Annotated in this window: 46 protein-coding genes and 1 pseudogene (1 of these 47 running past the window's edge); 27 read left to right on the top strand and 20 right to left on the bottom strand. The window is 70.6% G+C overall.

Annotated elements, in window-relative coordinates; genetic code table 11:
- Together VIS07_02905 and gcvH are read left to right on the top strand one after the other, a co-directional pair.
- Window positions 1-2,798 carry the 3' portion of a vitamin B12-dependent ribonucleotide reductase gene (locus tag VIS07_02905; protein ID HEY8514443.1) on the top strand. The gene continues 22 nt to the left of window position 1, outside the view, so the window shows 2,798 of its 2,820 coding nt (coding positions 23-2,820); its start codon lies beyond the left edge, outside the window; the stop codon is at window positions 2,796-2,798.
- A gap of 562 nt (window positions 2,799-3,360) precedes the next feature.
- Window positions 3,361-3,753, top strand: coding sequence for a glycine cleavage system protein GcvH (gcvH, locus tag VIS07_02900; protein ID HEY8514442.1), 393 nt, complete (start codon window positions 3,361-3,363; stop codon window positions 3,751-3,753).
- A 27-nt stretch (window positions 3,754-3,780) separates the two neighbouring features.
- Here the strand turns inward: gcvH and VIS07_02895 are convergent, their stop codons facing one another.
- On the bottom strand, window positions 3,781-4,146 hold the full coding sequence (locus tag VIS07_02895; protein HEY8514441.1) for a septum formation initiator family protein: 366 nt from the start codon (window positions 4,144-4,146) through the stop codon (window positions 3,781-3,783).
- Window positions 4,147-4,726: 580 nt separating this feature from the next.
- On the opposite strand from VIS07_02895, the gene VIS07_02890 reads away from it, so the two are divergent.
- Window positions 4,727-5,536 (top strand): alpha/beta hydrolase family protein, encoded by an 810-nt coding sequence (locus VIS07_02890; GenBank protein ID HEY8514440.1) that lies wholly within the window; start codon window positions 4,727-4,729, stop codon window positions 5,534-5,536.
- A 90-nt stretch (window positions 5,537-5,626) separates the two neighbouring features.
- Here the strand turns inward: VIS07_02890 and VIS07_02885 are convergent, their stop codons facing one another.
- The 4 genes from VIS07_02885 to VIS07_02870 form a co-directional block, all read right to left on the bottom strand.
- On the bottom strand, window positions 5,627-6,457 hold the full coding sequence (locus VIS07_02885; protein HEY8514439.1) for a phosphoadenylyl-sulfate reductase: 831 nt from the start codon (window positions 6,455-6,457) through the stop codon (window positions 5,627-5,629).
- 61 nt (window positions 6,458-6,518) lie between these two features.
- The gene (locus VIS07_02880; GenBank protein HEY8514438.1) at window positions 6,519-7,769 is read right to left on the bottom strand and encodes a patatin-like phospholipase family protein; all 1,251 of its coding nucleotides are present in this window, start codon (window positions 7,767-7,769) and stop codon (window positions 6,519-6,521) included.
- 188 nt (window positions 7,770-7,957) lie between these two features.
- Window positions 7,958-8,782, bottom strand: a complete 825-nt coding sequence (locus VIS07_02875) for an NDP-sugar synthase (GenBank protein ID HEY8514437.1) — start codon at window positions 8,780-8,782, stop codon at window positions 7,958-7,960.
- Complete coding sequence (locus VIS07_02870) at window positions 8,779-9,861, bottom strand: phosphotransferase (GenBank protein ID HEY8514436.1); 1,083 nt, start codon at window positions 9,859-9,861, stop codon at window positions 8,779-8,781. The genes VIS07_02875 and VIS07_02870 overlap by 4 nt, the downstream gene beginning before the upstream one ends.
- Before the next feature lie 101 nt (window positions 9,862-9,962).
- On the opposite strand from VIS07_02870, the gene ndhC reads away from it, so the two are divergent.
- The 8 genes from ndhC to VIS07_02830 are packed head-to-tail and all read left to right on the top strand — an operon-like array spanning window position 9,963 to window position 19,532.
- The gene (ndhC, locus tag VIS07_02865; protein HEY8514435.1) at window positions 9,963-10,322 is read left to right on the top strand and encodes an NADH-quinone oxidoreductase subunit A; all 360 of its coding nucleotides are present in this window, start codon (window positions 9,963-9,965) and stop codon (window positions 10,320-10,322) included.
- A gap of 55 nt (window positions 10,323-10,377) precedes the next feature.
- Window positions 10,378-11,484 (top strand): complex I subunit 1 family protein, encoded by a 1,107-nt coding sequence (locus VIS07_02860; GenBank protein HEY8514434.1) that lies wholly within the window; start codon window positions 10,378-10,380, stop codon window positions 11,482-11,484.
- Window positions 11,481-11,966, top strand: coding sequence for an NADH-quinone oxidoreductase subunit J (locus tag VIS07_02855; protein HEY8514433.1), 486 nt, complete (start codon window positions 11,481-11,483; stop codon window positions 11,964-11,966). Before VIS07_02860 ends, VIS07_02855 begins: the two co-directional genes overlap by 4 nt.
- Before the next feature lie 16 nt (window positions 11,967-11,982).
- Window positions 11,983-12,288 (top strand): NADH-quinone oxidoreductase subunit NuoK, encoded by a 306-nt coding sequence (nuoK, locus tag VIS07_02850; GenBank protein ID HEY8514432.1) that lies wholly within the window; start codon window positions 11,983-11,985, stop codon window positions 12,286-12,288.
- A 7-nt stretch (window positions 12,289-12,295) separates the two neighbouring features.
- Window positions 12,296-14,263 (top strand): NADH-quinone oxidoreductase subunit L, encoded by a 1,968-nt coding sequence (gene nuoL, locus VIS07_02845; GenBank protein HEY8514431.1) that lies wholly within the window; start codon window positions 12,296-12,298, stop codon window positions 14,261-14,263.
- A gap of 16 nt (window positions 14,264-14,279) precedes the next feature.
- Complete coding sequence (locus VIS07_02840) at window positions 14,280-15,914, top strand: NADH-quinone oxidoreductase subunit M (protein ID HEY8514430.1); 1,635 nt, start codon at window positions 14,280-14,282, stop codon at window positions 15,912-15,914.
- On the top strand, window positions 15,911-17,362 hold the full coding sequence (locus VIS07_02835; GenBank protein HEY8514429.1) for an NADH-quinone oxidoreductase subunit N: 1,452 nt from the start codon (window positions 15,911-15,913) through the stop codon (window positions 17,360-17,362). Before VIS07_02840 ends, VIS07_02835 begins: the two co-directional genes overlap by 4 nt.
- 40 nt (window positions 17,363-17,402) lie before the next feature.
- Window positions 17,403-19,532 carry a diguanylate cyclase gene (locus VIS07_02830; protein HEY8514428.1) on the top strand — a complete coding sequence of 710 codons (2,130 nt, stop codon included), beginning with the start codon at window positions 17,403-17,405 and terminating at the stop codon, window positions 19,530-19,532.
- A gap of 40 nt (window positions 19,533-19,572) precedes the next feature.
- On the opposite strand, the gene VIS07_02825 is transcribed toward VIS07_02830, so the two are convergent.
- Together VIS07_02825 and VIS07_02820 are read right to left on the bottom strand one after the other, a co-directional pair.
- Window positions 19,573-20,934, bottom strand: coding sequence for a radical SAM protein (locus tag VIS07_02825; protein HEY8514427.1), 1,362 nt, complete (start codon window positions 20,932-20,934; stop codon window positions 19,573-19,575).
- 89 nt (window positions 20,935-21,023) lie between these two features.
- A complete protein-coding gene (locus VIS07_02820) occupies window positions 21,024-21,644 on the bottom strand; it encodes a TetR/AcrR family transcriptional regulator (GenBank protein ID HEY8514426.1) in 621 nt (206 codons plus the stop codon).
- A gap of 151 nt (window positions 21,645-21,795) precedes the next feature.
- Here VIS07_02820 and VIS07_02815 point away from each other — a divergent pair, with 151 nt between their 5' ends.
- The 9 genes from VIS07_02815 to VIS07_02775 all read left to right on the top strand — a co-directional run bounded on the left by VIS07_02815 (window position 21,796) and on the right by VIS07_02775 (window position 35,279).
- Window positions 21,796-22,914 carry an LLM class flavin-dependent oxidoreductase gene (locus tag VIS07_02815; GenBank protein ID HEY8514425.1) on the top strand — a complete coding sequence of 373 codons (1,119 nt, stop codon included), beginning with the start codon at window positions 21,796-21,798 and terminating at the stop codon, window positions 22,912-22,914.
- 82 nt (window positions 22,915-22,996) lie between these two features.
- Window positions 22,997-24,469, top strand: a complete 1,473-nt coding sequence (locus VIS07_02810) for an aldehyde dehydrogenase family protein (protein ID HEY8514424.1) — start codon at window positions 22,997-22,999, stop codon at window positions 24,467-24,469.
- Between the two features lie 26 nt (window positions 24,470-24,495).
- The gene (locus VIS07_02805; protein HEY8514423.1) at window positions 24,496-25,569 is read left to right on the top strand and encodes a Zn-dependent alcohol dehydrogenase; all 1,074 of its coding nucleotides are present in this window, start codon (window positions 24,496-24,498) and stop codon (window positions 25,567-25,569) included.
- A gap of 16 nt (window positions 25,570-25,585) precedes the next feature.
- Complete coding sequence (locus VIS07_02800) at window positions 25,586-26,644, top strand: amidohydrolase family protein (protein ID HEY8514422.1); 1,059 nt, start codon at window positions 25,586-25,588, stop codon at window positions 26,642-26,644.
- Window positions 26,645-27,159: 515 nt separating this feature from the next.
- Window positions 27,160-29,685, top strand: a complete 2,526-nt coding sequence (rnr, locus tag VIS07_02795; GenBank protein ID HEY8514421.1) for a ribonuclease R — start codon at window positions 27,160-27,162, stop codon at window positions 29,683-29,685.
- On the top strand, window positions 29,682-30,854 hold the full coding sequence (locus VIS07_02790) for a transporter (GenBank protein ID HEY8514420.1): 1,173 nt from the start codon (window positions 29,682-29,684) through the stop codon (window positions 30,852-30,854). The genes rnr and VIS07_02790 overlap by 4 nt, the downstream gene beginning before the upstream one ends.
- Window positions 30,855-30,858: 4 nt before the next feature.
- Window positions 30,859-31,293 (top strand): OB-fold domain-containing protein, encoded by a 435-nt coding sequence (locus VIS07_02785; protein HEY8514419.1) that lies wholly within the window; start codon window positions 30,859-30,861, stop codon window positions 31,291-31,293.
- Between the two features lie 365 nt (window positions 31,294-31,658).
- Window positions 31,659-31,919 (top strand): hypothetical protein, encoded by a 261-nt coding sequence (locus tag VIS07_02780; protein ID HEY8514418.1) that lies wholly within the window; start codon window positions 31,659-31,661, stop codon window positions 31,917-31,919.
- Between the two features lie 126 nt (window positions 31,920-32,045).
- Window positions 32,046-35,279: a fused MFS/spermidine synthase gene (locus VIS07_02775; GenBank protein HEY8514417.1), complete on the top strand. Its 3,234-nt coding sequence runs from the start codon at window positions 32,046-32,048 to the stop codon at window positions 35,277-35,279.
- Here VIS07_02775 and VIS07_02770 read toward each other — a convergent pair.
- The 5 genes from VIS07_02770 to VIS07_02750 are packed head-to-tail and all read right to left on the bottom strand — an operon-like array spanning window position 35,276 to window position 39,787.
- Window positions 35,276-36,193 (bottom strand): LLM class flavin-dependent oxidoreductase, encoded by a 918-nt coding sequence (locus VIS07_02770; protein HEY8514416.1) that lies wholly within the window; start codon window positions 36,191-36,193, stop codon window positions 35,276-35,278. The two genes, VIS07_02775 and VIS07_02770, sit on opposite strands and share 4 nt — an antisense overlap.
- A 37-nt stretch (window positions 36,194-36,230) precedes the next feature.
- On the bottom strand, window positions 36,231-37,694 hold the full coding sequence (locus VIS07_02765; GenBank protein ID HEY8514415.1) for a M20/M25/M40 family metallo-hydrolase: 1,464 nt from the start codon (window positions 37,692-37,694) through the stop codon (window positions 36,231-36,233).
- Window positions 37,694-38,488 carry a TIGR00730 family Rossman fold protein gene (locus VIS07_02760; GenBank protein ID HEY8514414.1) on the bottom strand — a complete coding sequence of 265 codons (795 nt, stop codon included), beginning with the start codon at window positions 38,486-38,488 and terminating at the stop codon, window positions 37,694-37,696. Before VIS07_02760 ends, VIS07_02765 begins: the two co-directional genes overlap by 1 nt.
- On the bottom strand, window positions 38,481-38,882 hold the full coding sequence (locus VIS07_02755; GenBank protein HEY8514413.1) for a hypothetical protein: 402 nt from the start codon (window positions 38,880-38,882) through the stop codon (window positions 38,481-38,483). Before VIS07_02755 ends, VIS07_02760 begins: the two co-directional genes overlap by 8 nt.
- Window positions 38,879-39,787, bottom strand: a complete 909-nt coding sequence (locus tag VIS07_02750; protein HEY8514412.1) for a DMT family transporter — start codon at window positions 39,785-39,787, stop codon at window positions 38,879-38,881. The genes VIS07_02755 and VIS07_02750 overlap by 4 nt, the downstream gene beginning before the upstream one ends.
- Before the next feature lie 200 nt (window positions 39,788-39,987).
- On the opposite strand from VIS07_02750, the gene VIS07_02745 reads away from it, so the two are divergent.
- On the top strand, window positions 39,988-41,583 hold the full coding sequence (locus tag VIS07_02745) for an MFS transporter (protein HEY8514411.1): 1,596 nt from the start codon (window positions 39,988-39,990) through the stop codon (window positions 41,581-41,583).
- A gap of 109 nt (window positions 41,584-41,692) precedes the next feature.
- Window positions 41,693-43,174 (top strand): sulfatase, encoded by a 1,482-nt coding sequence (locus VIS07_02740; GenBank protein ID HEY8514410.1) that lies wholly within the window; start codon window positions 41,693-41,695, stop codon window positions 43,172-43,174.
- Window positions 43,175-43,255: 81 nt separating this feature from the next.
- Here the strand turns inward: VIS07_02740 and VIS07_02735 are convergent, their stop codons facing one another.
- Genes VIS07_02735 through VIS07_02725 form a run of 3 tightly spaced genes read right to left on the bottom strand, consistent with a single transcriptional unit; the run spans window position 43,256 to window position 45,725 of the window.
- The gene (locus VIS07_02735) at window positions 43,256-44,128 is read right to left on the bottom strand and encodes a class I SAM-dependent methyltransferase (protein HEY8514409.1); all 873 of its coding nucleotides are present in this window, start codon (window positions 44,126-44,128) and stop codon (window positions 43,256-43,258) included.
- Window positions 44,129-44,161: 33 nt separating this feature from the next.
- Entirely contained in the window at window positions 44,162-44,770 is a 609-nt protein-coding gene (locus VIS07_02730) for a hypothetical protein (protein ID HEY8514408.1), read from the bottom strand.
- A gap of 7 nt (window positions 44,771-44,777) precedes the next feature.
- Complete coding sequence (locus tag VIS07_02725) at window positions 44,778-45,725, bottom strand: TIGR03560 family F420-dependent LLM class oxidoreductase (GenBank protein ID HEY8514407.1); 948 nt, start codon at window positions 45,723-45,725, stop codon at window positions 44,778-44,780.
- A gap of 159 nt (window positions 45,726-45,884) precedes the next feature.
- Here VIS07_02725 and VIS07_02720 point away from each other — a divergent pair, with 159 nt between their 5' ends.
- Together VIS07_02720 and VIS07_02715 are read left to right on the top strand one after the other, a co-directional pair.
- Window positions 45,885-46,934: a CoA ester lyase gene (locus VIS07_02720; GenBank protein ID HEY8514406.1), complete on the top strand. Its 1,050-nt coding sequence runs from the start codon at window positions 45,885-45,887 to the stop codon at window positions 46,932-46,934.
- A 236-nt stretch (window positions 46,935-47,170) separates the two neighbouring features.
- Complete coding sequence (locus tag VIS07_02715; protein HEY8514405.1) at window positions 47,171-47,803, top strand: hypothetical protein; 633 nt, start codon at window positions 47,171-47,173, stop codon at window positions 47,801-47,803.
- A 53-nt stretch (window positions 47,804-47,856) separates the two neighbouring features.
- Here the strand turns inward: VIS07_02715 and VIS07_02710 are convergent.
- The 3 genes and pseudogenes from VIS07_02710 to VIS07_02700 form a co-directional block, all read right to left on the bottom strand.
- Window positions 47,857-48,546: pseudogene (locus VIS07_02710) on the bottom strand (SDR family NAD(P)-dependent oxidoreductase).
- A 46-nt stretch (window positions 48,547-48,592) separates the two neighbouring features.
- Window positions 48,593-49,276, bottom strand: a complete 684-nt coding sequence (locus tag VIS07_02705; GenBank protein HEY8514404.1) for an isochorismatase family cysteine hydrolase — start codon at window positions 49,274-49,276, stop codon at window positions 48,593-48,595.
- A gap of 14 nt (window positions 49,277-49,290) precedes the next feature.
- Window positions 49,291-49,641, bottom strand: a complete 351-nt coding sequence (locus VIS07_02700) for a hypothetical protein (protein ID HEY8514403.1) — start codon at window positions 49,639-49,641, stop codon at window positions 49,291-49,293.
- 395 nt (window positions 49,642-50,036) lie between these two features.
- Here VIS07_02700 and VIS07_02695 point away from each other — a divergent pair, with 395 nt between their 5' ends.
- Entirely contained in the window at window positions 50,037-53,342 is a 3,306-nt protein-coding gene (locus tag VIS07_02695) for a sulfatase-like hydrolase/transferase (protein ID HEY8514402.1), read from the top strand.
- 17 nt (window positions 53,343-53,359) lie between these two features.
- Here the strand turns inward: VIS07_02695 and VIS07_02690 are convergent, their stop codons facing one another.
- Window positions 53,360-53,896 (bottom strand): GNAT family N-acetyltransferase, encoded by a 537-nt coding sequence (locus VIS07_02690; protein ID HEY8514401.1) that lies wholly within the window; start codon window positions 53,894-53,896, stop codon window positions 53,360-53,362.
- Between the two features lie 86 nt (window positions 53,897-53,982).
- Between VIS07_02690 and VIS07_02685 the strand changes: the two genes are divergently transcribed.
- Window positions 53,983-54,657, top strand: coding sequence for a helix-turn-helix transcriptional regulator (locus VIS07_02685; protein ID HEY8514400.1), 675 nt, complete (start codon window positions 53,983-53,985; stop codon window positions 54,655-54,657).
- 4 nt (window positions 54,658-54,661) lie between these two features.
- Here the strand turns inward: VIS07_02685 and VIS07_02680 are convergent, their stop codons facing one another.
- Complete coding sequence (locus VIS07_02680) at window positions 54,662-55,831, bottom strand: methyltransferase domain-containing protein (protein HEY8514399.1); 1,170 nt, start codon at window positions 55,829-55,831, stop codon at window positions 54,662-54,664.
- Window positions 55,832-56,183: 352 nt separating this feature from the next.
- Between VIS07_02680 and VIS07_02675 the strand changes: the two genes are divergently transcribed.
- Window positions 56,184-57,671, top strand: a 1,488-nt coding sequence (locus VIS07_02675) for a right-handed parallel beta-helix repeat-containing protein (protein HEY8514398.1), incomplete at its 3' end; no start/stop codon positions are given.

Below are 57,671 nucleotides of genomic sequence, written 5' to 3'. Positions count from 1 at the left end.
CGGGCCGCGGGCTCACCTTCCGGCGCTGGTTCACGACGACGCCCGACGCGCGGCGGCGTGACCCTCGCGAGCAGCCTCGCATCGACCCGATCGAAACCGAGGTCTTCGAGCGACGCAACGCGGTCATCACCGGCGAGGCTGGCGAGGTCGTGTTCGAGCAGCACGACGTCGAGGTGCCCGCCGCCTGGTCGCAGCTCGCGACCAACGTCGTCGCCTCGAAGTACTTCCGCGGTCCGCTCGGCACGCCGCAGCGCGAGACCAGCGTCAAGCAGCTCATCGGCCGCGTCGTGCGCTCGATCCGCACCTGGGGCGAGGAGCAGGGGTACTTCGCGTCGCCCACCGACGCCGAGATCTTCGCCGACGAGCTGACCCACCTGCTGATCAAGCAGAAGGCGTCGTTCAACTCGCCGGTCTGGTTCAACGTCGGCGTGGAGCCCAAACCCCAGTGCTCGGCGTGCTTCATCCTGTCGGTGGACGACACCATGGAGTCGATCCTCGACTGGTACCGCCGCGAAGGGATCATCTTCAAGGGCGGCTCCGGCTCGGGCGTCAACCTGTCGCGCATCCGTTCCTCCAAGGAGCGTCTCGGCGGCGGCGGCACGGCGTCGGGCCCGGTGTCGTTCATGCGCGCCGCGGACGCCTCTGCGGGCGTCATCAAGTCGGGCGGCAAGACGCGTCGTGCGGCCAAGATGGTCGTGCTCGACGTCCAGCATCCGGACATCGTCGAGTTCATCAACTGCAAGGCCGAGGAGGAGAAGAAGGCCTGGGCGCTGATCGACGCCGGCTACGACGGCTCGCTCGACGGCCCGGCGTACAGCTCGGTGTTCTTCCAGAACGCGAACAACTCGGTGCGCGTCACCGACGAGTTCATGCGCGCGGTCGAGAACGACGGCACCTGGCAGACGCGCTTCGTCACCTCGGGCGAGGTCGCCGAGACGTTCCGCGCGCGCGACCTCATGCGGATGATCGCCGAGGCGGCGCACTTCTGCGGCGACCCCGGCATGCAGTTCGACACGACGATCAACGCCTGGCACACCTGCCCGAACAGCGGGCGGATCAACGCCTCGAACCCTTGCAGCGAGTACATGCACCTCGATGACTCGGCCTGCAATCTGGCGTCGATCAACCTGATGAAGTTCCTCGGCGAGAACGGCGAGCTCGACACCGCGTCGTTCCGTCACGCGGTCGACATCCTGATCACCGCGCAGGACATCATCGTCGACGCGTCGAGCTACCCGACGCCGGAGATCGCCCGCAACGCGCATGCCTTCCGCGAGCTCGGGCTGGGCTACGCGAACCTCGGCGCGCTGCTGATGGAGCTCGGCATGCCGTACGACTCGGAGGTCGGACGGCAGTACGCCGGCGCGGTCACGGCGCTGCTGTGCGGCGAGGCGTACGTGCAGTCGGCGCGCATCGCCGCCGCGCTCGGACCGTTCGAGGGCTACGCGGTGAACCGCGAGCCGATGCTCGGCGTGATCGAGAAGCATCGCAGCCACGCGATGAAGCTGTCGTCGTCGCACGTGCCGCTCGACCTGCTGCACGCGGCGCGCACCGCCTGGGACCAGGCGCTGGCGCTCGGTCGCGAGCACGGCTTCCGCAACTCGCAGACCACGGTGCTCGCGCCGACCGGCACGATCGCCTTCATGATGGACTGCGACACCACCGGCGTGGAGCCCGACATCGCGCTGGTGAAGTACAAGAAGCTCGTCGGCGGCGGCATGCTGAAGATGGTCAACAGCACCGTCCCCAGCGCGCTGAAGCGCCTCGGCTACGACTCGAAGGAGGTGCAGGCGATCGTCGAGTACCTCGAGGCCGAGGACACGATCGAGGGCGCGCCGGGGCTGCGCGACGAGCACCTGCCGGTCTTCGACTGCGCCTTCAAGCCGGCGAAGGGCTCGCGCGCGATCTCGCCCGAGGGGCACCTGCGCATGATGGGCGCGGTGCAGCCGTTCCTCTCGGGCGCGATCTCGAAGACCATCAACATGCCGGCGGACACGACGCCGGAGCAGGTCTTCGACGCCTTCATGCTGGCGTGGAAGCTCGGGCTCAAGGCGGTCGCGATCTACCGCGACGGCTGCAAGCGCACGCAGCCGCTCAACACCTCGCGCGGCGAGGGCGACGGCCGCGAGCGCAGCGAGAGCGCCGCAGCCGCGCCGGCCGCGTCGACGGCGGTCGCCACCGCAGCGCCTGCGCCGTCGGCTTCGCCGGAGTTCCAGCCGGTGCGCCGTCGGCTGCCGGCCGACTGCCGCTCGATCCGGCACAAGTTCGACGTCGCCGGGCACGAGGGCTACATCCACGTCGGCTTCTACGACGACGGCACGCCGGGCGAGATCTTCATCAAGATGGCCAAGGAGGGCAGCACGATCTCCGGCCTGATGGACACCATCGCCACGCTGACCTCGCTGGCCCTGCAGTACGGCGTGCCGCTCGACGCGCTGGTGAGCAAGTTCAGCCACGTGCGCTTCGAGCCCTCGGGCTTCACCAAGAACCCCGAGATCCCGTACGCGAAGTCGCTCACGGACTACATCTTCCGCTTCCTCGGCGTGCGCTTCCTCACCGCGGACAAGCGCTCGCAGGTCGGGCTCACGGAGCACGAGGAGGCGGCGCGCGACACGCAGGCCGTGGCGTCGGTCGAGGTCGACGTCCGTGGCCGGCTCACCGCCGCGGCTGGCACCGGCATGGTGACCTTCAGCCAGCAGGCGGACGCGCCGAGCTGCTCCGACTGCGGCTCGATCATGATCCGAAACGGCTCGTGCTACCGCTGCACCAACTGCGGCGCGACGAGCGGATGCTCCTGAGGCAGCGCGGCTGACGCGAGCGTCGCCGGCGCGTGTGGCCTGGAGCGCGCGTCGGCGGGGGAGGCCTGGGGACGGGTGGTTGTTGAGGAGGGGCCTCCTGGGGGTGGTGATGTGGAGGGGGTCCAGGCGATGAACCGGGGTGGGACGTCCGTTGGGCGTCCCACCCCGGCCTGCTTGCGGCTCACGCTCCGTGGTGGAGCGAGGTCGCAAATCTCAGCGGCGCTTGCTCACCGCCGGCCGACGGCTCGTCCGTGTGCTCGAGTCGGCGGCCTTCTTCTTGCGTGCCGCGAAGGTGTTGTCCACAGATGGGCATAGCTCCGGCCCGCCACTGCTGCACGCGCGCGTCTCTCGCGTGCGGAGCAGCGATCGTGCCGGCGCACACCCTGCGGAATTCCCTGTACGAAACTCGAGCGGGCGTGCTCGAAAAACGACGCGCGTCCCTTGCGGCGCGACGCATTGATGACCACACGAGATGCGTCGCACGGAAGGGCGTGTGCAGCGTGTCGTTGGCTTGACTGGCGCACGATCCGCCTTTAAGGACCTCGATCTTCAAGGAGTTTGCATGGCCGAGAAGCTCAAATTCTCCGACGAGCACCTGTGGGTGCGTGTCGAGGGGCACCAGGTGCAAATCGGCCTCTCCGACTATCTGCAGAACAAGCTCGGCGAGGTGATCTCCATTCACCTGCCGGAGGTCGGTGAGGAGATCGAGCGCGGCGAGCCGCTCGGCGAGGTCGAGTCGGCGAACGAGGTGCACGAGCTGATCTCGCCGGTGACCGGCGTCGTGGTGGCGACCAACACCGAGCTCGAGGATCAGCCCATCCTGGTCAACGAGGATCCCTACCACACCGGCTGGCTGCTCGAGGTCGAGCTGCGCGACGAGTCGGAGTTCGACGAGCTCATCGATCCCGACGAGTACGAGGAGATGATCGCCGGCGAGGAGGAGGAAGAGGAGTAGGGCGGGGCTCCCGCCCGGCCCCACCGCTCAGCGCGTGCGCGCGGGCGGAGCGTCGGGGCCTTCCTTCTCGTTCTTGGCCGCGTCTGCGGCTTCGTCCGCGGGCGGCGGCACGTGGTAGAGCACCTCGCCGGGGCGCACCATGCTCAGGTGACGCCGCGCCAGGCGCTCGAGCGTCCGGTCGTCGGTGCGCAGCAGCGCCTGCTGCTCGCGCAGCTCGCTGATCTCCTGCACCAGGCGGAAGTTTCGCTCGTTGGTTGCCTCGAGCTCGCGCTCGAGCTGCAGCACGCGCGCCAGCCCGCGCTCGCTGGTCGCGGCCGACACGAGCAGGATCGCCGCGAGCGCGAACAGCGCGATCGCGAGCCAGTAGCGCCGCAGGGCTTCGAGGGTTGGCACCCGCCCTGTGTATCCGCCGCGTCGGCGCGCGGCAACCGCGCCGGCAAAACGAAGTTCTCGTAATCTCGGCGCGGAACGGAGAACGGCATTCTGCCCGTCCGATCACCCGCGGCGGCTCGGGCACTTCCAAATAAAATGTCATTCTCCTATTGACTTCCGTAAAGTGATGCTCGTAAAATGCCGTTTAAGTGGTGGTTGTGGGGTGGTTGTGGTGGAGCTCGCCTGAGAGGGGATGAGGTTCGAACGAACCGAAGGAGGCATTCATGCCAGTTGCGAAGAAGAAGACGGCCAAGAAGACGGCCGCAAAGACCGCGTCAAAGGCAAAGAAGAAGGCCCCGGCCAAGAAGAAGAAGGCCCCGGCCAAGCGCAAGTAGCTTCATCTTCACGGTAGTCGTCTCTCAACAAGAATAAAAAAGGGGAATTCGCCTCTCGACGCGTGTCGGGGGGGACAACTCAAAAAGTTTGATCTCAGGCGAGTACGGGCGAGAGCCCGGACACAGCGAGAGCCCTCGGGTCGAGAGACTCGAGGGCTCTCGCCGTTTGCGGGTCGCCCGCGCCCGATGGGCGCGCGATGAGACGGATGGACGCAGGCGCGGGCCTGGTCTACGGAGCGCTCATGCCCGACGCCGAGGCGCGCGTCACCGTCGTCGAGCCCGAGAGCGAGCGCTACCGGGCCGACCTGGTGTTCCTGCACGGCCTGTGGGCCGGATCGTGGGTCTGGCGCGCCGCGGCCGCCGGCTTCGCGCACCGCGGCTGGCGCTGCGTGCTGATCGACGCCTCCGGCGCCGCCGCATCGTCGTCGCTCGCCGCGGCGTTCGAGCGCGCGCTGCGTGAGCTCCCCGAGCGCGACGCGAAGCCCGTCGTGGTCGGTCACGACGCGGGGGCGCTGATCGCGCTCGACCTCGCGGCGCGGGGCGAGGTGCGCGGCGCGGTCGCGATCGCGCCGCTCCTCGAGGGTCTACGACCGCTGCTGACGCGCGGACGCCGGACGATGCTCCGCCTGCGCCGCTGGGGCGCGGAGCCGCCGCCGCCGCGCGAGCATCCCTACTTCGCGGGGCTGAGCGAGGCGGCGGGCGCCGAGCTGCACGCCGCGCTCGCGCCCGAGCCGGTCGCGCGGCTGCGCGAGGTCGAGCGGCTCACCGAGCCCGCGGCACCCGCGGTGCCGGCGCTGCTGGTCGCGCAGCAGGGCGACGCCGTCGCGACGACGCTGCTGGTCGAGATCTGCGCCCGCGGCATTGAGGCCGACTTCCAGCGCGGCGCCGGCGGACACTGGCCGATGCTCGGCGAGCGCGTGGATGACTGGGTGACGGTGATCCACCGCTGGCTCATCAAGCGCGTCGGCCACGGGCTCCTGCTGCTGCGCGGCGACGAGGATCTGCGCGACGAGTGAGGCGGCGTCGCGCCGCGCGCCCCGTGTGCGGGTGAGCGAGACGCTGGCGACGCGGGATCGGCGCTGCGCGCGGCGCCTACCAGCGGAGCGCTACCGCCGCGCGGCGCGCGCGGCGTTCGGCTCGTCCGCGACCTCGGGCTCGGCGCGCGCCGGCGCCTTCGCGTCGGTCGTCGGGGTCGACGGATCGGTCGCGGCTTCCGACTCGGGCGGCGTCAGGAAGGTGTGCAGGCCGCACTCGACCTTGCCGCGTCCCGCCCAGCGACCGGCGCGCTCGTCCTCGCCGGCGAGGATCGGGCGCGTGCACGGCGCACAGCCGATGCTGGTGTAGCCCTGCTCGAACAGCGGGTGGGTCGGGATGTCGTGCTCGGTGAGGTAGCGGTAGGTGTCCCGCGACGTCCAGTTGGCGAGCGGATTCACCTTGACGATGCCGCCCTGCAGCCGCTCGATGATCGGCATCTTGGCGCGGGTCACCGCCTGATCGCGCCGCCGCCCGTTGATCCACGCACGGACGCCGCGCAGCGCGAGCTGCATCGGCTCGACCTTGTTGATCTTGCAGCACAGGTCCGGATCGCGCTGGTGCAGGTCGTCGCCGTACTTGGCGATGAACTCGCTGCGCGGCATCACCGAGGTCAGGTTGCGCACCGGCAGCCCGAAGCGCGCGATCAGCTCGTCGCGGTACGCCAGCGTTTCGGGGAAGTGGTAGCCGGTGTCGATGAAGAAGATCGGCGTGTCCGGGGCGATCGTGCGCAGCATGTGCGCGATCACGACGCCCTCGTGCTGGAAGGACATCGTGAGGACGGCGTCCGGGGCGAAGTGGCGCGTCGTCCAGGTCAGGATCTCTTGCGGCGTGGCGGTCTCGAAGAGCTCGTTCTGCCGCGCAAAATCGATGGCCTGGTCACCCGCGGCGTCGGGATTCGCCATGGGATGGCGCTAACACAGGCGCCCACCCCCGGCAATTGCCCCGAATTTTCGCGGCGATGCGTCAGCCGGCGTCGGCTTCGAGCAGGGCCTCGTCGTCGCCCAGCGACTCGCGGATCCGCGACGCGCTCTCCTCCATGTGGCGGCGCGAGACCGTGAGGCCGTGCCGCTCGAAGACGCGGCTCAGCGTCTCGTAGTGCGCATCGATCGCCATCTTGGTCGACAGGTAGCCGTGGTCCGCCGCGCGCCGACGCTCCCAGAAGTTCATCGGGAACATGTTGAAGAAGGTCTCGTCGGTGTCGGTCGGCTCGATCAGCACGATGTCGCCGTGGAAGTTCGGATCGTCGCGGTACTGGTTGAGCGCCAGGTGGAGTCGCGAGTGCAGCAGAGCGCGGAACACCTGGTTGAGCACCGCGAGCATGCCGTGGTCGGCGAGCGCCGTGCCTCTCTCGCCGCGCCGGCGTTCGCGCTCGATCGTGTTGTTGAACGGCCGGAACGGGTTGTAGCAGACGATCAGGTCCGCGCCGTGCTCGATCGCGACGTCGAGGTTCGCGGTGCGGCGCACGCCGCCGTCGATGTAGTCGACGCCCTTGATGCGCGCGGGCTTGTAGAAGCCGGGCAGGGCGGTCGTCGCCTGCACCGCCTCGGAGATCGTCAGCGCGGAGTCCTCGTCGTGGCCGAACACGACGCGCTCGGCGGTGTCGAGGTTGACGGCGACGATGTAGAGCTCCTTGCCGCGCTGCCGGTAGAGCGCGTGGAAGCTGTTGGTGAGGCCGCGCTCGGTGAAGCCCTCGCGGATGAAGCGCTCGATGCGCCGGTTGTCGAACAGACCCGACGGCAGGTAGTCGAGCGGCACCGGGAACTCGGTCTCGGCGGTCAGCCCGTCGACCGCGACCGCCGCCACCTCGCGCAGGTTCTCGAGCGTGGGCTCGGCGAGCCAGCGCTCGAGCGGCGAGCGCATGCGCTGCACCGTGTCCGGGCTCTTGACGAGGATCTCGCCGATCGTCCGCGGAAAGTACGTGACCAGGTCGGTCAGGTACTCGAGCGGCTTGGTCACCATCTCCCCGATGTTCGGGAAGTAGACGTCGATCAGGCGGAACTCGCGGATGTCTCCCTCGCCCTCCATGCTCGCGATGAGCTCCGCCGGCGTGATGCCGGCGGCGAGTGGTGCGGCGAGAAAGGCGCCGGCCGACAGACCGACGTAGATGTCGAAGTCGACGACCTTGCGGCTGACCAGGTAGTCGTCGAGGGCGCGCAGGCCGCCGAGCTTGAACGCTCCGCCGGTCACCGCGCCGCCCGCGAGGACCAACGCCAACCGCGGATTCAGCTTCCGCGTCCGGGCGTTGCTCCTCTGAATGACGGTGATGCCCATGTGCTGCCGAAGAGTTAGGCCTTTCGACCGGTGCGAGCAAGCGTCGTGCCGCCGCCCGTGCTCGATCTGGAGGCGATGAAAGGTTGTCGTGGCGCCGTTTTCGGCTCCGTCAGCCACATCGGCGCGGCACATCAATCACGTAAGGAAGGGAGATCACGCATGTACGTCGGTTGCGCAGGCGGGGCGAGCGCGGCGCGTGCGCGCGCGAGATCCTCCTCGGTGTCGGCGGTGTACCAGCGGCCGTCGTACACGTAGCCGAAGAAGCGTTCGCCGCGCTCGAAGAGCTCGGGGTAGAGCTCGCGCATGGTGCCGAAGGGTCGCCCGCTCGGCATCAGCTCGAGCATCCGCGGGTCGAGGACCTGCACCGACGCGAACATGAGCTCGCGCAGCGTCGGGGAGTCGTCGCCGCGGCCGAGGAAGCGGCGGATGCGGCCTTCCGCGTCGATCCCGAAGGTGCCGTAGGACGCCGCGCGCGGGTCGTCGCGCAGGACGAAGGTGGCGAGCGCGTCGCGCTCGCGGTGGAAGCGCACGACGTCGGTGATCGGGATCTCGCTCACCACGTCGCCGTTCAGGACGACGATCGGCGCGTCGCGCCGGTCCGTGACGTCCGGCGCCAGCAGCTCCTCGAGCAGCGGCGCCGCGAAGCGGATCCCGCCGCCGGTATCGAGCAGCGTCTCCTCGATCGACCAGTGGATGCGCACCCCGTAGCGCGAGCCGTCGCCGAGCGCGGCGCGCAGCTTCTCGCGCAGGTGGTGCACGTTCACCACGACGTCGTGGATGCCGTGCGTGCGCAGCAGCGCGAGACCGTAGGCGATCAGCGGATGGCCCGCGACGTCGATCAGCGGCTTCGGCGTCGTGTCGGTGAGCGGGCGAAGGCGCGTGCCGCGTCCCGCGGCGAGGATCATCGCGCGCGGCGCGAGGCGACGAGCCGCGCTCTCGGCTCGCGCGCTGCTCATGCGAAGAGCTCGCTGCGGGCGGCGAGCACGCGCAGCAGATCCCGGTCGCCGCGCGCCTCGAGCGCGCGAACCGTCTGGCGCGCCATCCGCGGCAGGAAGCGCAGGTAGCCCGTCTTGCCGCGCTCGATCGCGAGGAAGCGGAAGCGCCCGATCACGCGCAGCGTGCGGTACGCGACCGCGTCGAAGTAGTCGGCGTGGAGCGCGTCCGCGTCGAGAACCCCGCCGCGGCGCGCGAGCTCGGCGCCGAAGCGCCGCACGAGAATGGCTTCCAGCTCCGGGTCGACGAAGCGATCGCTGTCGCGGTCGGTGCAGAGGCTCGCGAGGTCGTAGAGCGCCGGGCCGAGGAGCGCGTCCTGGAAGTCGATCACGCGGATCGCGCCCTGCGCGTCGACGTGCAGGTTCCAGGCGTGGAAGTCGCGGTGCATGAGCACGATCGGCTGCGCTGCGATGCGGTCGCCGAGCCGTGCGAGCGCCGCGCGCAGCTCGGGATCGGCGTCCGCGGCGCGCGCCGGACCAGCGTCGCTCGGCGCGAAGCCGTGCGAGCACACGACGTCGAGCTCGAGGCCGATCAGCTCGCGGTCGTAGCGGTTGCGGAACGCGATGCAGCGCGGATCGGGCGCGCGCACGAGCGCGCTGATCGAGGCGAGCACGTCGACCGCCTGCTCGAAGAGCGCGCGACGGTCGCGCTCGTACGGCCCGCCGTCACACGCGGCGTCGGCGAGCGGCAGGTCGCCCAGGTCCTCGAGCAGCAGCACGCCGTCGCGCTCGTCGACGTGGTAGATCGCCATCACCGGCACGCCGTGACGCGCGAGGTAGCGGTGCACGTCGACGAACGGCAGCTCGCTCGGGGCCTCGCCGGTGGTGATCTCCTCGGACTTGGTCGCCGGCTCGTCGTGCGGCAGCAGCATCGCGATTGCGCTCGCAGGTGCGTCGCCCGCGAGACGCACGCGGACGTAGCGGCGCGCGGAGGCGTCGCCTGCGAGCGGCTCGAGCGCGATCACTTTTCCGCGCGGCCACGCGGTCTCGGCTGCGCGCGCGAGCGCGCTCGCGTGCCGCGCGCCGACGACGGAAGCGTCCATCCCGCGGCGCGTTAGCCGAGGCAATTTGACTTGGCAAATGGAATCTCTAATCTCCGGACGGTTTTGCGGCGCATGCCGCCTAATCCTTCGAGAGCTGCCGCGTGACGAATCCCTACATCGCTCTGCTGATCAGCTTCGCGCTCTGCGCGCTCGTCGCTGCGATCATGATGAGCGCGAGCTGGCTGCTGGGCCCGAAGCGGGAGTCGAAGGCCAAGCTCGAGATCTTCGAGACCGGCAACCCGCCGATCGGCTCGATCCGCGGCATGCGGTTCCCGGTCAAGTTCTACCTCGTCGCGATCCTGTTCGTGGTCTTCGACGTCGAGGTGGTGTTCATGTATCCCTGGGCGGTCGTCTTCCGTCGCCTCGGCTGGATGGGGCTCTGGGAGATGGCCGCCTTCGTGGCGGTGCTCGGCGTCGGGCTCGCCTACGTCTGGCGCGTCGGCGCTCTGGAATGGGACTGAGGGCGTTGCTCGAGCGAGCAGCCCAACGGGGGAGAGGAGCGCGGCGGGGTCGTCGATGGAGCTGTTGATCGCCTTCGGCAAGGCGCTGGTCGCGCTGTTCATCATCCTGCAGGTCACGGTCCTGCTGCTGTGGATCGAGCGCAAAGGCTCGGCGCTGATTCAGGACCGCGTCGGCGCGAACCGCGCGAACATCTTCGGCGGGCTGCTGCCCTTCAACCTCGGCATCGTCAACACGCTGATGGCCGACCCGCTGAAGCTCTTCCACAAGGAAGACATCGTCCCCAAGGACGCCGACCGCTTCCTGCACTGGCTCGCGCCGTTCGCGGCGGTGCTGCCGCTGTTCGTCACGTTCGCGGTGGTGCCGTTCGGCGACGTGCTGGTGATCGGCGACACGGTGATCAACCTGCAGGCGGCGGAGCTCAACGTCGGGCTGCTGTTCATCCTCGGCATGGTGTCGCTCGGCGTGTACGGCGTGATCATCGGCGGCTGGGCGTCGAACTCGCGCTACGCGTTCCTGGGCGGCGTGCGCGGCTCGGCGCAGATGATCTCGTACGAGCTCGGGATGGGGCTCGCGCTGGTCGCGGTGGTGCTCACCTACGGCACGCTCGATCTGCAGGAGATCGCGCGCGCGCAGGGGCAGCTCATGTGGGGCGTGATCCCGGCCTGGGGCGTCTTCTACCAGCCGCTCGCGCTGATCATCTTCTTCATCGCGGGGATGGCCGAGTCGAAGCGCGCGCCGTTCGACCTGCCCGAGGCGGAGTCGGAGCTCGTGGCCGGCTTCTACACCGAGTACTCCGGCTCGAAGCAGTCGATGTTCATGATGTCGGACTTCATCGAGATCGCGATCGTCGCGGCGCTGGTCACGACGCTGTTCTTCGGTGGCTGGCAGGTGCCGTATCTCTACCGTGACGGCTTCCACCTGCCGGGCGGCTACTTCTTCGCGGTGCCGTCGCTGGTGGTGACGTTGCTGCAGGTCGCGTCGTTCCTCATCAAGCTCTTCATCTTCTGCTGGCTGCAGATCCTCGTGCGCTGGACGTTCCCGCGCATGCGTTACGACCACCTCATGACCCTCGGCTGGAAGCGTCTGCTGCCGATCGGGCTCGCAAACGTCGCCGTGACCGCCGTTCTGGTGCTCGCGCTCGAAGGTTGGACGGTCGCGTGATCGCTTTCTACTTCATCGCCATTCTGATGATCGCCTCGGCGTTGACGGTGATCCTGCACCGCAACCCGATCTACTCGGCGCTCGCGCTGGTGAACACGCTCTTCCTGATCGCCGTCGCGTTCGTGCTCCTCGACGCGGAGCTGATCGCGATGCTGCAGGTGATCGTCTACGCCGGCGCGATCGTCATCCTGTTTTTGTTCGTGATCATGCTGCTCAACGTCGAGGTGGAGCAACGAAGCTTCCGGCTGTCCAAGTTCGGCACGGCCGGGCTCGCCTTCGCGCTGCTGCTCGCGCTCGAGCTCGGCGTGCTGGCGATCGTTTACGAGCCGATGCAGATCGCGTCGCCGCCGGCCGGGTTCGGCACGACCGAGCTGCTCGCGGAGAACCTGTTCGCGAAGAGCTTACTGCCGTTCGAGCTGACCAGCGTGCTGCTGCTCGTCGCGGTCGTGGGCGCCGTCGTCATGGCGCGGCGCAAGGCTTGAGGAGGAGGCCGGCGGGATGGGCGTGTCGGTCGAGCACTATCTGATCCTCGCCGCGCTGATCTTCGCGATCGGCTGCGCGGGCGTTCTGCTGCGGCGCAACGTGATCGTCATCCTGATGTCGGTCGAGCTGATGCTGAACGCGGTGAACCTGACGTTCGTCGCGCTCGCGCGGCAGCAGCTCTCGATGGACGGGCAGGTGATCGTCTTCTTCGTCATGACGGTCGCCGCGGCCGAGGTCGCGGTCGGTCTCGCGATCTTCCTCGCGATCTACTCGCAGCGCCGCACCGTCAACGCCGACGAGATCAACCTGCTGCGCTGGTAGGCGAGAGATGCATCCCGCACCCGACACCGCCGCCGTCGTTGCGACCAGCCTCCTGCGCTGGATTCCGCTGTTGCCGCTGATCGGCGTCGCTTGCGGCGTCTTCGCGTCCGTCACCGGACGCCGCAACATCGTCCACGTCACCGGACCGGGCAGCGTGCTGCTCGCGTTCGTCGTCGCCGTGATCACGGTGGCGAAGCTCTGGTCGCTGCCGACCGGCGGCGTGCTGGTCGATCAGGTCTTCACCTGGATCGGCGTCAGCCCGCTGCGCATCGACCTCACGTTCCGCGTCGACGTGCTGACCAGCGTGATGATCCTGATCATCACCGGGATCGGCTTCCTGATCCACCTCTACTCGCTGGGCTACATGCACGACGACCCGGACGAGGCGCGGTTCTTCGCCTACCTGAACCTGTTCACCGCCTCGATGCTGGTGCTCGTCCTCGCCGACACGCTGCCGGTGATGTTCGTCGGCTGGGAGGGCGTGGGCGTCTGCTCGTACCTGCTGATCGGCTTCTGGTACCAGGAGCGTCCGAACGCCGACGCCGGGCAGAAGGCGATGATCGTGAACCGCGTCGGCGACGCCGCGTTCCTGATCGGCATGTTCGTCCTCTTCTGGAGCATGTTCGATCTCGGCACGCCGTCGCTGCGCTTCGAGGACGTGAACCGGCTCGCGCCGGAGCTCGGGCGCGTCGCGCCGTGGGTCGTCACCGCGGTCTGCCTGCTGCTGCTGTTCGGTGCGACCGGCAAGTCGGCGCAGATCCCGCTCTACGTCTGGCTGCCGGACGCGATGGCGGGTCCGACGCCGGTCTCCGCGCTGATCCACGCCGCGACCATGGTGACCGCGGGCGTCTACATGATCGCGCGTCTCTCGCCGCTCTACGTGCAGGCGCCGATCGCGCTCGACGTGGTCGCGACGATCGGCGCGATCACCGCGATGTTCGCGGCCACGATGGCGCTCGTGCAGAACGATCTGAAGAAGATCCTCGCGTACTCGACGGTCTCGCAGATCGGCTACATGGTGCTCGGCGTCGGGGTGGGGGCGTTCTCGGCCGGCATCTTCCACCTCATGACGCACGCCTGCTTCAAGGCGCTGCTCTTCCTCGGCGCCGGTAGCGTGATGCACGCGCTGCACGGCGAGCTCGACGTCCACAAGATGGGTGATCTGAAGAGCAAGCTGCCGATCACGGGCAAGACGTTCCTCGTCGCCTGCCTCGCGATCGCCGGCGTGCCGCCGTTCGCCGCGTTCTTCTCGAAGGACATGATCCTCGAGGCGGCCTTCGCGAGCGGTCACACCGTGCTGTGGTTCATCGGCTTCGCCGCCGCCGGCCTGACCTCGTTCTACATGTTCCGCGCGTACTTCCTCGCCTTCGAGGGCGAGAGCCGCGTCGAGCCCGAGAAGGCGGCGCACGTGCACGAGTCGCCGACGGTGATGACGATCCCGCTGATCGTGCTCGCGGTGCTGTCGACCGTCGCGGGCTGGATCGGGCTACCGCACGGCTTCCTGTGGGGCGACGCGTTCGGTCACTACCTCGAGCCCGCGCTCGCGCCGCCCGACGCGCTCGGCCACCACGAGATCACGACCGGCACGCTGCTCTTCCTGATGGTGATCACGACCGGCGTCGCGGTGCTCGGGATCTGGGTCGCGTACCTCTTCTACCTGCGCTCGCCCGAGCTGCCGGCGCGTCTCGCCGAGCGCGCGCACGGTCTCTACGTCCTCCTGTGGAACAAGTACTGGGTCGACGAGATCTACGACGCGCTGATCGTGCGTCCGTACTTCCGCACCTCGACGTTCTTCTGGAAGGTCGTCGACGCCATGATGATCGACGGGCTGGTCAACGGCAGCGGGCGCGCCGTCGCCGCGACCGCGTCCGTCTGGCGCCGCCTGCAGGACGGCAACGTGCAGCACTACGCGATGGCGATGCTGGTCGGCGCCGTCTTCACCTTCGGCGTCTACTGGTGGCTCGGTACGCGCTGAAGATTTGGAAGCCGTGATGGACCAGCTGCCGCTGCTCTCGCTCGTCGTCGTTACGCCGTTCATCGCGTCGCTGATCATCAGCGCGCTGCCGGCGCAGCCCGTCACCATCCCGCGTCAGGTGGCGTTCTGGCTGTCGCTGATCCCGTTCTTCCTGTCGCTCCTGGTGCTGGCCGCGTTCGATCCGACGGTCGGCACGCTGCAGCTCACCGAGAGCGTCCCGTGGATGCCGAGCCTCGGCATCAACTACTCGGTCGGCGTCGACGGCTTCTCGCTCTGGCTGATCCTGCTGACGACGTTCCTCACGCCGGTCGTCATCCTCGCCGCGTGGACCGACATCCAGCACCGCGTGAAGGAGTTCATGTTCTTCATGCTGCTGCTCGAGAGCGGCATGCTGGGCGCGCTGGTCGCGACGGACCTGTTCCTGTTCTTCATGTTCTGGGAGCTGATGCTCTTCCCGATGGTGTTCGTCATCGGGATCTGGGGCGGTCCGCGCCGGCGCTACGCGGCGATCAAGTTCGTCATCTACACGATGGCGGGCAGCGCGCTGATGCTGGTCGCGATGCTGTATCTGGTCTTGACGCACGCCAAGACCGGCCAGCTCAGCTTCGACATCCTGACGCTCTACGACACGAAGCTCAGCTACACCGAGCAGACCTTCCTGTTCTGGGCGTTCGCGATCGCCTTCATGATCAAGGTGCCCATGGTGCCCTTCCACACCTGGCTGCCGGACGCGCACACCGAGGCGCCGACCGGCGGCTCGGTCGACCTGGCGGGCGTGCTGCTGAAGATGGGCGCCTACGGCTTCCTGCGCTTCGCGCTGCCGATGTTTCCGCTCGCCGCGCAAGACGCGTTCCCGTGGATCATCGGCCTCGCCGTCGTGGGGATCATCTACGGCGCGATGGTGTCGTTGCCGCAGGCCGACATGAAGCGGCTCGTCGCCTACTCGTCGGTGAGCCACCTCGGCTTCGTCATGCTCGGCATCTACGCCTTCAACCGCACCGGCATGACGGGCGGCGTCCTGCAGATGGTCAACCACGGTCTGTCGACGGGCGCGCTCTTCATCCTGATCGGCTTCATCTACGACCGCCGGCACACGCGGCAGATCTCGCAGTACGGCGGCCTGTGGGCGGTCGTGCCGATCTTCTCGAGCCTGTTCCTGATCGTCACGCTGTCGTCGATCGGCCTGCCCGGGCTGAACGGCTTCGTCGGCGAGTTCCTGATCCTGCTCGGCGCGTATCGCGCGCACCCGTGGGCGGCCGCGATCGCGACGCTCGGCGTGGTGCTCGGCGCGGCCTACCTGCTGACGATGTACAAGCGGGTCATCTTCGGCCCGGTGACGCACGAGGAGAACCGCTCGCTGAAGGACCTGTCGGCGCGTGAGATCGCGGCCGTCGCCCCGGTGATCCTGCTGATCTTCTGGATCGGCATCTATCCCAAGCCGTTCCTCGATCGCATCGAGCCGACCGCGGCGGTGCTGTTGCAGCGCCTCGAGCGCGCCGGCGCCGACCGTCACATGGGCGACAAGCAGCGTCCGCTGGCGAGCGTCGAAGACGGCCAGGAGGAGGACGAGGCGCAGCTCGTGCGCGAGGATGACGACGCGCGGCTCGCGCACAACGTCACGCAAGCGACGGCGACGGGGGAGTTGCGGTGATCGAGGTCGTCTTCGGAGCCGACGAGGCGCGCGCGCTCGCGCCCGTCCTGGTCGTGCTGGTGGTGGCGATGGCCGGCCTGCTGGTCGAGGCCTTCGTCGACGACCGTTCGGACGAGCCGTACCGTCCGGTGTGGTTCTCGCTGGCCGGCGTCGTGGGCGGCATCGTCGCGACCGCTCTGCTGTGGAACAACGCGCACACGGCCTTCCACGGCACGTTCGCGCTCGACGGCGTCGCGGCGTTCACCAACGTCGTCTGCCTGCTCGCGGCCGGAGCGAGCATCCTCACCGCGCCCGCGTACCTCGCGACCCTCGGCGTGCGCGCGCGCGAGTTCTACCCGCTCGTGCTGTTCGCGGCGTCGGGCATGATGGTGATGGGCGCGGCGCGCGACCTCATCGTCCTGTTCCTCGGCCTCGAGATCATGTCGATCGCCGCGTACGTGCTGGCCGGCATCCACCGCACGGACCGCGCGTCGGGCGAGGCGGCGCTCAAGTACTTCCTGCTCGGCGCGTTCGCGACGGGCTTCCTGCTCTACGGCATCGCCGTGTTCTACGGCGTCACCGGCTCGACCGCGTACTCGGCGATCGCCGCCGCGCTCCCGAGCGCGAACCGCGTCGTCGTGCTGGGCGGCGTCGCGCTGCTGATCGTCGCGCTCGGCTTCAAGGTGAGCGCGGTGCCGTTCCACTTCTGGGCGCCCGACGTCTACCAGGGCGCGCCGACCACGGTGACCGCGCTGATGGCGGTCGGCATCAAGGCCGCGGCGGTCGCCGGCTTCGCGCGGCTGTTCATCACCGCGTTCTCGTCGCTGCACGCCGACTGGGCGATGGTGCTGTGGTGGCTGTCGGTGCTCACCATGACGGTGGGCAACTTCGTCGCCATCGTCCAGAGCAACGTCAAGCGCATGCTCGCGTACTCGAGCATCGCGCACGCCGGCTACCTGCTCGCCGCGATCGTCGCCGGCACGCCGCGCGGCGGCGGCGCGGTGCTGTTCTACCTGCTCGCGTACGCCTTCATGAACCTCGGCGCGTTCGCCGTGGTGACCGCGCTCGGCGCGAAGGGCGAGCCGAACGAGCAGTTCTCCGACTACGCGGGCCTCGCGCAGCGCCACCCGCTGGTCGCCGCGGCGATGGCGTTGTTCATGCTGTCGCTGACCGGCATCCCGCCGCTCGTCGGCTTCGTCGGCAAGCTCTACTTGATCGAGGCGATCGTCGACGCCGGCTACATCTGGCTCGCGGTGATCATGGTGCTGAACAGCGCCGTGTCGGCGTACTACTACCTGCGCCTGATCATCGAGATGTTCATGCGCGAGCCCGAGAAGGCGGTGACGGTCCAGCCGGCGCCCTTCCTGATCGCCTGCCTGCTGCTCGCGACCGTCGGCACGATCTTCTTCGGTCTGTTCCCCGACGGACCGCTCGACTTCGCCCGCGAGTCGTTCCGGGTGCTCCAGTAGCCGGTTCGGCAAACGCTAAGGTTTCTGCGAAGCAGCGCCGATGACGGGGATGTGGGCGCTCGTGCGCCCGCGCCCCGTCATGTCGCTCACGCGAAGGCTCTTTGCCCTGGTCGCGCTGGCCCTGGCGATCGTCGCCGCGGTCGGGGTGATCTCGCTGCGTAGCAGCGCCGACCTGATCCACAGCGGCCACCAGGTCGCGGACGCACACGAATTCTTGCAGGCGCTCGACGCCCTGCAGAGCGACGTCGCCGACGTCGAGGCCGGGCAGCGTGGCTACGTCATCACCGGCGAGGAGACCTACCTCGAGCCGATGAACGACGCGATCCACCGCGTCGGCCGCGACCTCTCGCGTCTCGACGTGCTGGTCGACGACGAGTGGGTGCGCGAGCACCTCGACGACCTCGAGCTGCTCGTCGAGCAGCTCGTCTCGAGCTCGCGTCAGATCGTCGGGCTGCGGCGCACGCACGGCTTCGAAGCCGCGGCCGAGGCCGTCCGCACCCAGGGCGGCAAGGCCAAGATGGACGCCATCCGCTCGCTGGTCGCCGAGATGCGCACGCGGCAGCAGGCGGTGCTCGCCGTCCGCACGGCGCTCTCCGAGGGCAAGGCGCGGTTTGCGAACGGCGCGGTGATCGGCGGGACGATCGTCAGCGCCCTCTTGATCCTGGCCGTGTTCTTCCTGCTCGCGCGCGAGGCCGGGGCGCACCGCCGCACCCACCACGAGCTGCGCAAGAGCCACGCGCTCGCGGAAGGAATCCTGACGAGCATGGCCGACGCCGTCGTCGTCGCCGACCCGACCGGCAACGTGATCGCGATGAACCCGGCTGCGGAGCGCTTGTTCGGGCGCGCGGCGAGCGGTGCGGCGCGCGCGCTGACGCTGTGCTGCGGCGACGCGCAGACGCCGCTCGCGCCGGAGGAGACGCCGATCGGGCGCGCGGTGCGCGGCGAGTCGGTCGACTCCTTCGAATGCGTCACGCGTGCGGAGGGCCGCTCCGAGCCCGTCTGGCTCAGCATCTCGGCGCGATCGCTCACGTCGGCGAGCGGCGACGCGCTCGGCGCGGTCGCGGTGTGCCGCGACGTCACCGCGGCGAAGCGCGCCGAGCTCGAGCTGCGCGAGACCAACGAGAGCCTGCGCGCGTCGGTCGAGGAGCTCGCGCGGCGCAACGACGAGATCTCGCTGCTCGGCGAGCTGAGCGGTCTGCTGCAGGCGTGCGCCGACGAGTCGGAAGCGGGGAGCATCATCGCGCAGTCGTTCGAGCGTCTGCTGCCGGGCAGCAGCGGCGTGCTCTACCTCTTGAACTCGTCGCGCAACCTGGCGTTCGCCGCCACGCGCTGGGGCGATCCGCCGCCGCCCGAGGAGAGCTTCACGCCCGAGACGTGCTGGGCGCTGCGCCGCGGCCAGTCGCACGTGCTCGAGAGCCACCGCCTCGGGCTCCGCTGCGCGCACGTCGACCCGAGCGTCGGCTCGTACGTCTGCCTGCCGCTCGTCGCCCAGGGCGAGGCGCTCGGCGTGCTGCACGTCCGGCTCGACCTGCCGTCGATCAAGGAGCGCGGCGCCGCCGTGCAGCGCTTGCTGCGCACGCTCGCCGACGAGGTCGGGCTCGCGCTCGCGAACCTCCGCCTGCGCGAGACCCTGCGCAGCCAGTCGATCCGCGACCCGCTCACCAACCTCTTCAACCGCCGCTACATGGAGGAGTCGCTCGACCGCGAGCTGCAGCGCGCCACGCGTCGCAAGGCGCCGCTCGCGCTGCTGATGCTCGACATCGACCACTTCAAGGAGTTCAACGACGCCTTCGGCCACGACGCGGGCGACGCGCTGCTGTGCGAGCTCGGCGCCAGGCTGCAGAATTCGATCCGCGGCGAGGATCTCGCCTGTCGTTACGGCGGCGAGGAGTTCGTCATCATCTTGCCCGAGGCGTCGCTCGCCGACGCGCAGCAGCGCGCCGAGAGCCTGCGCGAGGCGGCGAAGCGCATCGTCGTGCGCCACCAGGAGCGCACGCTGACGCCGGTGACGCTGTCGCTCGGCGTCGCCGTCTTCCCGCAGCACGCCGACTCCGGCAAGGCGCTGCTGCTCGCCGCCGACCGCGCGCTCTACCGCGCGAAGACCGCCGGCCGCGACCGCATCGCGATCGCGTCGGACGACGCGCTCGAGGTCGCGAGCGGCGTGTCGTGAGCGGAGCGCGCCGCGCTCGGCGACGCAGCGCGCGGGGGCGTCAGCTAATCGTCCCCCAGGCTTCCGGGTTGCGCCGCAGGTAGGCGTGGACCTTCAGGTTGGCGACGATCATCGCCAGGCTCTCGAGCAGGTTCTTGCGCGGCGGCGGGACGAAGCGGCGCAGCATGCTGCGCACCGAGTAGAAGCCCGAGTAGACGGCGTTGAAGCCGTCGATCATCTCGCGCGCCGACATGTTCTTCGGCGCGACGTTCGGGCTGCCGTAGTCGTAGCGACCCCAGTCGTCGTTGAGGATGCGCCCGGCGGCCTTCATGTCGGCGTGGAACTTGGTGCCGGGGTAGGGCGCCGGCGTGAACAGCTTGAGGAAGCTGATCTTGTTCTCGTCGAGCCAGCGCAGCGTCGCGGCGAAGGTCTCGGGGGTGTCGCCGTCGAGGCCGACCATGACGAGCGCGATCACCTGGATGCCGCGCGCGCGCAGCTTCGCGATGTCCTCGGCGTAGCGGCTCGGCTTGTTGAAGTTCTTCCCGACCGACGCGAGGCTCTCCTCGTTGAGGCTCTCGAAGCCGATCGACAGCACGCGCGCGCCCGAGCGCGCGACGAGATCGAGCAGCTCCGGGTCGCGCGCGACGTTGATCGTCGCCTGGCTCACCCACTGGATCTTCTTCGGGATGAGCGCGCGGAACATCTCCTTCGCCTTCTCGGGGTTGGCGATGGGATTGTCGTCGAGGAAGAGAAAGCGGCGCGCGCCGATCGCGCGCATGCGATCGACCTCGTCGATGAACTCGTCGAGCGGGCGCGTGCGGTAGGTGCGCGCGTAGTACGTCTGCACCGCGCAGTACTCGCAGGGGTGCGGGCAGCCGCGCGAGAACTGGATCGGCCAGAAGAAGTACATCCGGTAGAGCCAGCTCTTGCGGAACGCTTCGGGCTTGAGCAGCGGCAGCGACCAGTAGTCGATCTGCGGGAGCCCGCGCAGGTCGTGCCAGCGGTCGGCGCGGTAGATGCCGGCGCTGCGTCCGCTCTCGAGGTCGTCGAGGACGCGCTCCCAGACGTACTCCGCCTCGCCTGCGACCACGGCGTCGGCGTGGCGCAGCGAGTCCTCGGCGGTGAGCGTCACCCAGGTGCCGCCGAGCACGACCTTCTTGCCGCGCTCGCGGAAGTGGTCGGCGAGCTCGTAGGCGCGGCGGATCTGAGGGCCCATCGCCGTCAAGCCGACGACGTCGGCCTCGCGCTCGACCCGCGCAATGTCGAGGTCGTGCATCAGCTCGTCGGTGAACGTCACCTGGTGCCGCGACGGCGTGAGCGCCTTCAGGTACGGCAGCGTGATGCCGCTCGTCCAGTAGCGCGTCGTCTTCGCCAGGCTTCCGTCGGGCAGGTAGTGCGTCGGCGAGATCAGATGGATCCGCATGGGGTGGAAGGAGCGATGATGGCGAGCCCCCAGCGAACTGTCAACGCGGTCGAGACCGCGATCGTTCGGTCCGTGCCGACGCCCTGCGCTCAGCGCAGGAAGGTCTTGCGCACGACGCGCAGCAGGCGGTCGCGCAGCTCCTCGCGCGAGTCCTTCATGCCGTTCGCGACCCAGTGCGCGAGGTGGATCTGGTCGATGCCGCTGAACAGCACGGCGAGGTAGGCCGGGTCCTCGTCGATGAAGACGCCCGACGCGACGCCGCGCGCGAAGATCTGCGCCTGCAGGCCGTGGATCGTGTCGGCGAGCGCGGCGCGCGTTCCGGGGTAGGTCATGCGCAGCGCCCAGGCCGCGCCGGTGCGCAGGTTCATGCGCAGGAAATCGGTGTGCGTGTAGAAGTAGTCGATGTACGCCGTCGCCAGCGCCTCGAGCGCGTCGAGCGGCTCGCGGTCCTGTGCGACGATGTCCTGCACGAGCGCGAACAGCTCGTTGCCGCGCTTCTCGATGATCGACGCGTAGATGTGCTCCTTGCTCGGAAAGAGCGCGTAGATCGAGCCCATCGAGAGTTCGGCGAGGCGCGAGATGTCCTGCACCTTCGCCGACTCGAAGTCCTGCTCGGCGAAGACCTTCTCGCCGGCCGCGAGGATGTGCTCGCGGTAGACCGACTCGCGCGCCGCGCGCGCCGCCGCGCGCGGGCTCGCGGCGCGCGCCACCGCCGCGCCCGAGCGCGCGTCGCGTGGCGGGGTGCGTCTCGTCGTCCGAGAAGCCATTCGAATCGACGAAATCTTAGCATAGCGAAATTGATTGACAAGTCGATTTTCCGAATGGTAATTCGGAAATCACCAGCCGAGGGAGGGTCGAGCCATGGAGTTCGGAATCTTTTCCCAGATGCACGTGCCGCCCGGCGAGGACGAGCACACGCGGTTCATCCGCGAGGTCGACGTCGCGCTGGCGGTCGAGGCGGCGGGCTTCAAGTACGACTGGGCGCCCGAGCACCACTTCCTCGAGCACTACTCGCACCAGCCCGCGCCGGAGGTCTTCCTGAGCTTCGTCGCGGCGCGTGCCCCGCGGCTGCACGTCGGGCACGCGATCGTCAACATCACCGCACCCGTCAATCACCCGGCGCGCGTCGCCGAGCGCATCGCGACGCTCGACCACCTGACCGAGGGCCGCGTCGAGTTCGGCACCGGACGCGGCTCGTCGTCGGCGGAGTGGGGCGGATTCGACATCCCCTCGGCGGACGCGACCAAGGACCTCTGGCGCGAGTCGATCGAGCAGATCCCGCGCATGTGGCGCGACGTGCCCTACGCCTACGAGGGCAAGTCGTTCCGCATGCCGCAGCGCAACGTGCTGCCGAAGCCGTTCTCGAAGCCGAACCCGCCGATCTGGCTCGCGTGCTCGAGCCCGTCGACCTTCACGCTCGCGGGCGAGCTCGGCCTCGGCGCGCTGTGCTTCGTCAACGGCACCATCGAGGACGTGAAGCCGCTGATCGCGGCCTACAAGGAGGCCATCGCCAAGTGCCGCAACCCGATCGGCGGCTTCGTCAATGACAACATTGCCGTGACGAGCCAGATGTTCTGCCTCGAGGACGGCGACGAGGCGCGCTACCTGTTCAGCAAGGCGAAGACCGGCCAGTTCCTCGAGTTCTTCTTCAAGTGGCTCGACTCGGTGCCGCGTCCCGCCGGGTTGCCGAAGACCGGGCCGGTGAAGGTCCCGGAGCCGACGCCCGAGCAGCTCGCGCAGCGCACCCGCGCCGGCGGCTACATGATCGGCTCGCCGGACGAGATCGCGGCCTCGATCCAGCAGTACGAGGAGATCGGCGTCGACCAGCTCATCTACGCGCCGCTCACCATGGTCATGGACCAGAAGCACGTGCTGCGCTCGATCGAGACCTTCGGCAAGCACGTGCTGCCGCGCTTCGACCGCGATCCCGTGCATCGCACGACGCGCCTGCGCGAGGCGGCGCTGGCGCAGGCGGCGTGACGCGCTTGCTTCCTCGGCCGGGCGAGGGCGATAAGCCAGACGACGTCGGGCGCACGGCGCGCCCGCAGGGTGGGATCGTCTGGTGAGCAACCCTCCGGTTTACGATCGGGTGCTGATCGGCGGCGAGTGGGTCCGCGCCGCGAACGGCACCTACGAGATCATCAACCCGGCGACCGAGGAGGTCGCGGGATACGCCCCCGAGTGCTCGCTCGAGCAGGTGCGCGAGGCCGCGCGCGCGGCGCGCGCGGCGTTCGACCGCGGGCCCTGGCCGCGCATGAGCGGCGCCGAGCGCGGCAAGCTGCTCGCCGAGGCGGCGGCGAGGTTCCGCGCCGCGGTGCCGGATCTGGTCGAGCTGACGATCGCCGAGACCGGCGCGCTGAAGCCGATCGCCGAGCGCCTGCAGGTCGCGGAAGTCGTGACGCGCCTCGAGAAGTACGCCGAGCTCGCGCGCGAGCCCGACCTGCAGCCGATGCCGCCGCTCGAGCGTCCGGGCGTCGCCGGCAGCTCGGCGACGCTCGCGAGCGGGATCGTCGTGCGCGAGCCGGTCGGCGTCGTCGCCTGCATCAGCCCGTTCAACTTCCCGCTCACCAACTGCGCCGGCAAGATCGGACCGGCGCTCGCGTGCGGCAACACGGTGGTGATCAAGCCGCCGCCGCTCGACCCGATGGGCGTCGCCGAGCTCGCGCGCATCGTCGGCGAGGTGCTGCCGCCCGGCGTGGTGAACTTCGTCTGCGGCTCCGGACCGGAGATCGGCGAGGCGCTGACCGTCGCGCCCGAGGTCGACATGATCTCGTTCACCGGCAGCTCGCTCGTCGGACGCAAGATCGAGGAAGCGGCGGGACGCACGCTCAAGCGCACGCTGATGGAGCTCGGCGGCAAGTCGGCGAACATCGTCTTCGCCGACGCCGACCTCGAGCGGGCGCTCGGCACCGCGATGAGCGTCTGGACCTTCCACTCGGGTCAGATCTGCATCGCGCCGACGCGGCTCTTGGTCGAGGACTCGATCTACGACCAGTTCACCGCGCGCATGGCGGCGGCGGCACCCAGGCTCAAGATCGGCGACCCGCACGAGCCGGGCGTCGTGGTCGGTCCGCTCGTCTCGCGCGGGCAGCGCGAGCGCGTCGAGCGCTACGTGAAGATCGGCATCGAGGAGGGCGCGAAGCTCGCGTGCGGCGGCAAGCGTCCCGAGACGCCGAGCCGCGGCTTCTACTACGAGCCGACGCTCTTCACCGAGGCGACCAACGACATGACGATCGCGCGCGAGGAGATCTTCGGCCCGGTGATCACCGCGATCCGCTTCAAGACCGAGGAGGAGGCGATCGCGATCGCCAACGACTCGGACTTCGGCCTCTACGGCTACGTCTGGACGCGCGACACCGCGCGCGGGCTGCGCGTCGCGCGCGCGATGCGCACCGGAACCGTGCAGATCAACGGCGCGCCGCCGAATCCCGACGCGCCGTTCGGCGGCTACAAGATGAGCGGCATCGGCCGCGACGGCGGACGCTTCGCGCTCGCAACCTACAGCGAGCTCAAGTACGTCGGCTGGGCGAGCTGACGGAGCAGGGGAGGCAGCGTCGAGACATGCTGGCAGCGGTGTTCCACGAGGTCGGGGCCCCGGTCTCGGTCGAGGAGGTCGAGGTCCGCGATCCGCAGGAAGGCGAGGTGCGCGTCGCGATCGAGGCGGCGGGGCTCTGCCACTCCGACGTGAGCGCGATCAACGGCACCTTCCCGACGCCGCGGCCGACGGTCATGGGCCACGAGGGCGCGGGCTACGTCGAGGCGCTCGGGCCCGGCGTGCGGACGCTCAAGGAAGGCGACCCGGTCGTGCTGTCGACGCTCGCGCACTGCGGCCACTGCCCGGAGTGCGACGTCGGCCGTCCGACGCTGTGCCACAACGCGCCGCGACCCGGCACGCCGTTCACCGTGCGCGGCAAGCCGGCGTATCAATTCGCCAACACCTCGACGTTCGCGCAGCGCACGGTCGTCAAGGTGTCGAGCGCGATCCCGATGCCGAAGGAGATGCCGATGGCGCAGGCCGCGCTGATCGGCTGCGGCATCATGACCGGCGTCGGCGCGGTGCTGAACCGGGCGAAGGTCGAGGCCGGACGCTCGATGGCGGTGTTCGGCGCGGGCGGCATCGGCCTCAACATCATCCAGGGCGGGATCCTCGCCGGCGCGGGGCGCATCATCGCGGTCGACCTGATGCCGGCGAAGCTCGAGTGGGCGCGGCGCTTCGGCGCGACCGACGTGATCGACGCGCGCGAGACCGATCCGGTGCAGGCGGTGAAGGACCTGACGCGCGGCCGCGGCGTCGACTACGCGTTCGAGGCGGTCGGCAGCCTGAGCGCGATCGAGCAGGCATTTTCTTCGCTTGCTCCGGGCGGCACGCTGACCGTCGTCGGCGTGCCGAAGCTCGACGCGCGCGCCGACTTCCTGGTCAACGCGCTGCGCCTCGACCGCGCGATCCTCGGCTGTCGCTACGGCACGGCGCGTCCGCAGCACGACTTCCCGATGCTGGCGGAGCTCTATCTCAGCGGGCGGCTCAAGATCGACGAGCTGATCACGCGCCAGTACGCGTTGCGCGACGTCAATCGCGCGATCGCGGACCTCGAGCGCGGCGACCTCGCCCGCGGCGTCTTCGACATGAAGGAATAGGAAGGGAGAAACCCACATGGGCAAGTATGGGTTCCACGTCATCGACGCCGACGGTCACGGCGGCGAGTTCGCCAACTGGCAGGACGCGATCCCCGAGAAGTTCAAGCCGCGCCTCGCGGAGTACCGCGAGAAGATCAAGCAGCACTACTCGCGGCTGCCGCTGCCCGGCGGCGGTCAGGCGCGCAAGGGCGACAAGTTCTCGATCCGCCCGGGGATGAACGATCCCAAGCTGCGGCTCGAGGACATGGACCTCGAGGGCATCGACGTCACCGTCACCTTCCCCGGCGGCGCGGGCGAGGAGTGGGCGATGCTCGACCCCGAGTTCTCGCTCGCGCTCTGCCAGGCGCTGAACAACTCCAAGGCGGCGTTCTGCAAGGAGGGCAAGGGACGCGTCTTCGCGCTCGCCAAGCTGCCGATGATCGATCCGGAGCTCGCGGCGAAGGAGCTACGCCGCGCGGTCACCGAGCTCGGCCTGGTCGGCATGGTGTGCACGCAGCACGTGCGCGAGAAGAACCTCGACCACCCGTCGTTCGACGTCGTGTGGGCCGAGGCGGAGCGCCTCGGCGTGCCGGTGTGCATCCACGGCGGCGGTCAGGCGCCGGACCAGTACCCGGTGTGCGTCGATCGCTTCAACACGCGCCTCGAGGTGCACGCCATCACGCACCCGGTCGGCAACATGATCGCGCTCGACTCGTTCTGCGTCGGCGGCATCATCCACCGCTTCCCGAAGCTGCGCGTCGCGTTCATGGAGTCGGGCTGCGGCTGGCTGCCGTTCTGGCTGTGGCGCCTCGACGAGCACTACGAGAAGATGCCCGAGCAGGCGCCGAACATCGATCGCAAGCCGAGCGAGTACTTCTACTCGAACTGCTGGATCTCGTGCGATCCCGACGAGCAGATGATCCCCGAGGTCGTGAAGCTCTGCGGCGACGACCGGATCATCTACGCGTCCGACTACTACCACTGGGACTGCGCGTTCCCGGACACGGTCAAGCTGATCGCCGAGCGCAACGACCTCTCCGAGAAGACGAAGAAGAAGATCCTCGGCGACAACGCGGCGAAGCTCTACAACCTCTGATGGCCGCACGGAGCGGACGCGATCGGGCGTGCGCTCCACGTGCTCGACGACGACGGGCCCGACCGATCGCGCTGACGCGGTCGGCGGGCCCGTTGTCGTTTCGGCGAGTCACGTTGTTCGGACGACCCGGCGCGGCGACGACGGAAGCCCTCCTGCTGCCGTCACCCCACGCCCGATCGATCCTTTGAATCGCGTCGGCGCGGGCGCCCGCGCGCCCGCCGACGTCCCCCATCACCACCACCCATCCACGATCACCAGCGCCGCCGACCTTCGTCCAGCCCATCCCCACGAGCACCCCTCGGCCCCGTGCGACGCTGCGTGATGGCTCGAGCAAGGAGCACCTCGCATGCCAGCGCGCTCCCCCGCGAAACCCGCATCTTCGTTGACCCGGCGAGCTGCGTGCCCCGCGGATCGCGTCAAGCTCATGACAGGGGCGACGCCCGTGCGTCACCCCGATGGCGCCGAGAGCGTCCCGGCTCTCGCCCCCGCCCCCCGGACTCGATAGACGGAGCGGGATGACGGCTGAGGACGAGCGGCTCCTGGAAGAGCTGGTGGCGGCGCTCGAGAGCGCAGCGCCGCGCCCGCTGTCGGTCAACGACCTGGCACGACGGCTCGAGCTCGAGCGCTACGACCGTCGTGGCCTCGTGCGCCTGCTCGAGGGCGAGGTCGAGCGCGGACGCCTGCGGCGCGTCGGCAAGACGCGCTACCAGTTCCTGCGCCCGATCGACGTGCAGCGCGTCGCCCGACGTACGGACGGCGCGGCGCGCGACGCGCGCAGCCGTCGTCAAAGCGCGCTGCGGCTGCGCCACCACGCGAAGGTCGAGGGCCGCTACAGCCGGACGCGCAGCGGCTACGGCTTCGTCGCCGTCCTCGGCGAGGAAGGACGCGACTACCCGAGCGACATCTTCATCCCGGCCGGCGACGAGGGCGAGGCGATGCACGGCGACGTCGTCGAGGCGCGCATCGTGCGCCGGACGCGGGGCGGGCCGCGCGGCGGCGACCGCGTCGTCGGCGAGATCGTGCGCGTCGTGCGGCGCGCGGCGCAGCTCGTGGTCGGCGAGCTGCGCCGGAGCCGGATGCCGCGTCTGCCCGGAACCGGCGGACGCAGATCGCTGCCATGGGTGCTGCTGCCCGACAGCGACGTGCTGCCGGTGTTCGCCGTCGAGGGCGGGATCGAGCCGAGCTCGCAGGACGAGGGCCGCCTCGCGGTCGGCCGCGTGGTGCGCGGACCGGCGCCGCCGCGTCCGCCCGTGGTGTCGCTCGAGCGCATCCTCGGCGACGCCAACGACCCCGAGGTGCAGTTCCTCACCATCGCGCTCGAGCACGGGCTGCGCATCGAGTTCCCGCCCGAGGTCGCGGCAGAGGCCGAGCGCCTGCCGCTCGATCCGGCGGAGTCGGACTTCGCGGGCCGCGAGGACCTGCGCGCGCTGCCGTTCGTCACGATCGACGGCGAGACCGCGCGCGACTTCGACGACGCCGTCTGCCTCGAGCCGCGTCCGAACGGCGGGCAGCGGCTGTGGGTCGCGATCGCCGACGTCTCGCACTACGTGCGCCCGGGCTCGGCGCTCGATGGCGAGGCGATCCTGCGCGGCACCAGCGTCTACTTCCCCGACCGCGCGATCCCGATGCTGCCCGAGCGGCTCTCGAACGAGCTCTGCTCGCTGAAGCCCGACCGCGACCGCCTCGTCATGGCGGTGGCGATCGACTACGACCGCCACGGCGAGCGTCAGGGCACGCACTTCACGCGCGGCGTGATCCGCAGCCGCGCGCGGCTCACCTACACGCAGGTCGCGGCGGTGCTGTCGTCCGCCGACACGCCGCAGATCGACGCCTGGCGCGCGGAGCTCGCGCCGCTGCTCGATCAGCTCCGTCGCATGCACGAGCTCATGCGCCGCCTTTACGCGCGCCGCATGGCCGCGGGCTCGCTCGACCTCGACCTGCCCGAGGCGCTGGTCGACCTCTCCGAGGAAGGGCGCACGATCGGGCTGCGGCTCTCGCAGCGCAACGACGCGCACCGCATGATCGAGGAGTTCATGCTCGAGGCGAACCAGGCGGTGGCGCGCCACCTCGAGGAGCGCGGCGTGCCGCTGCCGTACCGCATCCACGAGCCGCCGCGGCCGGACGACATCGACGCGCTGAACGACTTCCTCGCCGCCTTCGGCATGCACGTCGACTACGAGCAGACGGTCGAGCCGCCCGACGTGCAGCGCGTCCTGCGCGACATCGCCGCGCATCCGCTCACCACCGTGCTCTCGCGCCAGGTGCTGCGCTCGCTGACCCAGGCGCGCTACAGCACGGAGAACGTCGGCCACTTCGGGCTCGCGTTCCGCTGCTACTGCCACTTCACGTCGCCGATCCGCCGCTACCCGGACCTGCTCGTGCACCGCCAGCTCGGGCTCGTGCTCGACGGACGCGTCGACGTGGCGCGCGCGCAGGGCGCGGCGCTCGAGCCGCTCGCCGACTCGAGCTCGCAGCGCGAGCGCGAGGCGGTCGACGCGGAGCGCGCGATGCTCGACCTCAAGAAGGCCGAGTTCATGCTCGGCCACCTGCTCGAGCCCGAGCCCGCGGTGGTGGTCGGCGTCGCGCCGTTCGGCATCTTCGTCGAGCTCGAGGCCTATCCCGTCGAGGGTCTGATCCGCGCCGAGGATCTGCCCGAGCGCCTGGTGTTCGACGAGCGCGCGCAGATGCTGGTCGCGCGCCGCAGCGGCGAGCGCTTCCGGCTCGGCGACCGGCTGATGGTCGAGGCGACCGACGTGTCGCTCAAGCGCCGTCAGGTGACCTTCGCGCTCGTCGAGCGCTTGACGCGCGCGGAGGAGCCGCCGAGAAAGGAGCGCCCCGAGGCGCGCAACGAAGCCCGACGCGACGAGCGTCGCGCGCGCAAGGCGGCGCGGCGCGGCGAGCAGCGGGGCGCGCGTCCGGCGAAGGCGAAGCAGCACGCGAAGGCGCGGCAGAGCCCGAAGCAGAAGCAGAAGGCGAGACAGAAGCAGAAGGCGAAGAAGGGGAAGGGAATGAAGCAGAAGGGCAGCAGGAGGACGCGGTGAGCTTCGCCGGCAAGGCGGCGATCGTCGGCGTCGCCGAGACCGACTACGTGCGCGGCGCCGACAAGCTGCCGGTCGAGCTCATGCTCGACGCGGCGCGCGCGGCGGTCGCCGACGCGGGGCTCACCATGGCCGACGTCGACGGCCTCATCCCGCCGCCCGGCTTCACGACCACGGAGGAGCTCGCGGCGAACCTCGGCATCGAGGATCTGCGCTACGCGGTCACCGTGCACATGGGCGGCGCGAGTCCGACCGCGGCGCTGCAGAGCGCGGCGATGGCGGTCGCGAGCGGCGTGGCGCGCAACGTCCTCGTCGTCGTCGGCTGGAACGGCTACTCCGCGTTCCGTCCGAAGCCCGGGGCGCGCCAGCCGAAGATCGGCTTTGCGCCGAGCGCGCTCGCCGAGATCATCATGGACTACTACATGCCGTACGGCGCGATGCTGCCGGTGCAGATGTACGCCTGGATCTGCATGCGGCACAAGCAGCTCTACGGCACGCGCGACGAGGACACCGGCGCGATCGCGCTCGCCTGCCGCAAGCACGCGCAGCTCAACGACAAGGCGCTGATGCGCGGCAAGCCGCTGACCATGGAGCAGTACTTGACGGCGCGCTACGTCTCGGAGCCGTTCCGGCTCTACGACTGCTCGCTCGAGACCGACTGCGCGAACGCGATCGTCGTCACCAGCCTCGAGCGCGCGCGCGACCTGCGTCATCGCCCGGTCGTGATCCTCGGCGGCGCCGAGGGCCATCCATACCCCGCCGACGACATCCCGAGCCGTCCGGACATGTTCCGCATCGGCTTGAGCTTCGCCGCGCCGAAGGCCTTCGCGATGGCCGGCATCCGCCCGCACGACGTCGACTTCCTGCAGATCTACGACTGCTTCACCTACGTCGTGCTGCTGCAGCTCGAGGCGCTCGGCCTGTGCGGACGCGGCGAGGCCGGTGCATTCGTGCGCGACGGCAGGATCGAGCTCGGCGGCGAGCTGCCGATGAACACGCACGGCGGCCTGCTCTCGCAGGGCCACATGTGGGGCATGAACCACCTGATCGAGGCGACGCGTCAGCTGCGCGGCGCGGCGGGCGCCGCGCAGGTGAAGGACGCGGAGCTCGGCCTCGTGACCGGCTGGGGCGACTTCGGCGACGGCAGCGTCGTCATCCTGGGGAGGGAGTGATCGCATGGCGAGCGCGGAAGGCTTCCAGGTGCGCTTCACCCCGAACCCGAGCGGCTACGCGGCGGAGTTCTACGCGTACTGCGCGCAGGGCGAGCTGCGCTTTCAACGCTGCGCGAACGCCGCGTGCCGCGCCTGGCGACACCCGCCGCGCGTGGCGTGTCCGAAGTGCGGCAGCGAGGAGTGGGCGTGGGAGCGCTCGAGCGGGCGCGGCGTCCTCTACTCCTGGACGGTCACGCACCAGGCGCTGGTGCCGGGCTTCGCCGAGGACGTGCCGTACCCCGTCGCGGTGGTCGAGCTCGAGGAGGGCGTGCGGCTCGTGACCGGGCTGCGCGGTGTCGCGCTCGAAGAGCTGCGGATCGGGCTCGAGCTCGAGGTCGACTTCGTGCCCGCGAGCGGGCAGGTCGCGCTGCACTGCTTCCGGCCGCGCGGCCGCAGCTGACCTCGGATCGGCCGCCGGCGTCGTGGCGAAGCGCAACCGCATCTGGAGCCACCATGTTTAAGCTTGACATGACGAGCTGACGCCGGAGCAGCGCGCGATGGTGGAGCTGTGGGAGCTGCACCTGAAAGCGGAGCTCGTCGACAAGGACGCATCCGCCTCCTGCGACACCATGGTCGCGCACGCGTACGTCAATCACGTGCCGGTCCTGACCGGCGGAGCGGGGCGCCAGGCCTGCAGCACTTCTACGGCCGCTACGTCATCCCCGGCCAGCCGCCCGACGTGGAGCAGATTCCGATCTCGCGGACCGTCGGTCAGAACCGCATCGTCGACGAGCTGATCTACCGCTGCACGCACGCCGTCCACGGATGGACTGGCTGCTGCCCGGGGTGCCGCCGAGCGGCAAGCGGATCGAGCTCGCGCTGGCGGCGGTCGCGTACTTCGAAAACGGCGAGCTGCATCACGAGCACATCTACTGGCACCAGGCCTCGGCCCTGGTGCAGGTCGGACTGCTCGACCCGATGGGCCTCCCGGTGAGCGGCGCCGAGGCGGCGCACGAGCTGCTCGACCCGGCGGGCGTGCCGTCGAACCTGCTGATGAAGCGCACGATCGACGACGAGCTGCTCTGAGCGGCGCGCGCGAGGCGCGTGGCGCGCCGTCGCGGTGCGTCACCAGCGTCGGCAGCGTCGCCTGCGCGCGGCGCGCAAAAGACCCTACCCGAGCGCGCGCGCGGGGTGCTAGGCTCGGTCGCGCACATGCCCCGTCGTGCGCTTTCCCGCCTCGCGCTGTGCTTCTTCCTCTCCGGGCTCGGCAGCCTCGTGCTGGAGGTGGTGTGGACGCGGCAGCTCCGGCTCGTGTTCGGCTCGACCACGCTCGCCGCGAGCACGATCCTCGTCGCGTACATGCTGGGCCTCGGGCTCGGCGGGCTCTTCGGCGGTCGGCTGTCGCGCCGCATCGCGGACGGCGTCCGCGCCTACGGCCTCATGGAGATCGCGATCGGCGCCTACGCGCTGGTCGTGCCGCTCGCGTTCGCGCGCTTCCCGGAGCTGAACCGCGCCTGGCTCTACGCGCTCGACTTCTGGCCGGCGGCGGTGACGCGCTTCCTGCTCGCGCTCGCGGTGCTGCTGATCCCCACGATCCTGATGGGCGCGACGCTGCCGCTCCTGGTCGCGGCGGTGACGCGCGCGGACGCTCGCGTCGGCCGCGCGACGGGTCTGCTCTACGGCATCAACACGCTGGGCGCGGTCGCCGGCGTGTTCCTCGCGACGTTCGTGCTGCTGCCGTGGCTCGGCCTCACCGGCGCGAGCTGGTTCGGCGCCGGGCTCGACGTCGTGGTCGGCATGGTGGCGCTGGTCGCGCTGCCGCGTGTCGCGGCGGTGGCGGCGGGTGAGGGCGCGCACGCGCCTTCGCTCGGCGAGCCAGCGCCCGAGCTCGAGCCGAAGGCGCCCGCGCGCGCAGCGGCGGATCGCCGCGCGCAGGGCACGGTCGCGCTGCTGCTCGTGTCCTACGCGCTCGTCGGCTTCACCGCGCTGGTCTACGAGGTCGCCTGGACGCGCGCGCTCGCGAGCGTGCTGGGCTCCTCGATCTACGCCTTCGCCGCCATGCTGGGCGCGTTCCTCGCCGGCATCGCGCTCGGCAGCCTCGCGGTGCGCGGCCGCATCGACGCCGCGCGCAACCCGCTCGCGCTGCTCGCGGCGGGGCTCCTCGCGCTCGGCGCGCTGGCGCTCGCGACGACGCTCGTCCTGCCGCTCCTGCCCGACCTCTTCCTGCGCTTCCTCGAGGCGAACGGGCTCGACCCGGGTCCGATCCTCGTCCTGCAGGTCGCCCTCGCGATGCTCGTCATGCTGCCGCCGACGCTCGTGCTCGGCGCGCTGTTTCCGCTCTTGACGCTGCTCGTGTCGCGGCACGCGGCGGATCCGGGGAGCGCCGTCGGACGCGTCTACTTCGCCAACACCATCGGCTCGGCGAGCGGCGCGTTCTGCGCGGGCTTCGTCCTCATCCCGCACCTCGGGCTGCGCACGACGCTCGCGCTCGCCGCGGCGATCAACTTCGCGACCGCGGGCAGCGTGCTGCTGCGCCTGCCGTGGCGGCGGCCGCTCGCGCGCGTCGCCGCCGCGACCCCGCTCGCGCTCGCGCTCCTGCTGCTGGTCGCGCCGCCGCCGCTCGACCCCGAGGCGCTCACGCGCGGCGTCTTCAACCGTCCCGACGCGCACCTCGACTTCGGCATCGCCATGCAGCCACTCGAGGGCGTCGCGGACGACGAGATGCTGCTCTACCGCGACGGCCTCAACACCACGGTGTCGGTGCACCGCAAGGATGGGCTGCTCGCGCTCAAGGTGAACGGCAAGACCGACGCCTCGACCTCGATCGACATGTCGACGCAGGTGCTGCTCGGCGAGGTGCCGCTGCTCTTCGGGCCGCCCGCGAAGAGCGTGCTGGTGATCGGCTTCGCCTCCGGCGTGACGGTCGGCTCGGTCGCGCGCCACCCGGAGGTCGAGCGCATCGACGCGGTCGAGATCGAGCCCGGCATCATCGAGGCGTCGCGCTTCTTCGACGACGTCAACGGACGCCCGCTCGAGGACCCGCGCGTGCGGCTGATCGTCGACGACGGCCGCACGTACCTCTCGGGGACGCGCGAGAAGTACGACGTCATCGTCTCCGAACCCTCGAACCCCTGGATGAGCGGCGTCTCGAACCTGTTCACGCGCGAGTTCTTCGCGGTCGCGCGCGGCGCGCTGAAGCCCGACGGGCGGCTCCTGCAATGGATCCACCTCTACGCGATGGAGCCCGCCGCGCTGCAGTCGATCCTCGCCGCGCTGCGCTCGGAGTTCCGCTTCGTCTACGGCTTCTTCCACTCGCGCGGCCACGCCGACCTGCTGCTGCTCGCGAGCAACCGGCCGCTGAAGCGCGACGAGCTGCCGCGCTGGGAGCGTCTGCCCGCATCCGTGCGCGAGGACCTCGCGCGCATCGGCACGTTCTCGACCGCCGATCTCTGGAGCCTGCTCTACCTGCTGCCGGAGGACGTCGACGCGCTCGCGCGACGCGCGCCGGTCGTCAACTCGGACGACAACCTGTTCATCGAGCTCGGCGCGCCGTGGATGCTCTACGAGGACACGGTCGAGCCGAACTGGGAGAGCTTCGAGGTGCGGCGCGGCGTCGTGCCGCTGCTCGAGGAGCTCGGCGAGCCGCTCGACGAGCCGACGCTCGCCGCGCTCGCGAACTCCTACGCGAGCGCGCGCAACGACCTGCCGGTCGCGACCACGCTGCTCGCCGAGGCGACGAAGCACGGCCGTGGCGGCGAGTCGATCGCCGCCGCGGTGACGATCGGCCGCAAGATGGACGAGGGCCACGGCGAGTTCGCGCTCGCGGACCAGATCGCGTCGCTCGACGACGCGCTCGCGCTCGCCCCGCGCTCGCTGGCGGCGCGCGAGCTGCGCGGACGCCTGCGCCTCGAAGCCGACGACGCGGCGGGCGCTCTCGCCGATGCCGACGCCGCGCTCGCGGTGCAGCCGGACGATCCCCGCGTGCGCGCGCTACGCGGCCGTGCGCTGCTCGCGCTGGGCCGCGCGGAGGAGGCGCGACGCGAGATCGACGCGCTCACGAGCACGGAGTACGTGCGCTTCGACCCGAGCCTCTGGGGAGACGCGATCCGCGCGCGGCTCGAGATGGGCGACGATGCGGACGCCATCGCGCTCCTCGAGACCACGCTCCAGACGCGCCACCCGAGCTGGCACGACGGCTGGCGGCTCCTCTCCGAGGCCTACGAGCGCGCGGGGCGCCACGCCGACGCCGAGCGCGCGCGCCGCAACGCCGACGCGGTGATCGCGAACCGCGCGGCGCAGTTCCGCCACGACGCCGCGGTCGCGCTGTGGAGCGGCAACACCGAGGAGGCGATCACGTACCTCAGCGCCGCGCTCCGCCTGGCACCGGACGACCCCAAGGCGCAGCAGGAGCTCGCGCGCCTCCTCGCGACCGACGCGCAGCCCTAGCGCGCGAAGCAGGCCATCAGCTCCTCGAGCGCCTTCATCTGGTTGCCGACCGCCGACGACGGCACGAGGATCGGCGTGCGCACGCCGGCGTCGAGCCACTTCTCGAAGCCCTCGCGCACCTTGGACGGCGGGCCGAAGAGCGTCGTGTCCTCGAGCCAGCGGTCGCTCATCAGCTTCGGCAGGGATTCGCGGTCGCCGCGCGCGAGCGCCTGCTCGATCGCCTCCATCTCCTCGACGTAGCCCGCCTTCTTCCAGTACTCGCGGTAGTTCGGCAGCGTCACGTAGCCGGAGAGCGTCTTGCGATTGACGGCGGCCGCGGCGGCGACGTCGTCCGAGATGCAGGTCGGGATCATGTTGCCGATGAAGTAGCTCGGATCGTTGCGCTTCTCCGCGGGCAGCACGCCGAGCGAGTGCGCCATGTGCGAGCGCGCGGCGTTGGCGAACACGACGCCGTCGCCGATCTGGCCGGCGAGCTTGACCATCGGGTCGCGCAGCGCGGCGAGCACGACCGGCGGCAGCTCGCCGACGCGCGGCACCGCGCGCAGCCGGGTGACGAAGTCGCGCATGTCCGCGAGCGGCTTCCCCGCCTGGATGCCGAGGTGCTTGTGGATCGGCCCGTGGCTCACGCCGACGCCGAAGCGGAAGCGTCCGCCCGAGAGCTCGTGCACGAGCGACGCGGTCTGCGCGTAGTCGTTGACGTGGCGCGTATAGATGATGGCGATCGCCGTGCCGAACGGGATGCGCTCGGTGACCAGCGCGAGCGCCTCGCACAGGCCGAGGCCGTCGCCGAAGCTCGCGCAATAGATGCCAGCGTAGCCGCGGCGTTCGAGCTCGCGCGCGACGTCGAGCGTCGCACGGCGGCGTCCGGGCATGGCGGCCAGCGCGACCGCGGGCATGCGGGCGGGATCGTTCATCGTCGTGTCCTCCTGTGGCGCGCGTTGGCGTCGCGCGTCAGCGCTTCTTCGCGGCGAGCTCGACGACCAGCCGGTAGAGGAACTCGAGCGCCGGCTCGAGGCTCGCGACCGGGATCCGCTCGTCGACGCCGTGCGCGCGGTTCGCGTCGGCTTCGGTGAGACCGATCGGGTTGATGCCGTAGGCCGGGATGCCGCGCGCGCGCACGTAGCGCGAGTCGGTGGCGCCGCGCGACATGAACGGCACGATCGGCAGCCCGGGCCACATCTGCTCGACGACGGCGCGGATCGCGAGCGGACCCGCCCCGTCGAGCGGCGACGGCTCGCCGGAGCCGAACTCGCCGACGACCGCGACCTCGAGCTTCGGGTCGTCGATGATGCGCTCGAGCTCGCGCTTCACGTCCTCGACGGTCTCGTCGGGCAGGATGCGGCAGTTGACGGTCGCGGTGGCCTTGGCCGGCAGCGCGTTGGCGCGCGATCCGCCCTCGAGCAGCGTCGCGACGCAGGTCGTGCGCACGGTCGCGGCGAGCGACGGGTCGCGGTCGATCACCTCCAGCGCGTCGGCGGGCAGCTCGCCCTCGGCGGCCGCGAGCTTGCGCAGCGCGTTCGCGAGCGGCGGCTGCTCGAGCGCCGCGCGCGCTTCGAAGTTGGCGCGCGTCACCGGCAGCATGCGCGCCGGGAAGGTGTGCTTGGCGAGCCGCTCGAGCGCCGCGGCGAGGCGGTAGATCGCGTTGTCGCCGTGCGGCGTCGACGAGTGTCCGGTGGTGCCGCGCGCGGTGATGGTGAAGTCCTGGTAGGTCTTCTCCGCCGCCTGCAGCTCGATCAGCTTCGGGCGTCCCTGATCGTCGAGGCGCAGGCCGCCGCCCTCGTTGAGCGCGATCTCGGCGGCGATCGCGTCGGGCGCGTTCTCGAGCAGCCAGCGGATGCCGCCGCCGCCGCTCTCCTCGTCGCCGGTCCAGGCGACGATGACGTCACGCGCGAGCGGCACCTGCGCGCGCTTGAGCAGCCGCAGCACCTCGAGCTCGAGCGCCGCCATGCCGAGGTCGTCGCTCACGCCGCGCGCCTGCAGGTAGCCGTCCTGCTCGACCATCGTGCGCGGATCGGTCGACCAGTCCTGGCCGTCGGTGCCGACGACGTCGATGTGCGCGAGCAGCAGGAGCGGCTTCGCCGAGCCGTCGCCCGCGAGCCGCGCGACCAGGTTCTCGCGTCCGGGCGCGAACTCGAAGACCTGGTAGGGGATGCCGGCCTCGTCGAGCCACTTCTTGCCGACCGCGACCGCGCGCGCCTCGTTGCCCGGCGGGTTGGTCGTGTCGGCGGCGACGAGCTCGCCGAGCATGCGGCGGACGTCGGCCGTCGCGGCGGCGAAATCGACGCCCTTGGCGGCGTCGCTCGGGCGACTGAGCGGGGACTGCGCGCCTGCGACGCGCGCGTCGGTCGCCAGCGCGACCAGTACCAGCGCCGCGCCGAGCGCGCAGGCCGTTGCAGAGTCGATCCGGCGACGCATCACGCCGCCCCACGCATGGGCGGCTTCTCGCCGAGGATCGGCAGCGACGTCTCTGCGACCTCGCGTGCGCGTTGCGTCTTCTCGCGCGTACGTTCGACGATCATCTGGACTGCTTCCTCCGGCGAGTCGGTCAGGGTCATGAGCTCGAGGTCCTCGACGCCGATCGTGCTCTCGGAAACCATCTTGTCGCGCAGCCACGCGACCAGCGGCGACCAGTAGTCGCGTCCCATCAGGACCACGGGGAAGTCGAGTATCTTGTCCGTCTGGATGAGGGTCAAGGTTTCGAAGATCTCGTCCATCGTGCCGAGTCCGCCGGGCAGGGCGATGAACGCTTGCGAATACTTGACGAGCATCACCTTGCGCACGAAGAAGTGGCGGAACTCGAGCATCAGGTCGAGGTAGGGGTTCGGTCGCTGCTCGCGCGGGAGCACGATGTTGCAGCCGATCGAGCAGCCGCCGACGTCCTTCGCGCCGCGGTTCGCGGCCTCCATGATGCCGGGTCCGCCGCCGGTCATGACGGTGTAGCCGGCGCGCGCGAGCTCGGCGCCGGTCGCGCGTCCGAGCGCGTAGTAGCGGTGATTCTCGGGAAAGCGCGCCGAGCCGAACACCGTGACGCACGGACCGACGAAGTGCAGCTTGCGGAAGCCGCGGATGAACTCGACGAAGATCCCGATCGCGCGCCGCAGCTCGGCGAGGCGCGACGCCGGACCTTCGAGGAAGCGCCGCTCGGTGCCGCTGCCGCTGCGCCGTGGCCAGTGCGCCACCCGGGTGGGCGGCAGCCTGTCGTCAGCCACGGGTGAGGCTCAGGTAGACGAGCCAGCTGCCGAGCCCGACGCCGACCAGGGCGCCGAGGCGCAGGCCCCAGTCCGGCATGCCGCCGAGCAGGCGCTCGCTCATGCGGCGGTAGCCGTCGGGGTGCGTCAGCGCGACGGCGCCCGCCGCGGCGAACAGGATCGCCAGCACGAGCAGCACGCCCTGCAGCAGGGTGAGCGTGCGCAGCACGAGCACGACCACCGTGACGACCAGCACCCAGAGAAACGCGCCGAGCGCGCGGATCAGTCCGGGGCCGCTGCGCTCGAGGATCGCGAGCACGCGCGTCCGGTACGGGGAGGGCCAGAGGAGAGCCGGTATGCGCGTGGCGAGCAGCAGGACGCCGATCGCGAGCGCGATCCATTCGATGGTCGTCATGGCGGCGGATTGTACCAGGTACGTGCCGCGCTGGTCGCGAGGATGACGACCCCTCCGGCGAGCGCCCAGGCGCCCGGCGTCTCGCCGTGCAGCAGCCACGCCCACACCGGATTCAGCACCGGCTCGAGCAGCAGCAGCATGGTGACGTCGAACGCGCGGACGTGGCGGATGCCATAGGCGAGGCAGAAGTACGCGAGCCCGACCTGCGCGACGCCGAGCCAGAGCACGACCGCGAGCTCCGCGGCGCTGAGAGCCGGCAGCGGCAGGAGCCACGGCAGGCATCCGACGAAAACCAGCACGTTGCCGAGCACCGTCGCCGCCGCGACCGGATTCGCCTCGCGCGGACCGCCGAGCGCGCGGTGCGCGGCGACGACGCCTTGCGCCGTGCGTCCTTGACGCAGCGCGAGCCAGCGCAGCCCGAGCACCGTGCCCGCCCACGCGAGGCCGCTGCCGCACGCGGCGAGGTTGCCGAGCAGCGGATCGGGCGCCGTCGCCTGTGCCGGGCCGACGTCGACGAAGAACAGCGCGAGCCCGAGCGCGAACAGCGCGAGGAAGCCGACGTCGGCGCGGCGGATGCGCTCGCCGAGGAGCGCTGGCGAGAGCGCCAGCACGTAGAGCGGCGCCGTCGACTGCAGGAAGATCGTCGCCGCCGCGGTGGTCAGCTTGTTGCCGATGACGAAGAGGGCCATCGTCGCCGCCTGCGCCGCACCGGTCAGCAGCGAGCCCGCGCCGAACGAGCGCAGCGGCAGGCGCAGCAGGACGAGCAGCGTCACCGCCGCGATGCCGGCGCGCAGCCCCGCGATCTGCAGCGCGGGCAGCGAGACCAGCTTGATCGCGGCGCCGCCGGTCGAGAACAGCAGCGCCGCGGCGACGACGGCCAGGCGGGAGAGCGTCGGCGAGGCCATCGGTCGGGTCGTATTGCCGCATCGCGCCGCACGATGCCAGGAGTCGCGTTTCTTCCCACGTGGCAGGCGCGCTCTCGCGCGCGGTCGACGCCGCGAGGCGAAGCTCTTTCGCCGGAGGCCGAGCTGTGCTCCAACGGGGCCCCGACGGCGCGCGCCTCGCGAGCGCGCACGCCGTACGAGCAACCGAGCGGAGGGGCAGCGTGCGCGCGAACGAGAGCGACGCCGGAGTCACGCCGGAGCAGCGAAGCACCGCGAGCGAGCCAGGACCGTACGCGAATTATGTGCTTTTCGTCCTGGTCTTGGTCTACGTCTTCAACTTCCTCGACCGGCAGATCGTCTCGATCCTCGCCGAGCGCATCAAGGCGCACCTCGGCGTCACCGACGCGCACATCGGCTTTCTCTACGGCACCGCCTTCGCGGTGTTCTATGCCGTGTTCGGCATCCCGCTCGGACGCCTGGCGGACGTCTGGGACCGCCGGAAGCTGATCGCGATCGGGCTCGCGTTCTGGAGCGCGATGACCGCGCTCTCCGGGCTCGCGCGCAACTTCGGCCAGCTCGCCGCGGCGCGCATCGGCGTCGGCGTCGGGGAGGCGAGCGCGTCGCCGGCCGCGTTCTCGCTGCTCTCCGACACCTTCCCGCCCGCGCGCCGCGCGACGGCGCTCGCGATCTACTCGAGCGGCATCTACGTCGGCGCGGGTCTCGGGCTCTTCATCGGCGGGCTGATCGTCGACGGCTGGGACTCGGCGTGGGCGGGGCTCGAGCCGCCGCTTGGCCTGCACGGCTGGCAGGTCGCGTTCCTCGCGGTCGGGCTGCCGGGGCTGCTGCTCGCGCTCTGGGTCGCGACGCTGCGCGAGCCGGTGCGCGGCGCGATGGACGGCATCGTCGCACGGCCCGAGCCGCACCCGTGGCGCGAGTTCGGACGCGAGCTGCGCGCCGTCGTGCCGCCGCTCACGCTGCTGCACCTCGTGCTCGAGCGCGCGGGCGCGCGCGTCGTCGCGTGGAACGTCATTGCCGCCGCGCTGTGCGCGGTCGGCGCGGCTTTCCTCACCGCGTGGCTCGGAACGCCCGCGCAGTGGATCGCGCTCGGGATCGGCGTCTACGCTGCGGTGTCGTGGGCGCAGGCGCTCGCGTTGCGCGACCGTCCGGCGTTCTCGCTCATCCTGCGCACGCCGGCGCTCACGTGCTCGAACCTCGGCTTCTCGTTCCTCGCCTTCACGGGCTACGGGCTCGGCTTCTGGGTGGCGCCGTTCCTCGTGCGCGTGCACGGCGCGAGCGAGGCGGAGGTCGGTCTCATCCTCGGCGGCACGTCGGCGGTGGCGGGCTGGCTCGGCGTCACGCTGGGCGGCGTCCTCGCCGACCGCTGGCACCGCCTGCGACCCGACGGCCGCATCCTCGTCGGCATCGTGACCGCCATCGCGCCGGCGCCGTTCGCGATCTGGCTGCTGACCACCGAGAGCACCTGGCTGGTCTACGTGCTGAGCGTGCCGCTGTCGCTCGCGAGCGCGATGTGGATCGGCCCGGGCGCGTCGACGGTGCAGGACCTCGTGCTGCCGCGCATGCGCGCGTCGGCGTCGGCCGCGTACCTGCTGACGGTGACCTTCATCGGGCTCGCGCTCGGGCCGTACGGCATCGGTCGGCTGAGCGCCGCGCTCGGCGATCTGCGGCTCGCGATGCTGATCGCGCTGCTCGCGAACGTGATCGCGGCCCTCTTGCTGTGGCGCGCCGCGCGCAACGTCGAGCGCGACCGGGCGACGATGCTCGACCGCGCGCGCGCCGCGGGCGAGCAGGGGGTGTGAGCGGCGGCGGGTGCGAAATCGGGATGGTCCGCGCGCGCGCGTCGCGCTATGCACTCTCGAGCGCGGACGCCGCCGGCGCCGCGTCCCGCCCGAGCCGTCGCCCCGAACGATGTCCGCCACGCGCCATCCGCTCTCGCTCGCAAGCCGCGCCGTCTGCCTGGTCGCGCTCCTCGTGGGCGTCGCGCTCGCCGCGTGCGAGCGCGGCGGTGCCCGCGCGGCGCCCGCGCGGCCCAACGTCCTGCTGATCACCGTCGACACGCTGCGCGCCGACCGCGTCGGCGCGTACGGCTACCGGCTGCCGACGACGCCGACGATCGACGCGCTCGCTGGCCGCGGCGTCCGCTTCGCCGACGTCACCGTGCCGTGGCCCAAGACCTGGCCGGCGATGGCCGCGATGGTGACCGGCAAGGAGCCGCGGACGAATGGCATCCGCTTCCGTCCGCGACGGCCGCTGCCGGAGGAGCACGTCACGCTCGCCGAAGCGCTGCGCGCCGCCGGCTGGGCGACGGGTGCGGTGGTCGCGAACGTCAATCTCGGAAAAAACTTCGGCTTCGATCAGGGCTTCGACCGCTTCGTCGAGTCGTGGGCGGACGAGGCGCTGCGCCAGACCGGCAGCGAGGTCTTCCGCAACCGGCCGGGGCTCGTGAAGCGCTTCACCAACGCGACGCGCGTCACCGATCAGGGGCTCGCGGTGCTCGACGAGCTCGGCGGCGGACGCGAGACGCCGTTCTTCCTCTGGCTCCACTACATCGACCCGCACGGGCCGTACGTGCCGCCGCCCGAGTACGCGAAGCTCTTTGCCGGCGCGCACGCGTCGCAGCCGGTGCCGGTCGAGGCGCTGCCGCGCTACCAGCTGCAGATCGACCCCGCGACCGGCGAGGTGTCGAACGACCTCGGCTTCTACAAGACGCAGTACGACCGCGAGGTGCGCTACCTCGACGACCAGCTCGGTCGGCTGCTCGCCGCGCTCAAGGAGCGCGGCGTCCTGCGCGACACGCTGGTGATCCTCACCGCCGACCACGGCGAGAGCCTCGACGAGAACGGCTACTACCTCGAGCACGGCAACGTGCCCTACCAGAGCAACGCCGCGATCCCGATGATCTTTGTGCTCGACGGACGGCTCGAGGCGGGCCGGGTCGTCGAGCATCCGGTCGGGCTGCTCGACCTGATGCCGACGGTGCTGGCGCTGACCGGCGTGCCCGTGCCGGAGGGCGTGCAGGGCACGAGCCTCGTGCCGCTGCTCGACGGCGCGCGCGACGGCGGGCCGCGCTACGTCTTCATGGAGTCGGGCAAGCTCACGCCGTCGCAGCTCTCGGTGCGCAAGGGAGCGTGGAAGCTCGTCCACCTGCGCGCCGCGGGGGATCGCGCCTGGCTCGGACGCAAGGAGCTCGAGCTCTACGATCTGTCGCGCGACCCCAAGGAGGAGCGCGACGTCCGCGCCGAGCATCCCGAGATCGCAGCCGAGCTCGAGACGACGCTCGCCACGTGGCTGCGCGAGACGCCGCGCTACAAGGGGACGGGCAAGACCGATCTCAGGCAGCTCGACGAGCGGACGCAGGACATGCTGCGCGCGCTCGGGTACATCGAGTGAGCGAAGGGTAAGCGCCCGGCGTGCCGGGGCGCCCGTGCTCGCTCCATTCCGCGCGCCGCGGGACGCGCGACCTGACCGCGCTCAGCCGGCGTTGCGCGCCGTCACGATCCAGGCCGCGCACTCGAGGCGCACGCCGTGCGGACCCGCGTACGGCTCGAGCGCCTCGCGCACCGCGGGCACGACGCGCTCCTTGGCGTCGCCGCCGGCCTCGCGCAGCGCCGCTCCCGCCGGACCCATCTGCAGGATGAAGTCGACGGCCTGATCGATCGTGCTGCCCGGCGCGCCGAGCGTGATCGTCTCGACGACGGGCTCGAAGGCGACGTCGGCGAAGCCGGCGCCGTCGAGGATGCCGCGCACGCGCTCCGGGTCGGCGAAGGCGAACGGGCCCGGTGCGCCCGGCGCCGGCGGGGGCGGCAGCGTGACGTGCTGCGCGACCGCGGCGAGCGGCACGGCGAACCACGGGTTCTTCGCGAGCGCCTGCCAGCAGACGAAGGCGAGCCGTCCGCCCGCGCGCAGCGCGCGCCGCAGGTTGGCGAAGGCTTCCGTCGGCTCGGCGAAGAACATGACGCCGAAGCGCGAGAAGACGACGTCGAACGCCGCCTGCTCGAGCGCGTGCGTCTGCGCGTCGGCGAGCGCGAACGAGACGTTCGTTGCGCCGGCGCCGCGCGCGCGCTCGCGGGCGACCTCGAGCATCGGCCCCGAGATGTCGAGGCCAAGGACGCGTCCGGTGGGGCCGACCCGCCGCGCGAGCTCGAGCGACGTCGCGCCGCAGCCGCAGCCGACGTCGAGCACGGATTCGCCGCTCGCGATCGCGGCGCGGTCCATCGTGCGCTCGCCGAGCCATCCAAGCTGCGCGTCGAGCGCCGCCTGGAAGCTCACCCACCGCGGACCGGCGAGCTCGTTCCAGTAGCGGATCTGCTCCGCATTCGGGCCGCTGGCGGCGAGCGTCGTCATGCGCGTCCTCCTAGCTTCGCGTCGGTCGGGGCGTCAGGTCGGATCCTCGCGGCAGAGCAGGAAGTAGTTCGGCATCTCCTTGCCGGCGCGCGTCGCGCGGCCGATCAGCAGATGCTCCGAGACCCGGCGCAGGTAGTCGATCGTGCCGTTGTAGATGAAGCGCGACAGCCGGAACGTGTTGTCGACGATCTCCGGCCACCCCGCGGGCTTCGCCGGCGGGATCCGCGTGTAGTCGATGGCGACGCTGCCGAGCGCGTTCGGCGAGTCGTAGGCGACGAAGTAACCGGGGCCGGTGAGCGGCGCGAGCCACTTGGTCGGCTGGTAGTTGTAGCCCCAGAGCTCGTCGCGCTCGAGCGACGACGGACGGCAGAAGCGCTTCTGGAAGCGCGTGAACGCCGGCAGCGAGTTCTTGCCGTGGAAGATCACCGGGCGCAGGGGTCCGAGCGAGCGCGGCACCATCTCCTCGATCGTCACCCCGCGGCCTTCGGCGGCCTCCCAGAGCTTCGCCTGCGTCGCGCCGTCGATCGACTCGGTGATGGCGACGCGCTCGGGCGGCGTCGCGCTCTCGAACACCTCCGCGATCGCCGCGCAGTCGAGCGACGGGGCGCGGAGCAGGTCCTGGATCTTGGTCTGGGCGCTCATGGTCGGGTCAGCTAGCAGCTCGGAACGCGGGCAGCACCTTCTCGGCGAAGAGCCGCGCGGGCTCGCGGATGTCGCGGCCGAAGAACTCGATGACGAAGCCGCGGCAGCCGAGCTTCACGTGGCGCTCGATGCGCTCGATCACCTGCGGCGGCGTGCCCCAGATGCCGTGCTCCTCGAGCGCGGCGCCCATGTGGCCGCCGTAGATGCGTCCCGCCTTCTCGAGCGCGGCGCGCGCCGCCGCGTCGTCCGGCGCGATCACGACGACGCACTGCTGCGACACCTCGATGTCGTCGAAGTCGCGGCCGAGCTCGTCGCAGCGGCGCTTGAGCGCCTCCACCTTGCGCGCGAGCTCGTGCTGGAACGCGGCGAGGTTGTTCCACATCTGCGCATGCTTGACGGCGATGCCCATCAGCACGCGCTCGCCGCCGCCGCCGATCAGGATCGGCGGGCGCCGGATCGGCTTCGGCTCGCAGACCGCGTCCTGCAGCTTGAAGTGCCTGCCTGCGAACGTGACGCTCGGCTCGGTCCAGAGACGCGTCAAGATCTCGCAGGTCTCGTCGAGCGCGCGCAGTCGCTCGCGGACCGAAGGGAAGGGCAGGCCGTAGCCCTCGAACTCGGACGAGAACCAGCCCGCGCCGAGCCCGGCGATGACGCGTCCGCCCGAGATGTGATCGATGGTCGCGAGCTGCTTCGCCAGCACCGCCGGGTTGCGGAAGAACGGCGGCGTGACCAGCGTGCCGAGCTCGACGCGCTCGGTGATCGCCGCCACCGCCGCGAGCTCGCTCCACGCCTCGAAGATCGGCAGGTTCGGCATCGGCACGCCATACATGTGGTCGCAAACCCACGCCGAGTCGAAGCCGAGACGCTCGATCTCGAGCGCCGCGTCGCGCGCCTCCTGCCAGGAGCGCTTGATCTGCGGCAGCGTGACACCGAATCGAATGCTCTTGCTCGCCATCGGATCCCGTATAGCGCAACGACGCCGACGCTCCATCGCCCTCGCTGCGCGCAGCGCAACGGTCGCGAGGCGTCGGCGCGGTTCGTCGGACTCACCTTCCTGCGCGCTCGTCGGGTTGGTATCGTTGCGCGCTCACCATCGACGGCAGGAGTCGAAGCCATGCGCAGCCCGAAGGATTTCTTCAAGCCGCTCGCGATCGGCGCGCCGCAACCGCCGCGCGAGATCCCGTTCCGCCCGTCGCGGATGATCCACTTCTTCGACCCGAGCAATCCGAAGATGGCCGCCAAGGTCGGGGACCTCGCGAAGAAGTGCGACGTGCTGCTCGGCAACCTCGAGGACGCGGTCCCGAGCGACCGCAAGGTCGCGGCGCGCGAGGGGTTGATCAAGATCGCGCGCGAGACCGACTTCGGGAACTGCCAGCTCTGGACGCGCGTCAACAGCCTCGACTCGCCGTGGGTGCTCGACGACCTGATCCAGCTCGTCACCCAGATCGGCGACCGCCTCGACGTCATCATGATCCCCAAGGTCGAGGGGCCGTGGGACATCCACTACGTGGATCGTCTCGTCGCGCAGCTCGAGGCGCGCGCCGGTCTCAAGAAGCCGCTGCTGCTGCACGCGATCCTCGAGACCGCGACCGGGGTCGCGAACGTCGAGGAGATCTGCGCCGCGAGCCCGCGCATGCAGGGTCTGTCGCTCGGCCCCGCGGACCTCGCCGCGTCGCGACGCATGAAGACGACGCGCGTCGGCGGCGGTCACCCCGGCTACGTCGTGCGCGCCGATCCCGATCCCGCGAACCCCGACGCGCCGCGTCCCGCCGTGCAGCAGGACCTCTGGCACTACACGCTCGCGCGCATGGTCGACGCCTGCAACACGTACGGCATCCTGCCGTACTACGGTCCGTTCGGCGACATCCAGGACACGGTCGCCTGCGAGGATCAGTTCCGGAACGCCTTCCTGCTCGGCTGCGTCGGTGCGTGGAGCCTGCACCCCGTGCAGATCGACATCGCGCGCCGCGTGTTCAGCCCGCCCGCCGAGGAGGTTCTGTGGGCGAAGCGCGTCATCGCCGAGATGGGCGACGGCACGGGTGCGGTGATGATCGACGGCAAGATGCAGGACGACGCGACGTTCAAGCAGTGCCAGGTGATGGTGGATCTGGCGAAGAAGCTCGCGGAGAGCGACCCGGAGCTCGCGAAAGTGTATGGGTTCTAGGCTGCGCTCGGCACGGGTCGCGAGCCGTCACGCGTGACACCGGTGGCGACGGCATGCGCGTTTCCTCGCTGTATTGTGCTTGACAAGGCCGCGTCGCGGGACATGCCCAGACGAGTTTCCGCGCTCGAGCCATCGGGCGCCACGCTGAACTCCGTGTGGCGCTTGACGCCCTGAGTGGGAGGGAATTTTTCTCAAGTACGCCTCCCGTTCGGTCGTAAAGAGCCTGGGAGGCTCACATGATTCGAACCCGTTCGCTCTCGTTCGTGCTCGCGCTCGCGATGCTGGTGGGCTCCGCAGCCGTCCCTCCGTCGTCGGCGGCGAATGACGCACCCACCATGACGCCGGTCACGCCGCTACCGACGCGGGAGCCGGTCTTCGACTACAACCGGTGGGCCTGGTTCAAGGACACCTACTGGATCGTGCCGCAGAACGGGATCTACTCGGTCTACCACAACACCGAATCGAACACGTTCGCGGTCGCGCGCGGCCAGACCGTCTTTCACTTGACGGACTACTTCAACGGCTACTTCACCGGGATCGTGGGCGTGAAGCTGTCGCAGCTGCAGTTCACGTCCTGTCAATTCGTGCTCGGGCAGGTCACGCCGGAGGGCCGCGTCCACATGACCATGTACGACGCGACGACCGGCGAGGTGATCAACACGCCGCTCGGCACCATGGTGCGCAAGGGCGGACAGTGGACGATGGTCAACCAGATGACCGCTCCGGCGCTGGGCGGGACGCTGAGCCACTGGGCCTACATGATTCAGTCGAAGCCCGGCGACCGTAATTTCGAGAACCTGCCGTACGTGCACGAGTCGGTCCCGGAGTTCCTCTCGGCGTGCCCGCAGGGACCGACGATCCAGCGCTGAGCGCCGGACGCGAATCCCGGCGGCGCGTTCGCAGTGCGCCAGTTGTCCTAACGGACTTTGTAATTGTCGAGCATCATCTCCGAGCGCAGCCAGCCCGGCGTGATCGCCACCGCGGTGGCGCCGTGCGGCGCGAGCTCGTGTCCCGCCGAGAACGCGAGCCGATTCACCGCCACCTTCGCGAGGTCGTAGAACGTCGAGATCCGGTAGCGTGAGGCGTTGTCGTCGCGCGTTCCATCCGTGACCTCGACGAGCAGGCCTCCCGGGCGCTCGATCAGGAGCGGCAGCAGGTGATGCGAGGTGACGAGGTGGGTGTCGATCGCGAGGCGGAGGAGGCGCAGTCCCTTGTCGAGATCGTGCTGCCAGATCGGCTTGTTCCAGTCGGGCGGGCCGCCCTTGAGCTCCTCCGCGCCCCAGATGTCGTTCACCACGACGTCGATGTGGCCGAAGCGATCGCGGACCTGCTCGGCGAGTCGACGGACCTGCGCGGGGTCGAGGTGATCGACGACGAAGGGGATGCCTACGCCGCCGAGCGAGGTCACGAGCTCGGCGCTCTCCTCGATCGTCTCGGGGCGATCGTAGTCGGAGCGCAGCGCGCGCGAGCGGCTGCTGCGCCCGGTGCAGAGCACCGTCGCGCCGGCTTCTCCGAGCGCCGCTGCGATGCCGCGTCCCGCCCCGCGCGTCGCGCCGGCGACCACGGCGATGCGGTCGCGCAGCGCGTCCGGATCGGCAGACCAGCTCGTCACGCCGCCAACGCACCGCGCCCGCGTGCACGCCCGGCGCGCGCGCCGCTCACGCGATCGCCTCGAGGAAGCTTCGCGAGTCCGCGACCGCGCCGAACACGCCGCCCTGCATCTTGATCATGTGCAGCGCCGCGCGGTGATTGCCCATGTCGGTCGCCGCGCAGCAGTCGAAGAGCAGGAGGCACTCGAAGCCGCGGTCGTTCGCGTCGCGCATCGTCGTGTGCACGCACACGTCGGTCGTGATGCCCGTCAAGACCAGGTTCCGGATGCCGCGCAAGCGCAGCAGCATCTCGAGGTCGGTCGCGTAGAACGAGCCCTTGCCGGGCTTGTCGATGATCGACTCGCCGGGCAGCGGCGCGAGCTCGGGGATGATCTCCCAACCCGGCTCGCCGCGCACGAGGATGCGCCCCTTCGGGCCGGGATCGCCGATGCCGGCGCCGATCTGGCGCGAGCGCCAGCGCTTGTTCTCGGGCAGGTCCGACAGGTCGGGGCGATGGCCTTCGCGCGTGTGGATGATCGTGAAGCCGCGCTCGCGCATCGCGCGCAGCACCGCAGAGATGGGCTCGATGCACGCGCGCATCGGCGTGATGTCGTAGCCCATCAGATCGACGTAGCCGCCCTTGCCGCAGAAGTCGGTCTGCATGTCGATGACGAGCAGCGCCGTGTTCTCGACACGAAGGTCGCCGTCGTACGGCCAGGCGTAGGGTTCCGAAGTGGGGATCGTCTTGGCCATGACGCAGGATTCCCTCATTTCACGATCGAGTCCACGATGCTGCCGAGGAAGTGGCGCGTGTCCCAGGGGTCGGGCGGCGTCGTCCCGCGCCCCGGGACGAGCCCCACCGACGGGTAGCGCTCGAACAGCGACGGATCCGCGATCGGCGGGCCGGGGTCCTTCACGTAGCGGCCGTGGCCCACGACCACGAGGTCGAGGCTCGGGAGCACGTAGATGTGCTGGCCGTCGAAGCCGCGCGCCTCCATCGCGTCGCCGCTCGGCACGACCTGCACGCCGCGCTGCGCCTGCGCCTCCGCGACGCCGGCGAGCGCCGCCACGGCGAGCAGGACGATCCGGCCGACGCCCCCCAATCGCTGGTACGACATCGTCTTCTCCACGGGCTTGGTTGGTTCTTGGCCCGGAGGACGTGGTCGGTTGGAGCGCGGAAGGCTGGGCCGCGCGCAGGATGGAACCGGCGCGCGCTCGGCAAGCAAGATTCTTCTCCATCCGGACCAGCGACGCTGCCATCCGGCTTGGCCGCGCCGAGGCGCGTCTCGCGGCGAGCCGCGTGGGCGGTGTTAGAAAAAATTCTTTCTTGATCTCCAGCGGCGCACGCTCCTAAAAATTCGGCTCGAGGCGTCATGGGGAGGCTCTGCACCTTTGCGCGTTCCCGCGTCCGTGCGTTCGCGGACGGCGACGCGCGGGCGCGTTCGCGAATCGTGCACGCTCGACCCGGTGGCGAAGAGGGGCGCGCGCGAGCCGTCCGGAATGGGAGGAGGGGATGAGGGGCGCGCCCGGGATCGCGAAGTCGCCGCTCGCCATCGCGCTCGTCCTCGCCGTCGTCGTCTTCGTCTGGCTCGAGAAGACGATCCCGCCCGGCCTCGAGCTCTTCGTCGTGCCGGACACCTACCACTACGCCGAGATGGGCCGGCAGATCGCGCGCGGCGAGGGCTTCACCTCGCTGCAAGCCTATCCCTACCTGCTGGCGTGGTTCCGGGCGCACGGCGTGTCGACCGATCCACCGTGGCCCAACATCGCGCGCTTCCCGTTGATCCCCTTCGTCTATGGCGCGGTCTTTCCCGTGCTCGGCGCGAGCAAGGTCGCGATCGACGTCGTCCACGGGTTCTTCTTCGTCGCGACCGCGGTGACCACGCTCCTGCTCGGCGCGCGCCTGTTCGGCATGGCGCCCGCGCTCGCGGCGTCGATCGCCTTCGCGACCAACTCGGCGCAGATGGTGATGGCACGCCTTGGTCTGCTCGAGACGGGGGCGGCGTTCTTCCTGGTCGCTTCGATGCTCGCGCTGGTCGCGACGCTCGACGAGGGTGCGCGTCCGACCGGGAAGCACGCGATCGGACGGCCGATCTGGCTCGGGCTCGTTTCGGGGCTCGGCGTGCTGCAGCGCTACGACCTGCTGTCGTTCGCGATCACGGCCGGGCTGGTCGTGCTCGTCGGTCGGGGCCGGGTCGGCAGAAGGCAGCTCCTCTGGATGCTGCTCGGGTTCTCCGTACCGATCGTCTTCTGGGTCGGGCGAAACTCGATCTCGTTCGGCGACCCGATCGCGTTCGTCGGCATCGATCGGAACCTGTTCGGAAAGGTGGGGACCGCGGACCCGTACCGCTCCCACGAGTACGTCGGATTCTGGCCGGCGCTGCGCGAGAAGAGCGACCTCATTCTCGCGAAGCTGCCGGACTTCGTCTGGCCGTTCGCCCGGTGGGACACGGTCTTCGGCGAATGGACGGCCTGGCTCGTGCCGGCATTCGTCGTCGGGAGCGCGTATCTGCTCGCCGTCCGTCACCCGGCGGTGCGGCCTTGGGTGGCGCTCGTGCTCGCCTTCCTGATCCGCACCGCGATCTTCACCGTCACCCACCACGAGCGCAGGTTCTATCTGTCGTTCGCGCCCTTGCTGTACGTCTTCTCGCTCGGCGCGCTGTGGACGCTGTTCGTGTCGGTCGCTCGGCCCGCCAGGGTGCTGCGCGGCGCGGTCGCGACGGCGGTCGTGGTCGGTCTGCTGTTCCCGGTTCGCTGGGCGTTGCCACGCGTCTTCCTTCCGCTCGTCGGCATCCCGGTGTCTCCGTTCCTCGGGCTGCCTCCGATCGCCCTGCCGGCTCCAGGCAACGACGCCCGCGCCGCCGAACAAGCGACCGGCGGCGCTGCGAGCGATGAATCGAGCCACTACGGTCGAGGACCCGCGGGCGATGCGTCTCCGCAGCCCGCGGAGCCGATCGCGGCGATCGGTGCGAAGCCTGCCACGCCGCTGGCGAAGCTGCGCAACGACACGTTCCTCTTCCGCGCGATCCGCGAGCGGCTCCCCGCGAACGGCGTGATCGCGACGTCGTGGACCGAGGAGGTCTCCTGGTACGGCGAGCGCCCCGCGCTCTACATCGGGCCGGACAAGCTGCGCGTGGCGGAGCGGCTCGGCGTCCGCCCGATCGCGCTGCTCTACCGGACGAACAGCGAGACCTCCGTCGTCAACTCGCTGCGGCGTCAAGGGCTTCTCGACGACTTCGTCGTCGTCTACCGCGGCCACCTCGCGACGCTGTGGGTCCACCGCAAGCTCGCACGCGCCTGGCCGCGGATGGAGGGAACGTCTGCGTCCCAGGTCGCGTTCCCCGTCGCGTCACGGCTCGCGGCGGTCACGCACGACGCAGCACCGCCGCGTCCGCGCGCGCCGCGCCTGGTCGTGCTGTACGCGCCGTGCACGGTCAACGCCGATCACCTCGCGCCCTATCGCGCGGGCGTCTTCTACACGCCGCACCTCGCGCGCTTCGCCGAGCAGGCGACGGTCTTCCTGCGCAACCAGAGCGAGGCCGACCAGTCGGGCACCGCGTACGCCGCGCTGCTCACCGGCCGCGAGGCCGACGGGCACCGCGTCTTCGCGCATCCGCTCCGCCTTCCCGACGACGTCACGACGATCACCGAGGCGTTCGCCGAGGCCGGCTGGGACGTCCACTTCTGGGCCGACCACGGCATGGCCTCGCCGCGGCTCAGCTACGCGCAGGGCGTTCCGCGGCAGAACCTGTCGCGCAAGCCTCTGTCGGGCGACGACCCGCGTCTGCTCGAGATCCTCGACCGCGTCGCGCGCGACCCGAGCTACCGCGCGCTCGTCGTCACCAACTTCACGGTGACGCACTACCCGTACAAGGACCGCATCGCCGAGCTCCGCGCGCGCTTTCCCGAGCAGACCGCGGCGCTCACGGCGGGCTTGACCGACGAGCGGATCAAGCACCTGGCGCTGACCTACCAGGCCACGCTCGCGCTGCAGAAGGACTTCCCCGGGACGCGCAGGCGTCTTGGCTTGACGGACGACGACGTGCGCGACCTCGTCCGCGTCGTCGAGCTGCTCTACGTGTCGAACGTCGCGTACCTCGACGAGCTCTTCGGCAGCGTCGTGCACGCGATCGACGCGCGCGGCCTCGACGACGAGAGCCTGATCGTCTTCACGGCCGACCACGGCGAGGTGCTCTACCGCGACAACGCGCTCTTCCCGTGGTCGCACGACTTCCAGCTCGCGCCCGAGGTGCTGCGCACGCCGCTCCTGATCCGCGGCGGCGGCGCGCGGCCGGGAGCCTTCCCCGCGGTGACGCGCGCGATCGACGTCCTTCCGACGATCGCCGCTCTCGCCGGCGTCCCGGTGCGCGATCCGGGCGTCACGGGCGTCGACCTGTCGCGGGCCGTGCGTGGCGAGGCGGAGGCGCCGCGGCTCTTGGCGTTCGGCCACACGCCGAAGGTCCGCAGCGACGTCGTCAAGCGCGGTCAGGAGAGCTGGCTGCTGTTCGGGAGCTACTTCCCGACGACGAGCATCGAGGAGATCTGGGTCTCGGTGCGCGACGGGGACGTGGTCGCGAAGTACCGCAGGCGCGAGGACGGGGGCTTCGGCTTCGAGGTCTTCGATCTGGCGAGCGACCCGGAGGAGCGGCGCAACCTCTACCGCCCCGGCGACGCGAGACACGCGGCGCTCGCGGAGAAGCTCGTGGAGTACAAGCGGCGGCTCGTCGAGGCGCACGATCAAGCGGCGGGGGTGTCGAAGCCCCGCGAGGTGGACGCCGACGAGCTCGAGAAGCTTCGCCAGCTCGGCTACGTGCAGTGAGCGCGTGACGGGCCGGATCAGAGCGCGACGTCGAGCCGGTACGCGATGACGCCCACCTCGGCGCCGGCCTCGCCGAGCCCGAGGTCGGCCGCGCTGAGGTCGAACTCGGCGCAGCGCCGAAAGCCCATCTGCTCGTAGATCTTCCGCGCGGCGCGCATGAACGACGCCGTGTGGATGCCGACCGTCGGCGCGCTGCGCGCGCGGGCGCCGTCGAGGCAGGCCTCCGTCAAGCGTCGCCCGAGGCCGCGGCCGCGCGCGCGTGGGTGCACCGCGAGCTTGCGGAACCCGGCCCAGCCCTGCGGCAGGCCGAGCCCCTCCGTGCTCGCGTCGGCGAAGAACTGCACGCTGCCGTCGATCCTTCCGGCGACCTCCGCGACCAGCACCTCGGCCTCCTGCCAGGAGTCGGACAGACGGCGCAGGTCGGCGACGTAGCCCTCGAACACCGAGGCCGGCACCTCGCTGCGGTACTGCGCGTACGCCGCGACCGACAGCTCCTCGACCTCGGGGATCTCGCGTCGCGTCGCGCGGCGGATGACGACCTCGGCATCGGACATCGTCGTGCTCCTCGTGCTTTTACTCCTGTCAGGAGGGGCGGCTATGCTCTCGACAGGAGTAAGTCAATCAGGGTAGGGCAGCGACCATGCGCGACGACCGCCCGCTCACCGTCACCTCGTTCGCGATCCTCGGCTTGCTCGCCGTGCGGCCCTGGTCGACCTACGAGCTCGCGAAGCAGATCCGCCGCAGCCTGAGCCACCTCTGGCCGCGCGCGGAGAGCAACCTCTACGCGGAGGCGAAGCGCCTCGTGGCCGGCGGCCACGCGGCGGCGCGCCGCGAGCAGTGCGGCGAGCGGCGGCGCACCGTGTACCGGATCACGCCGAAGGGCCGAAAGGCGCTGCGCGAGTGGCTCGCAGCGCCGGGCGGCGAGGTGTGGTTCGAATCCGAGCCGCTGCTCAAGGTGTTCTTCGCCGAGCAGGGCAGCAAGGCCGATCTGCTCGGCACGCTGCGCGCGATCGGCGACGGGGCGCTGATCCAGCAGGAGGCGCTGCGCCGCATGGCCGAGGACTACCGCGCCGGCGCAGGGCCCTTTCCGCAGCGTCTCGCGCTGAGCGTGCTCGCGCTCGGGCTCGTCTGGGAGCATCTGCAGGCCACCATCGAGTGGTCGCGCCGCGCCGTCGCGGTGGTGGAGGGATGGCGAAAGCCCGGTCCCGGCGAGGCGCCCGTCTGGCCCGAGGGAATCTTTGGGCGGACGTCCCGCGCGAGCGCGACGCGATCCGCTCCCAGGTCGGCGAGGCGCGCGCGGGCTGCGCGTCGCTGACGCGTCAGCAGCAGCCGCTGCCGGGAGCGCACGCCGCAGGCGCGGCGGTCGTCTTCCGGTAGCGCTTGCCCTTGGTCTCCGCGGGGTCGCGCACGTCGTTGCGGTTGCAGTCGAACGGCTTCGCGCGCGACAGCGGGATCTCCTCGAGCGGCGGCACCGGGATCACGTCGCGGCCGTAGGGCTCGCCCGTCAAGATCCGGAAGGTCTTGTCGCACACTGCCACGCGCTGACCGCGCAGCAGCACGTGCCCGTCGTCGTCCTCGACCTTCTTCCACGGCCCCTTGTAGATGACCGCCTGGTTGCGCTCCCAGCACGGGCCCTGCTTGCCCTTGCGCGCGGTGACGGTGACGCTCCGGAACTCGATCCCGCGGATCGTCTGCCACGGCTTCTCGTCGCGCTTCTCGATCGTGATGGCGTGGAAGCCCGCGCGCTCGAACGCGTGCAGCAACTCCGCCTCCTGGAAGGCGCCCGAGATGCAGCCGCTCCAGAGCTTCGGGTCGCGCTTCATCTCCTCGGGCACCGGCTCGTCCGACACGATGTCGCTGATCGCGACGCGGCCGCCGCGCTTGAGCACGCGGAACATCTCGCTGAAGAGCTGCTCGCGCGCGCCTTCCTCGACCAGGTTCAGCACGCAGTTCGAGATGATCACGTCGACCGACTCGTCCTCGATCATCGGCTGCGTGCTGCGCAGCTGCGCCTTCATCTGCTCGAAGCGCGCGAGGTCGTCGCTGTTCGTGATCGGGTTCTTCGCGAGCCAGGCGTCGACGGCGTCGAGCGACAGCGCGAGGTCCTGGATGCGGCCGCGGTGGAACTCGACCACGTCGTAGCCGAGCTTCTTCGCCATCTCGCCGCGGTAGCGCCGCGCGAGCGCGAGCATCTCCGGGTTGAAGTCGACGCCGATGACGCGCCCCTTGCGGCCGACGATCTGCGCCGCGATGTAGCAGATCTTGCCGCCGCCGCTGCCGAGGTCGAGCACCGTGTCGCCCTCGCGGACGTACGCCGACGGGTCGCCGCAGCCGTAGTCCTTGTCGCGGATCTCCTGCGGGATCAGCTCGAGGAAGCGCGGGTCGTAGGTGACGGGACAGCAGAGCGCCGTCTCCCTCACCTTGGCCGCCGCCTCGTAGCGCGCGCGGACCGCGGTCTCGGGGTGCATCGTGGCTGCCGGGATGGCCATGCGTCACCTCGCCGTTCGAGCGTTCGATCGTTCGAGCGGTGTCATGCCGCCGCGTGGGCGGGGACGCAACCGCGTCGCCGCGCAAACGCCTTCGCAAGCGCGCAGACACATAGGGCATCTTTCCACACTGCTTTGCGGGCGCGAGACGCTGACGAAGTTGCGCGATCCGGAGACGCGGCGCAGCGAAATGGGACGTTCTTCCCCACCGCAGCATGCGGCTCGGATCCATCGCGGCTTTCCGGCGGCGCTCTGGGGCAAGAGTCCACACTCGCGTCTGCGACGGGTGCACACGTCGCGTGCTCGGGCGGGCAAGTGGATTGCTCGCGAGGCGGCGGCTCGAGAGGTCATCGCCTTGGTCAAGACACGACGCTCCCCTCGCTGCACCGTCTTCGCTACCGTCTTCGCGACCGCGCTCGCCGGCGCGTGGCTGCTCAGCGCCGCCGCCGCGCACGCGCTCGACTTCTACGTCGACGCTGCGGCCGGCGACGACACGCGCGGTCCGCTCGAGGCCCTGTCGCCAGCGACGCCGTGGCGAACGATCGACCACGCGCTGCGCCAGGTCCAGCCGGGCCACACGATCCGCGTGCGGCCGGGGACGTATCCCGAGTCGGTCGGCACCGCGTGCGACGCGGTGAGCCTGGTCGCGGACGAGGGGCTCGGATCCGTCTTCCTCGAGCCGCCCGCGGGGGCGGTCGGCGTCGACGTCCGGCACCGTGACGTGGTCGTCGACGGCATCGCGGTGCGCGGCGGCGCGACCGGCCTGCGCGCCGAGCTCGCGGACGGCCTGCGCGTTCTGCGCAGCGCGTTCGTCGCGCAGAGCGGGACCGGGGTCCGCGTCGTCGGCTCGGCCTCGGTGCAGATCGACTCCGTGGTCGTGGCGTCGTCCGGCAAGGCGGGCATCGAACTCGAGCGCTCGGCGCCGTCGCTCGTGCGCAACAACCTGGTCTACGACACCGGCACCTGGGGCATCGTCGTCGAGGGCGAGGCCGCGGGTGCGCAGCTCGACACCACGCTCGCCTTCAACACGGTCGCCTACAACGGCGGCGCGAGCGGTGGCGGGATCTTCCTGCGCGAGGTCGCGGTCGACGTGCGCGACAACGTGCTCGCCTTCAACGAGCCGATCGGGCTGCGCGTCGGCGCGGGCGCGGTGCCGCACGTGCGGCACAACCTGATCTTCGGCAGCGGGCAGCTCGTGTTCCCCGAGGGCAGCGCGCTCGGTCCGGGGAACGTCGTCGCGGATCCGCTGTTCACGCAGCCGGCGGGCGCGGACGGCGTCCTCGGCGGCCCGGACGGCTTCCTCGACGACGACTTCTCGCTGCAGCAGCTCGCCGCGGGCGACGCGGCGCAGAGCCCCGCGGTCGACGCGGGCTCCGTCGCCGCCGCAGAGGACATCGGGGGCAGCACGCGGCGCGACGCCGAGCTCGACGCCGGCGTCGCCGACCTCGGCTTCCACCGCGGCGCCCGGCTCGCGGACGCCATTCCGGACGCGCTGCCCGTGCCGGCGCCGGCGCCGGGCAGCGGCGCGACCTACTGGGTCGACTGCGCGGCGGGCGACGACACGCGGAGCAAGGCCGAGGCGGTCTCGCCGGCGACGCCGTGGCGGACGATCGGGCGCGCGGCGCGCATGCTCGCGTACGGCGAGGTCGCGATGGTGAAGCCCGGCGCGTGCGCAGAGGAGATCGAGACGCGCACGGCGGGCGTGACCTTCGCCGCCGCGACGCCCGGCAGCGTCGTCGTGGAGCCGCCGGCGGGCAAGAACGGCTTCAACGTGCAGCACGACGACGTGACGATCGACGGCTTCGTCGTGCGCTCGCCGCACCAGGGCGTGCTCGGCGCGAAG

It is taken from the genome of Candidatus Binatia bacterium, from assembly GCA_036563615.1.
Lineage (GTDB): Bacteria > Desulfobacterota > Binatia > UBA12015 > UBA12015 > DATCMB01.
This window is presented reverse-complemented; position numbering and strand designations above follow the sequence as displayed.

Coding starts and splice junctions, on each gene's coding strand:
- gcvH (HEY8514442.1), top strand. CDS start 3,361: ATGGCCGAGAAGCTCAAATTCTCCGACGAGCACCTGTGGGTGCGTGTC.
- VIS07_02890 (HEY8514440.1), top strand. CDS start 4,727: ATGGACGCAGGCGCGGGCCTGGTCTACGGAGCGCTCATGCCCGACGCC.
- VIS07_02885 (HEY8514439.1), bottom strand. CDS start 6,457: ATGGCGAATCCCGACGCCGCGGGTGACCAGGCCATCGATTTTGCGCGG.
- VIS07_02875 (HEY8514437.1), bottom strand. CDS start 8,782: ATGAGCAGCGCGCGAGCCGAGAGCGCGGCTCGTCGCCTCGCGCCGCGC.
- VIS07_02870 (HEY8514436.1), bottom strand. CDS start 9,861: ATGGACGCTTCCGTCGTCGGCGCGCGGCACGCGAGCGCGCTCGCGCGC.
- VIS07_02860 (HEY8514434.1), top strand. CDS start 10,378: ATGGAGCTGTTGATCGCCTTCGGCAAGGCGCTGGTCGCGCTGTTCATC.
- nuoK (HEY8514432.1), top strand. CDS start 11,983: ATGGGCGTGTCGGTCGAGCACTATCTGATCCTCGCCGCGCTGATCTTC.
- nuoL (HEY8514431.1), top strand. CDS start 12,296: ATGCATCCCGCACCCGACACCGCCGCCGTCGTTGCGACCAGCCTCCTG.
- VIS07_02840 (HEY8514430.1), top strand. CDS start 14,280: ATGGACCAGCTGCCGCTGCTCTCGCTCGTCGTCGTTACGCCGTTCATC.
- VIS07_02830 (HEY8514428.1), top strand. CDS start 17,403: ATGACGGGGATGTGGGCGCTCGTGCGCCCGCGCCCCGTCATGTCGCTC.
- VIS07_02825 (HEY8514427.1), bottom strand. CDS start 20,934: ATGCGGATCCATCTGATCTCGCCGACGCACTACCTGCCCGACGGAAGC.
- VIS07_02815 (HEY8514425.1), top strand. CDS start 21,796: ATGGAGTTCGGAATCTTTTCCCAGATGCACGTGCCGCCCGGCGAGGAC.
- VIS07_02805 (HEY8514423.1), top strand. CDS start 24,496: ATGCTGGCAGCGGTGTTCCACGAGGTCGGGGCCCCGGTCTCGGTCGAG.
- VIS07_02800 (HEY8514422.1), top strand. CDS start 25,586: ATGGGCAAGTATGGGTTCCACGTCATCGACGCCGACGGTCACGGCGGC.
- rnr (HEY8514421.1), top strand. CDS start 27,160: ATGACGGCTGAGGACGAGCGGCTCCTGGAAGAGCTGGTGGCGGCGCTC.
- VIS07_02785 (HEY8514419.1), top strand. CDS start 30,859: ATGGCGAGCGCGGAAGGCTTCCAGGTGCGCTTCACCCCGAACCCGAGC.
- VIS07_02780 (HEY8514418.1), top strand. CDS start 31,659: ATGGACTGGCTGCTGCCCGGGGTGCCGCCGAGCGGCAAGCGGATCGAG.
- VIS07_02775 (HEY8514417.1), top strand. CDS start 32,046: ATGCCCCGTCGTGCGCTTTCCCGCCTCGCGCTGTGCTTCTTCCTCTCC.
- VIS07_02770 (HEY8514416.1), bottom strand. CDS start 36,193: ATGAACGATCCCGCCCGCATGCCCGCGGTCGCGCTGGCCGCCATGCCC.
- VIS07_02765 (HEY8514415.1), bottom strand. CDS start 37,694: ATGCGTCGCCGGATCGACTCTGCAACGGCCTGCGCGCTCGGCGCGGCG.
- VIS07_02755 (HEY8514413.1), bottom strand. CDS start 38,882: ATGACGACCATCGAATGGATCGCGCTCGCGATCGGCGTCCTGCTGCTC.
- VIS07_02750 (HEY8514412.1), bottom strand. CDS start 39,787: ATGGCCTCGCCGACGCTCTCCCGCCTGGCCGTCGTCGCCGCGGCGCTG.
- VIS07_02740 (HEY8514410.1), top strand. CDS start 41,693: ATGTCCGCCACGCGCCATCCGCTCTCGCTCGCAAGCCGCGCCGTCTGC.
- VIS07_02735 (HEY8514409.1), bottom strand. CDS start 44,128: ATGACGACGCTCGCCGCCAGCGGCCCGAATGCGGAGCAGATCCGCTAC.
- VIS07_02730 (HEY8514408.1), bottom strand. CDS start 44,770: ATGAGCGCCCAGACCAAGATCCAGGACCTGCTCCGCGCCCCGTCGCTC.
- VIS07_02725 (HEY8514407.1), bottom strand. CDS start 45,725: ATGGCGAGCAAGAGCATTCGATTCGGTGTCACGCTGCCGCAGATCAAG.
- VIS07_02720 (HEY8514406.1), top strand. CDS start 45,885: ATGCGCAGCCCGAAGGATTTCTTCAAGCCGCTCGCGATCGGCGCGCCG.
- VIS07_02715 (HEY8514405.1), top strand. CDS start 47,171: ATGATTCGAACCCGTTCGCTCTCGTTCGTGCTCGCGCTCGCGATGCTG.
- VIS07_02705 (HEY8514404.1), bottom strand. CDS start 49,276: ATGGCCAAGACGATCCCCACTTCGGAACCCTACGCCTGGCCGTACGAC.
- VIS07_02700 (HEY8514403.1), bottom strand. CDS start 49,641: ATGTCGTACCAGCGATTGGGGGGCGTCGGCCGGATCGTCCTGCTCGCC.
- VIS07_02695 (HEY8514402.1), top strand. CDS start 50,037: ATGAGGGGCGCGCCCGGGATCGCGAAGTCGCCGCTCGCCATCGCGCTC.
- VIS07_02690 (HEY8514401.1), bottom strand. CDS start 53,896: ATGTCCGATGCCGAGGTCGTCATCCGCCGCGCGACGCGACGCGAGATC.
- VIS07_02685 (HEY8514400.1), top strand. CDS start 53,983: ATGCGCGACGACCGCCCGCTCACCGTCACCTCGTTCGCGATCCTCGGC.
- VIS07_02680 (HEY8514399.1), bottom strand. CDS start 55,831: ATGGCCATCCCGGCAGCCACGATGCACCCCGAGACCGCGGTCCGCGCG.